Raw genomic sequence first — 57,671 nt, 5'->3', positions numbered from 1 at the left:
CAATATAATCTGCTCCGATTCCTAAGTCAGGATGCATAATCAACTTGGCTCTTGAATCCTGATTATTAAACGCCTTACCCATCCCGCTTACAAATACAATTGGAAACTCAAGTCCTTTACTCTTATGGATACTAAGAATACGAACCGTATTATCATTTTCATTTGCAATTTCTGCCTCTCCAAAATCCACATCATATTTCTGGAGATTTTCGATGTAACGTACAAAATTAAACAAACCCTTGTAGCTTGTACTTTCAAAGGCAATCGCTTTCTCCACAAGCATATCCAAATTGGCCTTTCGTTGTTCTCCTCCCGGCATAGTCGCAACATAACGACCGTAATTCGTCTTATCCAGAATAAACCAAATCAGCTCATGAATTGGAGTATATACTGCCATTTTGCGAAATTGCTCCATTCTTGTAAAGAAGTCATACAACTTTTGCTTTAAGAATTCTTCTTTCCCCTCTAAAGAATATTGCCTGCATCCTTCATAAATATCTGCCTGTTTATAGCTGCTTTTAATCACAGCCAGTTCCTCACCTGACAAATTGACAATAGGTGAAGCTAAAACTGCGGTTAATGGAATATCTTGCAATGGATTATCAATGATCCGAAGCAGATTCAATAATGTAGTAACTTCTATTGTTGAGAAATAACCCGTCGAAGAACCTGTATAAGCCGGAATCCCCTCTGACATTAATACAGAGGTGAAAGTTTCTGCCCATCCTGACATGGTTCGAAGTAAAATGACTATATCGCTATAGCAGGCCACTCGGTATTTCTTCGTCCCTTTATCAATTACCTTTAGCCCATGCTCATGATTTATCAATTCTTTAATCCTTGCTGCAACAGCTTTTGCTTCCAGTTCCCTTGCGGTATAGTCTTTTGTATCTAATAAGGAGATTTTCATATTATTCTCATCCTCTATTTTCGTAGAATCCAAATCAATAACAATAAGCTCTGCCTCATAGTCATTTTCCTTTTCTGGTTCTGGATGATTTGCCCCCAGATAAAGAGCACACTCGTTGTTATATTCAATCCCCCCCAGTGTATTCGTCATAATCTGATTGAATATGTAATTGGTTCCATCCAATACTTCGATTCGGCTTCTAAAGTTTTTATCCAAATCAATCCTTTGAAATGCACTATCCGTCAAAGAATAAGTATTATATTTTTCCATAAACAATTCCGGTCTGGCAAGTCTGAATTTATAGATGCTTTGTTTCACATCACCTACCATAAATACATTGTGCTTATCCATTCTTTCCCTTGATACAGCTCTTAGAATCATTTCCTGTACCAAATTGCTATCCTGATACTCATCTATCATAATTTCTTCAAAGATTTCCTGATATTCTGTGGCCGCCTCTGTTGGAAACCAATTGTCGTTACTTTTCTCAACCAGAATGTTTAACGCAAAATGTTCCAAATCATTATAGTCCACAAGATTTTTATCTATTTTTGCACTTTTGTATTCTTCAATAAATTCTATGGTCAGATCAACCAATACATCTATGCTGTTGCTGCATTTTTGCATATCCTGTAAAATTTGCTCCGGTGAATCATAGAAATATCTTTCTGAGAGGGAGGAAACCGTTTTCTTAATACCATCTCTTTGCTTCTTAACCAGTTCTCTTAAATTGCCGGATACGGTTTCATCCTTTTTTGAGGAGAGTCTTCCAAAGGAAATGGCTTTAAATTGGGTATAATAGTCCATATAGGAATCTAAATGAAGCAAATTTGAAAGCATTTCTTTTTCATTTTTTAACGTCTCTTCATACATATATGGTCCATCCGTACTTACAGCTAATTCTATTAAATGATTTAGCTGTTCCATCAATTCCTTTACTATAACCATAATATTGTCAACTATATTTTGATACCAGGGCGTCTGCTCCAGTTCTTGGATACTTGTTAATTTGTAACTGTTTTTACATTGTATCAACCACTCTTTTGGCCACGGATAGCTCATAGCAAACTGATAGAGTTGTAAAATCATATCCTCTAATTCTTTGTCCGATTTTCCTGTGGAATAGCTTTCTACAAAATGAAAGAACTCATCACTTTTTTCCTTATAATGTTTTTCTAATATTTTCTCTATTATATCACTCTTAATTAGCTTTAATTCACCCTCGTCTCCGATTCGAAAAGATGGATCTAAATCAATACGATTAAAATGATTACGAATGACTCGTAAACAAAAGCTATGTATCGTCGTAATATAAGCATTGTGAACCAGTGTAGCCTGTTTTTGCAAATGTGAATTTGACGGGGTTTCCTCCAATTTTTGTTCAATTGCTTCACTGATTCTCTCTCTCATCTGTGCGGCTGCCGCATTGGTAAAGGTTACAATCAAAAGCTTATCAATGTCAAGCAACTCATTGCTATCTGTAATCATGGCTATAATTCGTTCCACCAACACAGCCGTTTTTCCTGAACCTGCTGCCGCTGAAACAAGAATATTTCGATTTCTAAGGTCAATTACCTTTTGCTGCTCACTTGTCCATGCTACACTCATTCGCCTTCTCCCTTCCCTATCTTTTCCCATATTTCATCGTCTGAGAATTGCTTTAGCCTTCTAAACTCATAGCCTGGACTTTTTAGGTCAAAACCACAGATCCCTTTAAAAGTGCAATAATCACAAGCCGTTCTATTTCCGGATTCATATGGAGCTATTTCTATATTACCGTCTAAAATATTAGCTCCTATCTCCTTTATTTTTTGATCAACAAATTTAGAGAGTGCATGAAAGCTGTCAGTTGATGCTGCACTGGAATATTTTGATAAACTTCCATCCTTATTAAAAGCAACTGGCAATACACTTGATTTACCACTCATATCACCATCCATCAGCTTAATTACATTACTGTCACTATTGACTAATCCATTCATCTTAAGCTTGTCTAAGATTCGTTCACGAATCTTTTCTTCACTGTCTTCCTCCACTCGCTCTACAATAGGATCGTTAATATTATAGTAAAGGATGCCTGCCGGAACAATATCTTTATTAGGGTTTTTCTTCTTCTCTAATTCAACAGCAGCATTTAGGTATACCACTAATTGAAGCTGCAGCCCATAATAAAGCGCAACCATATCAAAAGAGGTGCTTCCTGACTTATAGTCTATTATTTTTACATAAACATGTTTTTCATCCTCATACAAATCCATACGGTCAATCCGGCCTTTTAGCTTAATTTGCTCCTCATTGGATAAACTGATATTGACACTTTCCAAATTATCTGCCATGGAAAATGAAACCTCATAGCTGCTTGGATTAAATTTGCCCTTTATCATTTGACCTTGAAGTGCCCAAAGAGTTCTCTTTACAATTCGTTTGATTCGGTCAATGACATATTCATTTCGTGCTGTACTATATAATACTGTATTTGCGTAATCTACAATACATTCTTCTACACAGGCATCTGCTAATGTATCTCTTTCTTCTTCCGGAATACTAGACCAGTCATATCCGCTTTTCATTAACTTTTTGGAAAAAAGCTCTAACACCTGATGAAAAATGTTACCCATATCCATTGCTTTAAAGTTATATTCTCTTCTCTCCTTTAGTTCCAGTCCATAGGTTAAGAAATGAGCAAAGGCACAGGCTGCATACTTTTCCAGTCTTGTAACACTATTTTCTAATACATTCCCATATAAGACCTTTGCAACGGCCTTACTGACTGCACTTTCATGGTTGGCAAAGTAAGCAGCATCTGCCATTGATTTTATCACATTTGTATACTTTTTTTGCTTATAATACCAATGATACAATTCTATAAATCCGTCTATTTGATTTCCCAATCTGAGTTGTCTGAGACAATAGGTAAGGTAATCCAAACCACTGTTGGTACAAACTACTCCATCCATACTGTTAAGTACCTCATCCATATCCCTAATTACAATAGCTGGAAACATCTTAGTCATTGAGCCAATTAAGTAAGAGGCACGAAGCGTTCCCCCTTGAGAATTAGTTTTACTATAGGATAAATAAAGCCTTTCGCTAGGCTTAGTCATATTAAGATACAAATAAAACTTCTGAGTATATGCATCCTGCCTACTCGTTGGTGCTAATTCCACATCATATGAAAGCAGAGCCTCTCGCTCTATTTGTGATATAATTCCTCCTTTATTGACGTTCTTAGGAATGATTCCCTCATTAACCCCTGCAAAAAAAAGTATTTTCACATTATCCAGTCTTGTTCTTTCAATATCTCCAAATACAACCCGGTCAATACTTGGCGGAATAATTCCAACCTTGGCTTCTTCAAAACCGGCATCTAATATTTCTCGAAATTCCTTGTTGGACAGCTTCTCTTCTCCTAATAATTCTACTACCCTGTCAAATAACTCCAGCACTATTTTATAGATTTGTGAATACTCTTTTGCCTGTGAAAGTTCTCCTGCCTTTTCAAACTCTTTTTCAAGCTCATCTAACTTTTCTTGAATGTTGAGTAAAGCAATAAATTCATAAAGTGCTTTAACCATATCCTTTGCACACATGTCGCCGTTCTTAAAAACTTCATAGAGCGGAAGAATGTTTTCTAGTATCTTCTCTCTTAGGGCATTGATTTGCTCCAATTTTACTTCGTCTATTTGGTCATATGTACGTATCCATTTTTTTTTCCACTTACTCATTCCACGTATTCCAAAGGCAAGGCAATAGTTTTCTAACGTGTCTATCTCTTCCTTTGGCATCGTAAGCATATCACATCTTAAATAGCGAAATACGCTGTCATAGCTAAAATCCTCCTCCAACATTTTAAGCGTAGCTCTTATAAATTCTACAAAACAATTCATCAATATACTTCTTTTATCATCAATAAAGGCAGGAATACCATATTGTTCAAATACTCTTGCCGCATAGCTTGAATATGCTTTAATATCTCCAGATACCACCGCAATTTCTTTATATCGATATTCTTCTTCTCGAACCAGTCGTAAAATTTCAAAAGCAATTGCCTTTACTTCCATAAGCGGATTTTTTGCTGTAAATATTCTAATTTGGTCTTGCTTTGTTTGATAACTTTTGACCGGATATCGAAAGATATTCTGCTCCAAAGCATGAAGTGCAGCCGCTTGTTTATGTCTGTAGGGAATCTTGTCCTCAATTATCATACTGTCTTCAATTTCTGTGTTGCCCTCTTTTGCTATTTTCTGCAAAGCATGAATCATCTTCTTGCTCATAAAGAATAGCTCATGCTCATTTTGAATCTGTCTGAACTCTTCCCGATTATCAATTGTTACCGTTACAATAAGCTTTTTACTAAGCTTTAAAAGTTCCTTTAGCAATACAAACTGAACCGGTGTAAAACCAGTAAAGCCATCAATTGCAATGACACTGTTTTTAATTATATCCGATTGTTGTACTACCTTGGATAATACAATAAGCAATTCTTCTGCTGTAATAAATTTATTCTTTAAATATTCATTAAATCCCTTATATAATACATAAATATCTTGAAGCTTATAATTAAGTGAAGGTCTGTTTTTTGTATGTTCAATCAACATTTCCAATTGATTTAGCTCTACATTATACTGCGTCAGCTCTGATATAATTGATTTAATCTCACTAATATAGCCTAGTTTTTTAAGATTTGCACCAAGCACCTTAAGCTTTGCCTGCTCACAAGAAGCAACCTTTCGTATTATTAGATTCTTACCGGTATCATCTAAGGCGGTCAGATTATTCCCTCCCACTTCGTCAAAAATACGATAAGCTAATCTTTGAAAGCTTACAATATCAATATTCATTACTCCATGACGCGGATGCATTGTAACAATGTCTTTTTGCGTCTGTAAGGTGAATTGTTCCGGAACAATAATGATATAGTTCATATCTGGATTAGCCATGGATTGTTCAATTAAATATTGATTCAATTGATAGGACTTTCCTGCACCAGAATTTCCAAGCAATAATTGTAATGACATGTGACCCTCCCTGACTTTTTTCTTTCCTATGAACCATCATACCAAATATGAAAAATAACTTCAACTGTGAGAAACACGCTTCGCAACTGCATTCTACAAAACAAAGCGGACAAGTTCCGCATCAGCTCCCTAATTCCTCATTCATGAGGGACTTGACCGCTTTACCGCGCCAAATGCTGTTACGCAGTGACATTTTCCACTTGCATTCGTGCGCATCCTGCGGAGCATTTTTATGTAATAGGACGCAATTTCCTATTACGTGAAAAGTACCTGTGCCCCTCATGAATGAGGAGTGCAGGTACTTTGTTGTAACGAAATGCTTTCTATATGAACTTATTCCCCTTCCTAAATTAAAACCAAATAAACTGGCTCGAAGTGATATCTCTAAACTTCCACAACTGTGACATCTTTCTTGACTGTGTTTTCATTGGCATCGCATATCCATGATGCAAAATTAATCTTTGCCCTGTGCTAACAGTAATAATTGCGGTGTTCTTCGTAAACTGATTATCAATCACTTGATTGCCTGTCATATTTTCTATTTCCCAAAAGGCACCCATTGAACTGGTATAGTCTGAAAAAACTATGTATTTTCCTGCTAAAATATCCTTGCCAACCAGATAACTGTCATTTGGTGGTGTTTGCAAGATAAAGCCAACTGTCATAACAGATTCCTGTTTCATAATCTCTATTGCTGTACTATGTTTTGTACGTTCAGACGCGGTCGCTTTATTCATTTCATGCTTTGAAAAAACTAATGTAATTAATATTACAGTAAGAATAAAACACGTTATTTTCTTTAATGCTTGTATCATTACTCAACTGCTCCCCAATTTTCTTCGTTACACTATCATAACAATGTCTTTTCTATTCAAACCAAAAAAGAGTGCTTTAACACTCTTTTTATACTACTATACTAATTTTGTTTTTTCTATAGTACTTTCATACTAACCTGATAGATAATATAAGGATTTAGATTTATAATAGCTCCTTTAATATCTTATTTATCATTCCTGGGTCAGCTTTGCCTTGCATCGCTTTCATTGTTTGTCCTACTAAGAAACCTATAGCTTTTTGTTTCCCATTACGGTAATCCTCTACTGATTGGGGATTTGCTGCAACAATTTCCTCAATGGTAGTTCGAAGTGCTCCCTCATCATTAACTGATTTGAGTCCCTTTTCCTCTACATATTGGTCAGGGTCTATATCCTCTTTAAATATAACCTCAAATACTTCCTTTGCAACTGAACTGTTAATTGTTCCTGCCTCTGTTAGTTCAATCAGCTTTGCCAAATTTTGTGGTGAAAAGGAAATATCCTGCGCTTCCATGTTATGATCCTTTAATAATCGCATGGTTTCTACCATTAACCAGTTTGATACTTTCTTTGGCTTTTTGCATATAGCTATGGTCGCTTCAAAAATATCAGCCAGTTTCTTTGAGCCGGTTATGATATCTATGTCATAATCCGGAATATCATATTCTTTTTTATATCTTGCAATTTTCTCAGCACGAAGCTCTGGTTGTTTTTCTTTAATCTCATTAAGCCATTCATCGCTGATTACAATTGGTACCAAGTCCGGTTCCGGAAAATAGCGATAATCCTGTGCATCCTCTTTCGAGCGCATTGCATAGGAGCATTCTTTATTATCATCCCAGCGTCTTGTTTCCTGAATTACCTTTTTACCTTCCTCTAACAAGTCAATCTGGCGTTCTCTCTCTCCTTCAATTGCTCTTTTGATTGCCTTAAAGGAGTTTAAGTTCTTCATTTCTGTTCTCGTTCCAAATTCTTTTTGTCCAACTTCACGAATGGAAAGGTTTACATCAGCTCTCATAGAACCTTCCTGAAGCTTACAGTCTGATGCTCCAAGATATTGTATGATAAGTCTTAATTTATCAAGGTATGCAATTACTTCTTCTGACGAACGCATATCCGGCTCTGATACAATTTCAATCAAAGGCACTCCGCTTCGGTTAAAATCTACTAAAGAGCAATCCTCCCATTCATCATGAATGAGCTTACCGGCATCCTCCTCCATATGAATTTCATGAATACCGACCGTCTTTTTACCTGCCTCAGTTTCAATTTCAATCTCACCATTTCTGCAAATTGGATAATAAAGCTGTGAAATCTGGTAGTTTTGGGGATTGTCCGGATAGAAATAATTCTTTCTATCAAATTTACAATTTTGTGTTATCTTACAATTCGTTGCTAATCCTACTGCAACGGCATATTCAACTACTTGCTTATTTAATACGGGAAGTGAACCCGGCATACCGGTACACACAGGACAGGTATGAGTATTGGGCGCACCACCAAACTGAGTACTGCAAGAGCAAAATATTTTGGTTTTTGTTGCAAGCTCTACATGCACTTCCAGTCCTATGACTGTTTCATATTGTCTACTCATCTTATTTGTCCCCTTCCTTTGCAATATCACAACGCTCATATTTTCTTGTGCATTCAAATGTATATGCAGTCTGAATTATCTTATTTTCCTTAAAGCAGTCTCCGATTAGCTGTAAGCCAATTGGAAGTCCTTTCGAATCAATGCCACACGGTACACTGATACCCGGAAGACCTGCCAGATTTACTGATATCGTATAAATATCGCCTAAATACATTTTAATTGGATCACTTAGGCTCTCTCCCAGTTTGGGTGCAGTTGTCGGCGCTGCCGGTCCTAATATAACATCATATTTCTCAAAAGCTTTATCAAAAGCTTTTTTAATCAGCGCTTTTGTCTTTAATGCCTTAATATAATAGGCATCATAATAGCCACTGCTAAGTACAAAAGAACCAAGCATAATTCTACGCTTTACCTCCGGACCAAAGCCTTCGCTGCGTGACTTCTTATACATATTATGGAGTCCTTCAAATTCTTTCGTACGATAGCCGAATTTTACTCCGTCAAATCTTGCAAGATTGGAGCTTGCTTCCGCTGAAGCGATAATATAATAGGCAGGAATTGCATATTCTACAAGACTTAAATCAAATTCTTCCACAATCGCTCCCTTTGCCTTTAATTCATCCGCTGCCTTAAGTACAGCATTCTTTACTTCTGCATCTAAACCTTCTCCAAAATAGTCTCTTGGGATACCAATTCTCATACCTTTTACGTCATTCACCAATGCAGAGGTGAAGTTATAGTCTTCCCTTTTAATTGAAGTACTATCCTTAGAATCATAAGAAGCAATTGCTTCTAGAATACTCGCACAATCTGTTACATCTTTTGCAACTGGCCCAATTTGGTCTAGAGAAGAACCATATGCAATCAGTCCATATCTGGATACCGTTCCATAGGTCGGCTTAATTCCTGTCACTCCACAAAAGGAGCTTGGCTGTCTAATAGAACCACCTGTATCAGAGCCTAATGCAAAGGAACACTCCTGCGCTGCGACTGCTGAACATGAACCGCCTGATGAACCACCTGGTACATGCTCTGTATTCCACGGATTCTTCGTTGCGCCAAAGGCAGAAGTTTCGGTTGTACTACCCATTGCAAATTCGTCCATATTTGTTTTACCAATCATGATTGCTCCTGCTTCTTCGAGATTAAGTACAGCTTGTGCTGTATAGGTTGGTTTAAAATTACCCAAAATCTTAGAACTGCAGGTAGTAAGCATTCCTTGCGTACACATATTATCCTTGATAGCCACCGGCACTCCTGCTAAAGATCCCGTTAACTGTTTGTTGTCAATCAGTCTTTGAACCTCTGCTGCTCTTTTTAATGCACCTTCTTCATCGACTGTCACATAACTGTGCACACGGTCTTCGACTGCCTTTATTTGAGACAATGCTGCTTTGACTGCTTCTTCTACTGTTACCTCTTTGTCTTTTATTCTCTTACCTAGCTCTACGGCAGTTAAACTCATCAAATTCACGGTATTTCCTCCTATTCCACGGTTTTTGGCACTTGAAAGCTGCCATCCTTTTTCTCTGGTGCATTAGCAAGTATGTTATCTCTGTCATCAACATTGGTTACAATATCTTCTCGAAAAACATTGTGCACAGGAAAAACATGGGACATAGGCTCTACCCCTTCTGTATCTAACTCATTTAACATGTCAATATAATCAAGCATGTTTGCCATATCCTTTTTTGCATGTTCCTTTTCTTCTTCTGAAAGCTCAAGCTTTGCTAATATTCCAACATATTCAATTGTTTCATCTGTAATGATATTTGCCATTTGAATTCTCCTTTATCTTAATTTTCCAATCCTGCACGTGGAAATGAATTCTATTGCTTCGCAATCCGCATGGGCGCGAGAGTGTCTGAGAGCAGACACTTTGTTCTTTCATAGGAATCAATACCTTTATACGTTACCACAACAAGATCTTTCCTATGAAACAAAAAAGTCCCAGAATATCGAAATATTCTGGGACGGGATATCTGAAAGCTCCCGCGGTACCACCCGCATTGAGACGAAATAACAAGAGTATTCCTTCTCCACTTATACACTTAACGCGTGCCACGTACCTGCCTACTATGCATAACAGTTCGGCATGTCTGCTCCAGAGCGTTCCCTTATACTTGCTTCCCCCGGATGCGTTCTCAGTCGGTGACGCTTCCTTCCTGTTGGTTACCACTCGCTCATGATATCATAAAATGATTCACTTGCTCCTGCTACTTCGTGTGTGAACTTAATCTCTCACTAGGTTTTGCACAAATTAGAGTCTCTTTCATAGCATTTTGCATTTATCTAACATCTTAACACATCTTTTTTGGCTTTGCAATACCCATTTACAGACTATCTAAGGTTAAAAGCTCCAAATCCCGGATAAACCTTACTCGCTCCAAGCTCCTCCTCAATACGAAGCAGTTGATTGTATTTTGCAACACGTTCACTTCTGCTAGGCGCACCGGTTTTAATCTGACAGGTGTTTAATGCTACTGCGAGATCTGAAATCGTAGTATCTTCTGTTTCCCCTGAACGATGCGAAGAAATTGCTGTATATCCTGCCTTGTGAGCCATCTTAATTGCTTCTAATGTCTCTGATACCGAACCGATCTGATTGAGTTTGATTAAGATTGAGTTTCCGCAGCCAAGCTCAATACCCTTTTTGAGGCGTTCTGTATTGGTTACAAATAAATCATCGCCTACTAACTGAATCTTATTACCAAGCTCCTTGGTCATCAACTGCCAGCCTTCCCAATCCTCTTCATCAAGTCCATCTTCAATTGAATAAATTGGATATTTCTCACACAGCTCTTTCCAATGCTCAACCAATTCAGCAGAGGTGAATTTCTTTTTGCATTTTGGAAGAATATATTCTCCCTTTTTATCACTTTTCCATTCACTTGACGCTGCATCCATAGCCAGCACGAAATCCTTACCCGGTTCATAACCTGCAAGCTTAACTGCTTCTAGAATGTAATCAATTGCTTCTTCATCGCTTGCAAGATCTGGCGCAAAACCTCCTTCATCTCCTACCGATGTGGCAAGTCCCTTTGATTTTAACAAGCCTGCCAACGTGTGAAATACCTCCGTGCACCAACGAAGACCCTCTTTAAAGCTCGCTGCTCCCACAGGCATAATCATAAATTCCTGTACATCCACTGTATTTGCAGCATGAGCACCACCGTTTAAAATATTCATCATTGGAACAGGAAGACGATTTCCGTTCACTCCGCCTAGAAAGCGGTAAAGCGGCATGTCCATAGCAGTTGCAGCAGCTCTTGCACAGGCAATGGATACTGCTAAAACCGCATTTGCCCCTAGCTTTGATTTATCCTTAGTACCATCCAGCTCAATCATAATCTTGTCTACCTTATAGATATCAGAAGCATCGATTCCACAAAGTGCATCATGAATCACGGTATTAATATTTTCTACCGCTTTTGATACACCCTTGCCTCCAAATTTAGTTTTATCTCCATCTCTTAACTCCAAAGCCTCAAACTCACCCGTAGATGCTCCGCTTGGTGCTGCACCTCTGGCAATGCTTCCATCTGCCAAATGTATCTCAGCTTCAACAGTTGGATTTCCTCTGGAATCAATAATCTCACGACCTATTACTTTTTCAATTTCTAAATAATTCATTATGACACCCTTTCTTAGATTCCTGTACCGCCCTAATATGCTCAAGTAGGACGGTGAGAATCTCAAATGATTTATTCACATGGTTAGCTTTAACTAACAATTTAAAATTTAACATATCTTTAGTAAAAAAGCAATATTTCCAAAGCTATTTCATTCTTAGTGAAAAAACTCCTCATCTAGATAAATTATTTATTTATATAACCAGTGAAGGAGGTGCATATACTCTGGCTGCTAGCTCTGCATCAATTAAATACAGCCCTTTTGAATCATTTCCAAACAAATCATATCTCTTTATGATATCTTCTGTATTTTTCTCTTCTTCATTTTGTTCCTTTACAAACCAATCCAAAAACTGCATTGTACGAAAATCCTTAGCTTCATAAGCACATCCATAAATATCATGGATTGCTTTTGTTACCTTTAGTTCATGCTCTAAAGCAATCTGTGCAGGTTGTCGAAAATCACTAAAAGTATAATTTGGTGCTTTAATATCCTTTAGTGTTACCTTTTCACTGTTATTAAGCAAATAGGTCATAAAGAGCATTGCATGATCACGCTCCTCCTGTGTTTGAACCCGAAACCAGTTTGAAAAACCATTCAAATTATTTTCTGCATAATAATTTGAAATATCCAAATATAAATATGCGGAATACAATTCGAAATTAATCTGCTCTGTTATCTTTGCTGCAATTTCTTTACTAATCATAAGTATTACCTCCTATTCATTCTTTTAATCAGCATGTTCTTCCATTGATACATCAAATGATGTCACAAGCCTATATTGTTAAAGCTTTAAATATAATTCTTTCATTGCTATTACATATTAACATTTTATTCTATTTTATACAATGATTTACAGTCTAATAGGATTTTTCACCGGTTTTTCATGCTTTTGGAGTGTAAAAGAGCTGGTTGAGCAAGAAAAGAGAGTGGAAAAGGGCTGGTTTCCTAAAAATCCAAAACGAAAATAATAATTAAAGGAGGAATCGCAACTCACTTTTATAAACAAATAAAATACCAGGAATCTCATTTATAATGAATATCCCTGGTATTTTATTCTTTTCTATATCATTTGCTGCTGCGGGTCTTACACAATGAAACCCTCATCATTTATGTAATGCAGCTTACTAATACAAATTACCTTTTATCAAATTCTTTCTAATATTAATAACCTGCATTCGTATATGCTTGAAGTGCACTGTAATAAGATGTCTTTGGACTATTCAAGCCACTAAATAACAAAGGTTTATTGGAACTACGCCAAGAAACGCTGTCATATAAGCCCCACCATGTAATACCTGTTATTTTACCTCCTGCTTTCTTTACAGAAAGAATAGCTGAAAGCAAATCATACACGTAGCTTGCCTGTGAAGAATCAGAAGTATTTCCAACATCTAGCTCTGTAATCTGCATTTCCAAACCAGCATTAGCAAACTTCTGTAAAGCTGTCTTATAAAGAGCTACTGATGGATAGGAAGTACTTAAATGAGACTGCATGCCAACGCCGCTGCAAAGCTTGTTTCCAGAGTTTATGTATTTAATTAAGGATATGATTTGGTCAGGTATCATATATTCATTGTAATCGTTATAGAACAAACTTACAGAATTAGTTAAACCAAAATAGCTCAAGCAATCATAAGCATATTGGAAAGCTCTTTTTACATATTCAGCCTGCGTTCCTAAATTAGAACCATAAATCTTAGACCATCCTGATGTCTGTGCATGTAGATATTCATTTACAACGTCCCATGCGTAAACAACACTGCCGTAGCTTCCAAGGTATACGTGATTCATTAAAGTTTTAATATACATCTCCATACGTGCATACATAACAGACTGGCTCACATAAGAACCACTTGAACTGTAATTTGTTCTAAAGAACCAATCAGGAGTCTGTGCATGCCAAACCAAAGTATGTGCACGAAGCTTTAATCCATTGTTATAGCAGATTTTAAGTACTGCATCCATCGTATTGAAGTTAAGTGTTGGCACCGTACTCTCCGTATATCCGGATGGAATATAATACCCTTTTGCCTTTGCATCTGAGACAGATAGTAAGGTAGGAGCATATCCCAAAATAGCATCTGGTTTCATCTCATTTTCCATTGTAATACTGTTATACTGATTTTTAATTGCTGAAAGTGTTGACGAGTTATTCAATTGGCTGTAATTAACAGCAGCACCAGAGTTGGAAAGTGTCTTTCCATACGTGCTACGTAAAGTACTTGCCGCATAAACGGTACCGGCTGGTGTTCCCATAACAAACATCATAAGAACAGAAATAATTACTGCTACATTCTTTTTCAATTTACCCTTTCTTTTTAACATATGTACCCTCCTAAATAATTATTTATTAAACAAAAGCAGATCCCGCATATCTGCTATGTTTTATCTCCCCATTTGAAAATTTCCTTAATTCAGAAATCTGTTTACTATTTTTGCTATTTTTTAACTATTTTTATAATCATATCCTATTTTTCATTATTTTTCAACTATTTTTTAAATTTTTTAATATTTATTTAAATTTAACCTTATTTATGCAAAATTTAATTATTGCCTAATAATACAATCATAACTCAGCATATAAATTATGAATAGGAGCACTACACTAAGTGTAATTCCCCTATTCAATTATTATAGTTTAATACCCAGATTCTTCAGCTTCTTGTTTTGTTCGATGAATGGTTCCTCTTGGATGCTTTATAGGTGCATAAATTGAAGATAATTTCAATGGACATCTTGTTGCATTCATTATGTTGTGCCAAGTTCCTGCTGGAACAAATACTGCATCACCCTGTTTAATTTTAAGCTGAAATTCCATTTGATTTTTATTATATCCCATTTTGACAACTCCCTGCCCTTCTTCTACTCGTATTACTTGGTCTATATCTGGATGCATTTCCATTCCAATTTCACCACAGCCTGGTATACTCATTAATGTCATTTGCAAATATGTTCCCGTCCATAAGGCAGTACGAAAAAATTGATTTCGCATTGCTTCATCTTTTATGTTCGCAACAAATGGTTCTGGACCAAAGTCAGTTCGCATCATAGGTTTCATGTTCATATAGCCTTTTGACCATTCATCATTATTACAACTTCTCATAAAAATCTCCTATATTAGTTTTATTAACATAATATGCGATAATATCATGCAGCGTGAACGGTAAAACTTAATGACATTTTGAAATCATTTCAAACTCATGAGGGACTTGCACCCGTTAGAGCGCTCCCAAGGCGCGCAAACAAAAAAACGTACAAAGCTAAATAACCTTGCACGTTTATGTATTTTATTTCATTTTAAATAACGAAAGTAATAATTCATTGCTATAATCAAGCTTTGACTGAAGCACTAGCTTTTCCTGTTTTTGTGCCTTAAGCATAGCCTTTAGCGTCAATAACTCCCCTTTTAGCCGCTCAATTTCAACCGCTTCGTATTGCAATCTTTGTTCCTTTCCTACAGCTTTCTCTAACTGTTTCACTATCACTTGTCTTTCTGTAATCAACTTCTTAGAAACAGGCATCTTCGATACCGGTTCCTCCATTATAAGCTCCTCCATTATTGACTCCTCCATGATCGGCTCCTCCAATGCCAACTCCTCTGTTGCACGTTCCTTTGCTTCAGTCTCCATTGTGATACGTTCCCTTGCTGCTGATTCCTCTGGTATATATTCCCTTGCCGCCGTCTCCTCTGGTACACGTTCCCTTGCTGCCGGTTCCTCTGGTATATATTCCCTTGCTGCCGTCTCCTCTGGTACACGTCCTCTTGCTGCCGTCTCCTCTGGTACACGTCCTCTTGCTGCCGGTTCCTCTGGTATATATTCCCTTGCTGCCGGTTCCTCCATAACGCATTCCTTTGTTGCCGCAATATTGGAAGCTGTCTCTTCTTCCATTTGCCTAAGATATGCTGTGTCCGCCTTGTCCTGTGAAGGTTTTACGTTTTTCGTCTGATAAATAGGAAGCGGCTCCGGTAAGGAAACTACCCGATCCTTTGATACCATATAGCTTCCCTCCGGCAACTCCATCTGTTGTTTTAAAGATATTTTGTTCCCAGACTCTATTCCCTTTTCAGCCGGAAACGGAATCGGTTTTTCGTTTATTGTTTTCGCCTTTAATCTTTTATTTTCTTTTATTAAAAAGGTGATTTGCTCCTCCATACCCTTAACCTTTTTCTCATTTTCCTCTAGCAAGTCATCTACATATTGAATTACATCTCGTTTCTTGTATCCGCCTAAAAACGAATTTTTCAAAATGGTTTCTTCACTCATTTTTTAGCTCCTTTCTTTTCCATCTATTGTCTCTTTGTTGTTTTTTCGTTATAATAAAATTAATTTAATTTATGGAGGTTCCTATGAAACGTATTTTACTATTTGTCCTGTCCACCTTATTATTAACTCTTCTATTCTCAGGTTGCTCTAAGAATACAGAGCCACCTGTTTTAACCAAATGCCTTAATATCGGAAATTGCTTAGAAGCTCCTAAAAACCAACCTTGGGATGTTCCTATGAATATTTCCTATTTCTCCAAAATCAAGCAGGCCGGCTTTCAATGTGTCCGCCTCCCCGTCCGTTTCTCTGACTATGTAGATAAAAGCAATTCCGATTATCTTTTGGCAGAAGACTTTATGACTCAAATCGATTCCTATATAAATGAAGCCTTAAATCAGAATTTAACCCTCATTCTGGATTTACACCACTTTACCGAAATAATGGAAGCTCCTAATCAGAATAAGGAATGTCTGATTGCTATATGGAAGCAGCTTGCAAAACGGTATAAGGAGTATCCAGAAACTCTAGTTTTTGAGCTTTTGAATGAGCCTCAACAAAATCTGGACAGTGATACTTGGAATGAAATACTTTCTGATACTGTGAAAGTTATACGTTCCATTGATAAGACGCATTATCTTATCGTTGGTGGTGCTAACTACAATTCCATTGATGCACTCAGCAGTTTAAAGCTTCCAAAAGATGACCGCTTGATTGCTACCATACACTATTATGAGCCAAATAACGTTACTTTTCAAGGCAATCCCTACCACGAGGGCTATGAAAATATTGCCAACGTTGAGTGGGAAGGTACCAGCGATGAGGTATCTTATCTTCAAAGCAGACTAAAGACTGCAAAAAGCTGGGCCGACACAAATCAGGTTTCTCTCTTTCTCGGAGAGTTTGGTATTAGTAACAAGGCACCTGCCCAAACAAGAATAAACTGGACCTTAGCCGTTGCCAAAGAGGCAGAAGCTCTTGACATCAGCTATGGATATTGGGAATTTGCATCCGGTTTTGGAATTTATGATTTAACCACCTCTACTTGGAATCAAGATATGGTAGATGCTATAATACACCATTCCAATCAATAAATGGGCAATCATGCATCCACCAACGTCCAGGTAAATTAGACTCATAAAATGGGAAAAACTCCTCTGTCAAATTTTGAGGCGTGTAGCTTACAAAAATGTAATCAAATTTGTAATCACTAATTACCTTTTCGATATTTCCATAGTAATATCTAGGGTCAATCATATAGACCTTAGAACAACCAAGTGAGAAGAAGGAGGCAACCGGAACCATTAATGAGTCTTTAATAAATAATACTTTCGCTCCATTTGGCTCATTAAAGTTGTTTACTTCTGCGAAAGCTGGATTACCATCCATATATGTAAAATATTTATCATTGGTAGCATCATATACATCGCCATCACCGGATAGCAGAGAGGTAAAGGTAACAGACTTTTCAAATCTTCCCTCTGTCTTTATTTCCTGTGAACCGCTTTGGGCATAGAAATAGAAGTTGGTATCAAATTTTGGATAAATAAAGGTAAAATCCTCTACCTTAGAATACAATTTACCTTCCTTACGCCCCATCGATCCGATATACGAATCTTTATATGTAATCTGATTATAATTGTCTAAATTAGCATACAATTCTTCATTTGGAAATTCAAAACCATATTTCTCTTCCAACACGTCCACAAATTTAGTAAACGCCCAAAAGGCTGTTTCAATTTTCCAGTGATGGTCTGTCTTATAAAAGCTTTCCGGCTTATATTGATCATCTTCTTTCATGAGATCTCTAAAGTCAATAGTATCAATCTCTTCATCAGCAAGCTCCTCTAAGAAATTGTCTGCCGTTTCGTTTGCATAATTGTATGGCATACCCCGTTCAAATTTAGTTACACCTGTAATGTACTTATCAGGCGTCATGACATAAATAACCTTACTTCCAACTTCACTAGCGGCCTGATTCAGGCGCTTCATGCGCTCTACCAATTTAGAGACATCATTTGCTCCTGACGTGAAATACGTATAGTGAAGAGTACCATCCGTAGCCTTTATAACTTCAAAATTATTAATTTCATTCTTCCCCAGAAGTTCCTGTATGTAGCCGTAGGTCTCAATATAGGTATATTTTTCAAATACCTTATCACTCATTGTATTGCTTACATTTGCTATCAAAGTTGACAACTGCTCCCATTTATTTTGTTCATTATCTGTCCAATAACTGAGGGCGCTGACCTTTAGGTCAGGATAAGCCACCTTCCAATTCAAGAAAGAAAATGTAAACAAGATAAGTGTAAATAACAATGCTGTAATTACTTTTTTTGCAAAAAAGCGCTTCATTACGATTCCTCCTCTCTAAAATTGAAAATAAATAAATGGATTATAGCTTCCCTTTACCATATAGGCAACGCATATAAGAAATAGAACAAGCATTCCCACCGGATATAATACACTGATAATCTTAACCAATGGAGGCTCAACATAGATACTCTTGCCATCATAAGGCGGCTTTGTATCTATCGTTTTTCTTACTAAAATTCCTTTTACCATAAACTGATTGACAATTGTTGCAAGCGGCAGAGAAAAAACAATTGCAGCTATGAGAAACAACCAGAATTCCTTAAGAAACATATAAGTATAGTCACTGTAAAATCCATTGAAAATATTAAACATACAGCCAATATAGCTTCCTGCTTCTTCCAAAGAATCTGAGCGAAAGATTACCCAGCCAATGATTACAATCAGCATTGCATAAACATGACGCAGAATATTAGGAATCTTTGACTGTTCAAACTGAAACATTCTCTCCAATGCAATAAATACAAAATTAATAACACCCCAAACTAAAAAGGTCCAGTTGGCTCCATGCCAGACGCCTGTTGCAATCCATACCACTGCAAGGTTACGAATCAGCTTATCTCTATTGATAACGCGAGAACCTCCCAGTGGAATATAAAGATAATCGCGGAACCATGCACCTAGAGTAATATGCCATCTTCTCCAAAACTCACTAATGGATTTAGAAATATATGGATAATTAAAGTTTTTATCTAACTTAAATCCAAACATTAATCCTAAACCAATTGCCATATCGGAGTATCCTGAAAAATCAAAATAAATCTGAAATGTATATCCCAGTGCACCAAGCCATGCAAGACTGACTGGTATATTTCCCATTTTATGTATTTCAAAAATTCTGTCTACCACAATTGCCATATTGTTTGCCAACAATACTTTCTTGCCAAGCCCCGTAATGAAAAAGCAAACACCTGAAGAAAATTTCTTTAATGTTTCTTTTCTTCCCATGATTTGTGGCTCAAACGTTGCATACTTCATAACAGGTCCTTGAGTTAATTTTGGAAAAAATGATAAATATAAGGCCAAATGTAAAAAATTCTTTTGAACTCCTACATCCCTTCTGTAAACGTCTACCACATACGAAATGGCCTGAAAGGTAAAAAAGGAAATACCAATCGGGAGCGCAATGTTAATAACTTCCGTTTTTCCGGCTGTGGCATCACTTATATTCTTGGTGATAAACGTTAAGTACTTAAATATAAATAACGTGGATAAGTTAAATATAAGTGCTATAACCAGCCAAAATAAGCGTTTTTTCTTTTTTGCTTGCCCAATTAACAATCCTAATAAATAATTAAATATAATGGAAGCAAGCAAAAGCAGAATATATTTAGGTTCTCCCCACGTATAAAAAAGTAAGCTACTTATCAACAATAACGCATTTTTCAATGTTTTAGAAAAATAAAACAAGTAGTATAAAGTTAATACAATAGGAAAGAAGTAAAACAGAAACGATAAACTTGAAAATATCATGGCTCTTCCTCCTCTTCCTGCTCGCTTAATATTTTATAAAGCCTTTTTTTCATAATCAAATAATTGGCTCCTGCTTCAGAAAACCAGTCTATAAATATAGTCGCAATTAATATAACAATCATGACACAAAAGATTCGAAACCAAATGACTGATTTTATTAAATTAGTATAAGCAGTTGATGTAATCTTGTTTACAGCCTCTACTTTGGGAACGCCCATTGTCTGCGTTTCTTGGTTGTCCTGTTTTAAAGCAATCACCACTTCACCTGCATTGACGCTCTCATTTGTCTTTGCATAAAGTGTAATTTCTGATATGGCACAGCTGCTTTGTATTTCTAATTTACCATCCTCTGTTACAGAAGCACCTTCTAGCTTGTCTTTCAAAAAGAAAGACACCTTAGAGTCTACCTCATTTCCCTCTAAGTCAAATACCGAAGCCTGATATTGCTTAAGCACTGATCCTGCTTCCGGTAAAGCAATCTCATTATCACCTGACATAGCGATCAAGTAAAGGCTATCTTTCATTGCAGCTACACTACCCTCCAAAAATGCAATATTACCAATTGTATAAGCGTTAAGCTGTTCCTCTGACATAATCGTAGTAATTCCCCATGATTGAATCGTCCCCAGTGAAACTTGTTCTCCTTCTTCGTTATAGAGTTGTGAGAAAGGAATACACACTGTTCCATTAAAATGTGCCGGAATGGACAACGTCCCATATGTAGTAGACAAAACCTTTATATTTTCTTGATCTGAATCCTCTAATATAGCAAAGGAGGCATCTGTCATCATTACACTTAATTTGGAATTAATGGACAAAGTTAGATTAATCTTTAACTCTACATCACTTTCGTTGTTAAAGCTAAAACGAATTCCATCATAGGTTTTTATATTGCGCTTCGTATCATCATATATATAAACGGTATAATAATTTTCTTCAAGTCCAGTCGTATCTGCTGTAACCTCTACTTGAAAGTTCTCTTCCTTACCGCTTACCTTTTTCATTACAGTTGCTCCATCTTCCCATTCCTTTAAATTACTTGGTGTTATCACCTTTTCAGCCTTGCTGCTCATTGCTAAAGCAGTTGTCTGAAAAAGCATCAGTAACAAAAGTTCAAGAAAAAATATGATAAAAAGCTTTTTCGTTCCCTTATTTTTCATCATTCTCATACCCCTATTTCTATAAATACTCCAATTCGTCAAAGCTTTCATACTTTTTCAAAGCCGTATCAACCATTTTATGATACGTATTTTTTTCATCAAGATCAATTTCATAATCATACATCCAGGATTTTAATATCGTTCGAAATTCCACATTATGTATTATATCATTCGTATTTTCGATTCTATAACAGGTTCCATATCGAGAAGCTTTATCTTCTAATGAGCACTTGATTTGTATATTCCCTTCTAAAATAATAAAGCTCTCTGGTATTTTTTCTCCTCGCAAAAATGAAACTGTTAAATATTCATAATTAAAATCTCTCAACAATAATTTTCTACCCTCCACTGTTTTAGCATAGTTACAAAGTTCTACACGTGGCAGCTTTCGGCTGAAATAATCACGCTCCCCAGTTCTTTTCCAAATATTAATCATAATATCATCTACCGAGCTTAGACCTTCATCAATTTCCTTTGGTAAAGATGGTTCCCTATCATAAACGATCTGGAGCATTTCTCTATTATTTTCTTCGGTTATTTCAAGCATTTCAAAGCCATATTTCCATTTTCCTTTGACTCCCATAACATTCGCAACTTTACCCTTAAAACTGGTATCATAGCGCTCAGTTATCAGTCTTATGGTTACCTCATCCTTAGGAGATATCCACTCTGGAAAGTTTAACACTACCGAAATTCCCTTTTCTGAAATATTCTCTGTTTTCGTACGAATGATCCGGCTTCCATAGTAAATCATACAATCAACCTCTACATAAAAACGCTCAAATTGTCGGTGTGGTTGTCTTCCAAACATGAAAAAGAGCGCCATCAAAAGGTTAAACAGGTTTACTAACAGCCAGAACATAATTACAATGTACATAGGTGTTCCCTTTTCAAAGGTTTCGAAAACAGAACGCACTAAACCAAACACACTTAATGCAAGCATAATCAAAAGTAGAATTGAATTCTTAAAACGGTATCCCGCACCATTTCCTTCGAACTTTTGCTTAGCATCCTTTTTGGTAACAACAAACGTGCTCTCAGAAATACCAAAAGTCTCTAATATTACGGAGGGCAAAAGACTTGGGAACATGATTGTTTCATAAATGTTAGTTAATCTCGTATTACGAATATTACCGGACAAAAGCCGAAGCGCAGTATTGTTTAGTAAATACATCGGAAGCCAGAATAATAAAATTTCAAAAAGAGTACATTTCACTACAATAACATTAAACACTGCATACAAAATCGGTGACATAATATAAACAAAACGCTTAACTGCACCATACCAATAGGTTATCGAAGTCAAATAACTTAGTTTCTGCCCAAAATTAAGTCCCTTTCTAAAAACTATATTAACCTTTCTACCTGTCTGAATACATCCTCTTGCCCAGCGCTGTCTTTGCTTAATTAAACTTTTCAAGTCCTCCGGCGCCATCCCCATTGCATAAGATTCGCTAATAGCGTAACACTGATAGCCCTTACTTTGAATCACCATTCCGGTTGCAAAATCCTCTGTGATAACGCCTGTGTAAAACCCACCCGCGGCAATAAGCGCCTCTCGTGACAAAATAGTATTTGTTCCTCCATATATAACCGTGTTACTTGCATTTCGCATAACCTGAACATCACGATAAAAATAATCTTGTTCATTTGGAATACGATTTTCCGAATATAGATTATATTGAAACAAATCCGGATTATAAAAGGTTTGTGGTGTCTGCAAGAAGCCTACCTTTTCCTCTCCTAAAAAGTATGGCATACAGGCAGTCAAAAAATTATGCCGTGGCATCATATCCGCATCAAATGTAACAATATATGGAGAGCTTGTCACACTCATTGCATGATTTAAGTTACCGGCCTTCGCAAATTCATGCGTATCTCGAACCAAATGTGTAACTCCCATTTTTCTGGCTAAAACTCCCATTTCATCGCGGTGACCGTCATCACATAAATAAATATGTACCTTGGATTTATCGGGATAATCCATATGTAGACATGCATTAATGGTCTTATACAACAAATCCTCCGGTTCATTATAGGTAGATATAAAGACATCCACATCTGGATATTTTGACTCATCTACCTCGGGTCTTTTTGGCGATTGAATATTAGATAGCTGATCAAAATGAACTATCATTTCAAATAAACCAATAATTTCAATGAAAAGCAGACTCAAACCGCAAATAGTAGATATAATTCCATACTGAAAAGGAATAGTTCGAAAGATTCTCCAAAGAATATAGACGACAGAACTAAAAAAAGTAAAAAAGACTAACATTTTTCTAACGTAAGGTTTCATAATTAGTATCTCCTATCTCTTTATATTTATCTTGCAAAGTTCGTCACTCTTCTTAAAATACAAAAAAAGCAACTAAACATATTTTATCTTTTGTTTAAGTTGCAACTGAACTACCATAGAAAAATTTTTCAACAGGCTTCTGGCTTTGCGTCCCTACTTTTCAATAGGTTTGCTAAAGTAACTATATTATTAGTTTTATTATACCGTTAACTATATGCTTTTGTCAATTGTAATTTTAGGAATAAAATAGACGAATCTCTTTTGTAGAGCATGCCTATTAAATAAAGGACGCATTGCATACTGACCGTAAACGGTTCTATATACAATACGCCCTTTGTTCAAGAGTGATTTACACTATCTATCCTAAATAATACCTTGTGCAATCATTGCTTCTGCCACTTTCTTAAAGCCTGCAATATTAGCACCAACCACATAGTTTCCTTCAGCACCGTATTCCTTTGCTGCATCATCCATGTTGTGGAAAATATGAATCATAATTTGTTTTAATTTATCATCTACTTCTTCAAATTTCCAACTTAAACGTTCACTGTTCTGAGTCATCTCAAGAGCTGAAGTAGCTACACCACCAGCATTTGCTGCCTTACCAGGTGCAAACAATACTTTATTCTTCTGTAAATATTCGGTTGCCTCTAACGTAGTAGGCATATTTGCGCCTTCTGCCACGGCAATACAACTGTTTGCAACTAAGGTCTTTGCATCCTCAAGATCTAACTCATTTTGAGTTGCACATGGAAGAGCTATATCACATTTTATACTCCAGACACCCTTGCCTTCGTGATATTGTGCACTTTTTCTTTCTTTCACATATTCCGTAAGCCTGTCGCGTCTTACTTCTTTTATTTCCTTAAGAAGTGATACATCAATTCCTTCTGAATCGTATACCCAGCCTGTTGAATCAGAAGCTGTAACAACCTTAGCTCCAAGCTCCTGCGCCTTTTGTATCGCATAAATAGCAACATTTCCGGATCCGGAAACAGCAACTGTCTTGCCTGCAATATCAAACCCATTACACTGAAGCATTTCATGGGTTAAATATAATAATCCATAGCCTGTAGCTTCTGTTCTTGCCAAAGAACCGCCATAAGATAAACCTTTTCCAGTCAGCACACCCTCATAAACGCCTCGGATTCTTTTATATTGACCAAACATATAACCAATTTCTCTTGCTCCTGTTCCAATATCTCCAGCCGGTACATCTGTATCAGCCCCTATGAATTTACATAGTTCAGTCATAAAGCTTTGGCAAAAAGCCATTACTTCTCTGTCTGATTTGCCCTTAGGGTTAAAATCAGAGCCACCTTTACCTCCACCGATTGGAAGGCCTGTTAAAGAATTCTTAAAAATTTGTTCAAAACCTAGGAATTTAATAATTCCAATATTAACAGATGGATGTAGACGTAGTCCCCCTTTATAAGGTCCGATTGCACTGTTAAATTGTACTCGATATCCTGTATTAACCTGAACATTTCCTTTATCATCCACCCACGGAACTCTGAATTTAAGCTGTCTTTCCGGATTACAGAGTCTTTCTAAAAGAGCCTCTTTTCTGTAAAGCGCTTCATTTTGTTCAATTACAGCCCTTAATGATTCCAATACTTCCTTTACTGCCTGATGGAATTCTGGTTCACCAGGATTTTGTTTTACTACCAGTTCAATGACTTCGTCAACATATGACATACGTTTTCCTCCTTATAAGCACAACAACCAAGCCTAATTAAAATATTAGCTGCAGCCAAATAGCATCGACCAAAAATGATTATAGCGCTTTAATGTAGCAGAGTCAATATATTATATCAATTTGTACGTTAAATTATATCAAATTATTTAATTTATAATTCAGGAAGCCATACTCTCATCTGGTTTGTACCTCTGTTCCCCCATACATAATAGGGAATCAGCTTAATATCATAAGACCTTAGTTTCATCGTCTCAAAGGAATATAGCGTATCAATTGTGCTGCTTTTCAAACCTTCTATTACAATTTCATCAATTCCTCCAAGCTTATCTGATTTTAAAACTACTGCATTTGCTGACTTTTTTACACTCAGACTTAAGATATCTTCTTCATTGTCCGCACCCTCCGCACAATAAATAATAGGTCCCTTTAAAAATGCCACTTTTCCATTATTTGCACTCACTCTATTTGAAGAATAGATACGCCTGACACTCATATCAAAACATAACTTTAACTCATCCTCTTTCGTAAATTCACCCTTTATATAGGCGTAGCCTTTTTTAACTTGATAATCTGCTTTTCTTCCATTTAGCATTATCCTAGTATCAAAACTCCAATCAGGCAGACGTATCGCAAGTGTCATTTTCATAATCTGCTGTTTCGGTTTGAAAAGATAAACAACAGTATCATCGTACGGATATCCTGTTACAAGCTTTAATTCTCCTTTTATAGAGTCATCAAGCTTTAAGGTGCCTCCGATAAACAAATGTGAATACACCGTATTTTCCTGTATAGACCATGCATAGTTTCCGATTGAGGATAACAGCCTTGCAGCATTAGGAGGGCAGCAAGCACAGGCAAACCACTTGGGTCTTATTGGTTTTACATGGCGCTGTGACACTGCATCACCTGAAATGCCCGGAATCACCTCCAAAGGATTCACATAGAAAAATTGCTTTCCATCAAGCTGCATACCTGCCAACACACAGTTATACAGCGCACGCTCCATGACATTGCTATATTTGCTGTCTATCTCTAAGGAAAGCATCTTTTTTGCAAAAAAGATTAAGCCAATGGATGCACAGGTTTCAGCATAGGCAGTATCATTTGGAAGATGATAATCCTTTGTAAAAGCCTCTCCTTCATAGGCAGAACCAATCGCTCCTGTCACATACATCCTACACTGTACTATGTTATCCCACAGTACTTTACAAGCGTTTTTCAATTTCTCATCACCTGTACTTGCTGCCACAGCAGCCATTCCTGTATAAAGATAGACTGCCCGAACCGCATGTCCCACTGCTTTTTTTTGCTCCCTCACCGGCATCTGACATTGAAAATATTCCTTATCACTATTTCCATTTCCGCCCCAGACAGACCACTTTCTCTTCTTGGCTTCCTTGATGAAATAGTCTTGATCAACACCTCTTGCATCAATAAAATACAATGCAAGCTTTTTGTATTTTTCGTTCTTGCAATACGAATACAAACGCATCAATGCAAGCTCAATTTCAGGATGTCCCGGATATCCCTTTCGCTCTTCTTCTATAAATAGCTTATAGATGTGATCTGCCATTCGACACATGATAAGAAGTAATTTTGTTTTTCCCGTGCATTCCGCATAAGCTACAGCTGCCTCTATCATATGTCCCGCACAATAAAGCTCATGCGCCTCTTCTAAATTACTCCATCGCTTATCCGGCTCCTTTACAGTAAAATAGGTATTGAGATACCCGTCCTTATGCTGTGCTCTGCCAATCAACTCTATTACTTCATCACAACGCTTTTCTAACTTTTTATCCGGATAATGATAAAGCGAATAGGCGGCTGCCTCAAGCCATTTTGCCACATCGCTATCCTGAAATACCATTCCGTAAAATTCTTCTTCACATACTCCATTTTCAAGCATTTGAGCTGCAAGTCTGAAATTTTCAATTGCATGGCTTTTATCTGTATCCGGTATTTCATCCTTTAGAACCTTTTCCTGATAAGGTATCACCACTTCCTTAATAAGCCTCTCATAACGTCCTAATAAAGAATCGTCTAATGTAAAATTCTTCATCCTATCCTCCATATTCATGCTCCTCTCTTTTTTCATTTCCGCCGCAGGTGTTTAAAACATATGGACAAATTTTGTATAAAGTTTTAATATATAACAGTATCCATTATTTTCGGAATATCTTCAACATACATAACACTATAAAAGGTGGTGAAATCTTAGATGCGATATTTTATCTGTGATGCGGTATATCCCATGAAATACCTTTCCTGTGGAAATTTAATCAGTAAGCAGGGATTTCTTCATCAAAAACGTAATATTGATTCCCATGTACTAATCATGGTAAACGAAGGCCATTTGTACCTTTCTCAGGGGGGTGTCAAATATGAGCTTGGTCCCAAGACATACATTTTTTTAAAGGCTAATGAGGAGCATTTTGGGTATCAGGCATCAACCGGACGCTTATCCTATTATTGGGTACATTTTGAAACACCGAGTACTATAGAGGACTTAACAAGCAAGAATTTATACAATAAGTTATTCACGGGTGAAGCGCTTCCTTTTAAAAACAATCTTTATATTATGCCTGAAAGTGGGAAAGCAGGACTTACCCAAAAAGTCAGCGTTTTATTTAATCAGCTTCTTGATTTATCAAGACAGGAAATGCTTTATACCAGACAGATTATTGATTACGCATTAAGTCTTTTAATTATGGAAATATCTCAGGAATTTATAGACTTATATAATAACAGAACACAAAAAATTTCTCCCAATGTCGCACACGTCATGGAATGGATTAAGGCTAATTATTACAAGCAAATTTCTATTTTTGAGCTTGCCGGGGAGCTTGGATACAATCCAGACTATCTGTCCTCCTTGTTTAAAAAGACCACAAAAATCACATTAACTCAATTTATCAATCAGGTAAGAATTGAAAATTCCAAAGCTCTTCTTACCAATTTTAACATTTCAATTAAAGAAACCGCTTATTCCTGCGGCTTCTTAGACGAAAAATATTTTATGAAGACCTTTAAGAAGATTGTGGGTATGACTCCCTCTCAATATAAGATGGCTTTTACCAAACGCAAGATAAATTAAGATCCAAACAGAGTATTACTTAATTTGATACTTTTAGCAATAATTTTTAATTATAACCTGAAGTGTTCTGCAACCATTATATTCATTTATGGTTGGGTAATACGTTATAGATAATTGTATTTTGTTTTCTCTACCTGCATACATTGCCTTCAACTCTTCTTCACCATATTTACCGGAAAGGAATTCTTGAAACTTGTCTATGTTCCCAAAATATAGGGCATCCATTGTGCAGCCTGTGTTATTTTGTATTTTTAGTTTTAATACATTTTGGTTCTTTCCCAATATGCGAGCACTTAAAATGCATAAATTTTTTTCAGCAAATAGTGGTTTTTCATTCGCCTTTCCAAAAGGCTCCAATATCTCCAAATCCCTAATCAGCTTCTCTGTAATATAATGAATGGGCATTGGCACATCAATCATTATCTTTGCAATAAAATCTTCCTCTGTCAGCACCGTTTCCTTGTTTAATCTTAGCCTAAGGATATCTATATTTTCTTTTGGAAGCGAAAGTCCTGCCGCCATTGGATGACCACCAAATTTGGTAAATAAATCCTTACATTTTGACAGCTCTTCGAACATATTATAGGCTTCTATGGAACGCCCGGAACCTTTTGCACCACCCTCGCAATCTGTAAAGACAATGGCTGGCTTATTATAATTCTCTCTAATTCGCCCTGCTATAATTCCTGCAAGACTTTCATGACATTTTGGTAAATAAACTATTAAGACCTTATCCTTTTTTAATTCTGAGGCTTCTATCAACTCAAGTGCTGTTTCCAATCCTTTTAAAGTCAAAGATTTTCTGCTGTCGTTTAAATTTTTCAAATCACCTGCCAGCTTCCCTGCCTCTTCAATTGAATCGCAGTTTAGAAGTTCTAATGCCCTTTTTGCGGTATCCAGTCTTCCACCCGCATTGATGCATGGACCGATTACGAATCCAATATGGTAAGAGGAAAGATTGCCGTCTGTCAATCCATTTAACGTGATAAGAGAGGCAAGCCCTTTATTCTTTGTACTTTTCATACGTCTTAGACCTTCCCTTACAATGATTCGATTCTCACCTACTAAATCCATAACATCTCCTACCGTTGCCATTGCCGCAAATTCAATCCATTGGTGACATTCCTCTTCAGGAATGTTAAATTCCTCATACAATGCCTGAACTATCTTATATGCTACGACCGCGCCACATATTTGCTTAAAAGGATAGGAACAGTTGCTTTGCTTTGGGTTAACAATAGCATTTGCCATCGGATAAATCTCTTTTTTCATTCCATCTTTTTCTTCAAAGGGAATATCATGATGATCGGTTATGATTACCGTCATGTTAAGCTGCCTGGCATAAGCAGTCTGAGCAACTGCAGCTATCCCATTGTCACAGGTTATAATAGTATCAATTCCAGCTTCAAAGGCATCATCAATCAGACTTTCGTTAATTCCATATCCATCTTTCATACGATCTGGTATATCGGTATCAACTTGTGCGCCACAGCGTTCTAGTCCCTTTAATAATATGTAGGTAGCATTCACTCCATCAATATCATAATCTCCTATAACACGGATTGTTTTTTGCCCTTTTATCTTATCCTTAATGATTTTAACTGCCTTATCCATGTCTTTCATAAGCCATGGACTATGTAAATCACAAAGCGTTCCATTCAAATAATATTTAATATCTTCCTCTGTTATAACCTCTCGGTTTCTTATAATTCTGGCTATCACAGGATCGATTGAAAAAACCTCTCCCATTTTATCAAAATCTGCTCTCTTTGCTTGTACAAACCACTTTTCTAACATGTCTCTCCTATCTTTATTGATTTATAAATGTTACAAAACGTTACAAATAATTCCTGTTACATCGTTGACCATATCTGTTGAATATTGTATAATTTCAGTATAAAAGTACTAGATAATTAGTACCATTTTACTATTCGTCGCTTAATCTTGTGACTTTAAGCACTTTATGTTTCATTACGTAAAGTGCTCATTTCTTTTTTAAACTTATTTTATTAGATTATTCTTTTCAAATTTATTAATATTTTCAAAAAAATTTTTTGGTATTTTTAAGAAATTAAACACATAATGAACATATTTTATTTTTATAATAAAGGCAGATAGTTGATTAACACATTCACTATCTCCCCCCTCATAAGTAATAGCCCGTACATCCCATACGGGCTATTCCCTTGTCTAGATTCATATATACTCTTTACTTTAGGAAACCACTATTTCATATGTTACAATAAATTCTTCATTTGGGCTAAGACGTTGTACGCCTGTCTTTTCCTTAAGCTCACCTGTAAAACCTTCATTATCACAACGTCCATACCAAGGTTCAAGACATATAAACGGTGCATTTGGCTTCGTCCAAATTCCAACATACGGAAAGCCATTGCATTTAATATTTACATACTGTTCCTTGTTGGGGAAAGCAATCCCTACCTCTGATAGCTGGTGATTTTCAAAGATTAATACTCCATCATCAAATAAATGCTCTCCTATTTGATGCTTTCCATCCGCCAAAGGCAAAGTATGAATTTTATCATACAATGCACAGCCTCCGTCTTGACTAATTTGAATATAATTAAGTTTGTCTTTTTGTCCAAAGGTTAGGTAATAGTCCTTTTGTTCTTCTGATTCATCTGCCGGAACACAAAAAGCAGGATGTGCTCCAATGGAAAACAGCATTTCCTTTTCTCCCATATTTACTACTTTCCATTCTACTATTACTTTGTTATCCACTAAACTATGGCTTACCTCTAATTTAAAATCAAAGGGATAGATTTGCTTCGTTTCCTTAGTACTTACCAACGTATGCACAATTTTATTATCCAAGTCTTTTTCGAACAGAAACTCCGCATCTCTTGCAAACCCATGTGCTGTCATTGGATATTTAATTCCGTTGTACTGATACTGTTTATGAAATATTTCCCCCACAAACGGAAATAGGATTGGCGCATGTCGATTCCAATATTTAGGATCGGCGCACCATATTATTTCTCTTTCGTTTTTCTTATCATAAATGCCTGATAATTGTCCTCCCTGGTCGTTTACCTTTAAAATCAATCTCTCGTTTTCAAGCTGTCTTGCTTCTGACATAGGAATCCTCCTTGTTGCTTCTTTCACTTTTGTTTCAATGACTAACTTAATTATAGTATAATACAAAGTTTTTTTCAATTTGTATTCTCTTTCAATCTATTTGCTATAGTAAGTTATCTAATAAGAAATAGCATCCTCAACGAATAAAGTAAGGATACTATTTTCGTATTTGCTCATCTGTATATTGTGCCATCTCAGTACCCCCTATTTTAAATAGTAATATTATATATTATCACACACTTCATTTCTTATTATCATATTAAAAGCCTGAATAAAATCTTTTATAATAATAATCAGTAAATTGTAATAAAAATGTAAATATCTTATATCAGAATCAATATAGATATAATTAATACAATCAAGGCTATTATATAATGTTGCCCCCAAGCTACGAATTTTGAATATTGGATTGCTATATAATGTAAATATCCAACGTAACATATTAAAGAAATGCCGTATTTATAGGAAACTTTTATATATGACAAGAATAGAAAACAGACACCCGTCTAAACGTCATTAGCCGATACTATATAGCAAAAAGAGAGGTTAGCAAATGGCTTACCCCTCCTTTACCCTCCCTGTAGTTTTTTACAAGCAAGCGATTTTTTTCATATGCCTAATATAGCTTTATAATACCATTAAGGGTAGAAATCAGCAAACTGGCTTTACCCTTAATATCACCAAAACCAATACTGCTTCTTAACCGCAATATATGTAATGACTAATCCAAGCAAAATCACAACCACTAGTATAATTACAATGATACTGATTGATATGTCACTTAGTTTATCTTGTGTCAGCATATATTTTCCTGTAATATCCAAACTGATACTTGATAAGTCATCCATTTTTAATTGCTGGTACTTATTCTTTGTTTCGTTATATAGATATAAGTATTGATAGCCACCATATTCTAATTTTAATGTAATTAACCCTGGTAAGTTATTACTGTTATTAATAAGAAAGGTAAGGTTTTCATCCTCTTTTTCTATATTTATTTCTGTACTTAATTCATTTTCGTAATTAACAATATCTCTTCCTTTCAGGATTAAGGTATAATCCTCACCTAAAATACGTATTGTCTTTCCTGTTTCATATAATGCCTTTAAAATATTTTTGCTGATTACTTTATAATCTTTTACATCTATTTCTATATCATCGGAATTGTTTTCGTTCTTTAGTTTTTCTATAATGAAAGCTTCATTTTCACTTAAATTCTCTGCCTTAGTACAATTTACTTCGGCAATTGTCTTTTCTATTGTAGCTTGATCGGCGTCTCCACTTTCATTTACTATAACGGTAACGGCTGTACTAAGATCTCCATTTGATACAAGAATTGAGGTCGTACCTATGCTTTTTGCGCTTATGGTTCCACTTGCTGTTACAATTGCGATATCTTTATCGGTTGATTCATAAGTCATGGCTTGGTCGGCATCACTTGGTAATGCACTGGCGGTTAACTTAAATTCGTCTTCTGGTTTTAGTATCACATAATTTTTATTTACCGCAATTTTAGTGGTGGCTACTTTGACTGTGATTTCAATTGACTTAGAAATCTCACCTGCCTGAACTGTTATGGATGTGGTTCCTTTTCCTATCCCCTTTACTTCACCTGTTGGCAAAACTGTGGCTACCCCTGTGTTACTTGAGGAATAGGTTACTGTAGTATCAGTTGCAGTGGAAGGTTTTACTGTTGTAGATAATGTCTGGGTCTTGTCCACATACATTTCTTTTTCATAATTTCCAATCTCTATGTCGGTTACTGCAATATCATTTGTTTTCTTAACTGTTAACTGAAAGCTGTTTTCAGCTGTGCCGCATGTCACTGTTATATTTGCTGTCCCTACAGAAACTGCTATAATCCTTCCCAGTTCATTTATGGTTGCAACTTTTTCGTTACTGGATTGATAGGTGAGTGTTTGATCAGTTGTATCGGTTGGCAATACAGTGGCTGAAAGCAATTGTTTCTCTCCAACTGCCATGCTTGCCTGATAATCTCCCAAATCAATTTCTGTTGCAACTATGACTTTTACTTCGTTCACTGTGATTTGTATACTTTTTGAGATTGCTCCTGCACTTACTGTAATCGTAACGGTTCCTTTTGCGATTGCCTTGACTTCACCTGTTGAAAGTACCGAAGCAATATTGGTATCACTTGATTGATAAGTTATGGTTGCGTCAGTTGCATTGGAAGGTAATACGGTGGCTGAAAGTGTTTGAGTCTTTCCTGCCTCCATTTCTGCTTCAAAATTACCGATTTCTATATCGGTTACTTCTACATCGTTTGATTTCTTAACGGTTAACTGAAAGCTGTTTTGAACGGTTCCACAGGTAGCTGTGATTTGGGTTGTTCCAGCTGAAACTGCTGTAATTCTTCCCATTCCGTTAATGGTTGCTACACTTTCGTTACTGGATTGAAAGGTTACCATTTGATCGGTTGTATCGGTTGGTAATACGGTGATGGACAGTAGTTGTTTTTCTCCTACTATCATTTCCGTTTGGTAATCTCCCATATCAATTTCGGTTGCATTTACTGTTGTCTGGTTGTTGTCTATTTCAGTTGTTGTTTGGTTATTTTCTATGGAAGCTGTTGACTGACTGTTTGCTATGGCAACTGTTGTTGCATTATGATTTAGAATATTGTTTTTTGTTTTTGATAGTTTTCCAGATGTTTCCTTACTTTCTGTAGCGGCAGCTAATGCACTTTTGCTGTTAGAACTGTTTACCGCTACTATCTTTTGTGAAGCAAGACATGTGCTGTTACTACAGAAAATTAGTAATAAACTTAAAACTATTAGATTAAACTTTTTCATCTTCTTAACCTGTCACCCATTGTATTTTTTATCATTTATACTTGCTGTAATGCTAATTAATTGAATTTATCTTGTTAATACCCCGAGTCCTTCTAATACATAATTGAAATAGGTTACTTTATCATATTGTATTCTGGCTTCTACGGTCAAACCATTGCTAAAATTCACCTTGTCACCAGATTTACTTACCAGATAGGTATAATCTGGCTCAATTTTTACTTTAAAATAGGTACTAGAACCTTCTGAATTACTGCTCTCAGTCGTTGATAAATCACTATCGATTTGTGTTACCTTGCCTGAGACTGTCCCGTATACACTTTGCGTAAGTCCTGAAACTGCAATGTCTGTCTTATCTCCTACCTTAAGTCTTGCGGCATCATCCGCAGATACGTTGGCTTGTATGATATAATCATCATTTTCTGAGGAAATACTGGCTAAGGCTTGGGTTGCCTGTACTACCATTCCTTCTTTATAGTCACTTAGCATATGAATGGTACCTGTTGTATTGGCTTTGATGCTGTATTGCTCCTGACCTATTCCGATGGCATCTAATTGTGCATTAATGGAGTCTAATTGTGCTTGACTCTGTAGGATGGAATCTTCGGCTGATTTAATAGCAGAATAATATACTTCTGTGATTTTATTTTGATTTTTCACAAGCTCGGCTTCAATTTGTTCATCAGAATAACCCGAGGATTTGTATATAGACGCATCTACCTTATTTTGAGCAACCTGACTCTTATATGTCTCATACTGGCTATAATAAAGACTATCTTCGGTATTAGACTGGTCAAAATAGTTCGTATCATCCTTAATGGACTTTACTAATTTTTGATATTGGGAAATTTGCGTTTGGTAGATTTCCTTTTGACCCTCTAGCTGTTCACTCTGTACATCCAAGTCACCGCTCTTGATTTCAAATAAAGTATCGCCTTCTTCTACATTCATGCCTTCACTGATACTAATACTGACAATTTCTCCTGTATAGGGTGCCATCGCATAATTTTTATTAGTACTTTGTACTACTCCGCTGGACTTAATGATATATATCTTTGGAGTCTTGACGCTCCATATGGTTACTGCCACTAATAATATGGTTATGGTTAGGATTATCATGTAACCAAAGGGTGGTATTGTTTTATCATAGAGCAATCGGTTGTCCCTTAGCTGCTCCATTGTTTTGATTTGTTTACTCATTATCGGTTCTCTCATGTTTTCTATAATTATAACGTTCACTAATATAATTAATCTTTTTTAATACATTGTTTCAATATTTATTCATCTACTCTTTCTACAAAAATATCTGCTACAATTTTACTGTCTACATTTGATATATATACAACATATACTTTACTTTTTATTGTCTTATAATTTTCATATGCCAAAATACGTATTTTATCAACAGCAAAATGTATGTCCCCTTCTTCCCCAGAAAATCTACAATAATAACAATTTTTAATTTTAAGTATTGGATAAAATTTATACCCCTTATCTGGATGATGCAAAACTCTATCTAGCTGACGCATAAGTGTATTTTCAGTTCTAAACTCCATATCATTATCATACTTACCTTCACTTATATGTATTAAAGGTCCTATGCACTTTGCTCCTTTACTTATGATATAATTATCAATCTGATTAACTAAAACATCTATACCTAACTCTGATTCTTCATCATTTATTTTTCTCTCAATAATATTAGTTAACTTTAAAATTCTTTCTTCTTTAATGTCTAGTATTCTGCACATAATATCTCCTTAGTTTAATATTAATTAAAATCTAATCCTATTTTATTTCTAGCTTTTAATATTAAACTATCTTCTATTAATTCTTGTTTATTACATATTATATTTTCCATTAATAATATAAAGTATGACACTCCTGAACTTTTTTCTTTTAACACAAATAATATACGAGGCTTATTTTGAATATAATTATATAACTCTATAGCCTTTTCTTTATTAATTGTATAATTTATAATTACTAATATTGAAATTATTAAATAGTAGTAATAAATATTAGAACACTTAATTTCCTTATAAGACTGACATAACTTTAAATTAATTTTTACATTCAACTTCCCATTATCGTACATTTCCCATATTGTGTTGCACATAAACATCATTTCAAACGCACTAATAGTTTTTTTACTAATTAGTTCTTCTGCCAAAATTTCTTTTTTATCTAAAATAAAAGTATTATTAGAGATATTATTATTAAAACAAATCCAATAAAACAAATTATTTTTATACTTTGAAACTTTAAAAAACAAATCTATATCATTTATTTCAGTTGAATTACTAAAACACCCTCCTACTAAAATCATACTATTAATTAATAAAATAATTAATAACATAGGATATGTTATTATTGAAATTGAATAGAAAACTAAACTCATTATAATAATAAATAGTGATATAGCTGGTCCACCGAGGGAAATATATCTAAATTTTTCATAAAATATTGATAAAGAATCTTCTGATGTAATCTCTTTTTGATAATCGAAAACAACTGTTCCACTTAATAACCACTCTGGCGAAAACTCTAATTTATATTTTTTTTCATTATTTAAAGTTTTTGTTATTTTAATTCCCAATACTATTAAACTTAATAAAGAGTATTTGTAATACTTGCCTACTATGTAATGCCCAAATTCATGTGCTTCTATTGATAATATTAAACTAACTCCTACTTCTATAAATACACTACTTATAGATAGTTTCTGTGAATCTATAAATACAATATAATAAAATACACAAAATGAAATAATGGATAATAAAACTATTAATAAACTCTGAATTAGATTTTTCATATTATTTCCTATTTCTATAAAAATATATGCTTACTTCTATTAATGCAAATAACCCTGCAATAACAAAAACAGTTATATAGTCCCTAATAACATCCCCAGTCTGAATAAAACCATAAATCACTGCCATAATTAGACACATAATAATAAATTTTATAATTCTAGTCTTTACATTCTCCTTCATCTTTCTTCTTACCTTTCCAACCTATTATTTTAACCTGAGCCTACTAATATAATGTAAAGCTTCTTAATACTATTTAAGATAAACTTCTCATTAGTAGGCTCAAGAATTGCTACATATCTAATTCTTAGCTATGAATTAAATACTATCGTTTTTTCATTAATGATTTATATGTTTTATAGAGCATTGCCCCATAACAAGCTGCTATTCCTGTCAGAATACCAACAGCTACCACACGACTAACTACTGTAGCAATTGCAGCTGCATTTAGCGCTGCCCAACAACCAACTTTTATGGCAGCTGCTTTTAGCACATCATATACTATTCCTCCTAAGATGGTAGCAGCTATCCATTTCAACGCTGTTTTTGCTGTAAAAGCTCCTCCTCCTTCAATTATCATCATTTCTTCTTCTTCCATAACTGCAAATCCACTTGGCATTGCTAATGCCCCTTCGTAACACATTTCCATTATTGGACTCTCCTTTTTATTTTTTTTCAATTGTTTGCAACCAATTGATTTAATTTATGTAAAACATATGTTTAACACCGCTTATGTATAACTTACTTCATTTTCATTTTCTATTATAAGAACGCTTTCATAATCAAATTCATTAGTCTCTTCCTCTCGAATCACAAAGTTCCCCTGTTGCATTTCCCATAGTTTATAATATTGCCCTTGTCTTTGTAATAGTTTCTCATGCGTTCCCTGTTCTACTACTTCACCCTTATCAATCACAAGGATTTCATCACAGTTCTTCACTGTGGCTAATCGGTGGGCAATAATTAGCATAGATTTACTTCTAAATTTATTGTAGATCATATCAAAAATGATATTTTCCGTAGCAAAGTCCAGATTACTTGTACTTTCATCCAGTATGTAAAATTCATTTTTCTTTAAGAAAGCTCTAGCCAGTGCAATTCTCTGCTTTTCTCCACCACTAAGCCCATTCCCTGCTTCCTCTAGATAGGTGTAATACTGCATCGGAAGCTTTTTGATAAAATCATGGGCATCTGCCGCTTTGGCCGCCTCCTTTACCTCATCTAGGGTAGAATTCATTTTACTGACTTTGATATTATCATAGATACTTTTCGAAAATAACTCAATGGACTGTGGTACATAGGAAATAGCTCTTCTAAGTGATGTATTGCTATATTCATTGATATCCACACCATCAATTAAGATTTCTCCATTTTCGGGTTCATAATATTTCAAAAGCAATTTTGCAATGGTAGACTTCCCACTTCCACTCGCACCTACTAATGCGATTTTTTTCCCTTTTGGTATCGTAAAGCTGATATCCTTTAGTACAGGCTTTCTGTTGCCATAACGAAATGTTACATTCTTAACTTCAATATCCCCTTCAATCATTTCAATATTTTGATAAGCATTCCTATTCTCTGTTTCTTGTTCTTCTTCATAATCCAAAATTTCTGTCATTCGTTTCATAGAAATATTAGCCTCTTGAATCTGTAATTGTAGTCCTACCAGTCTTGATACTGGATCCATAAAATAGCCTGACAAAGTCATAAATGCCATCATAGCACCTAATGTAGTATGATTGTTGATAACCTGCATAATTCCAAAATACATTAATATTAAATTTCCTACTTGTGAGATTAGTTCTGAAATAGAACCCTGAATATTAGAAAGCATTCCTTCATTTAAAGAAATCCTTAATGACTTAATATACTCCCTCTCAATCCCCTCAAGCTCTGTTTCCTCATTCGCATTTCCCTTCACGGTCTCCACCGCTCTAAGTCCTTCAATAATCTGCGAATTTAGTATAGATGCCTGCTGCATCTGTTCTTCATTAATCTTTTTATAAGGCTGTTTGAAAATAAATACTAGTAAAATACTGATAATTGTCATAAATAGTATAATGACAAACAAACCTGTATTCATCTTAAACAGGATAACACCTGTAACTAACGCCATTGCAATGTCCATAATCAGTGTAAGGGCAATGTTGGTAAAGATATCTTTAATCGTAAAGGCGTCCGAAAACCTTGTAATAATATCTCCTGTTTTTCTAGTGGCAAAAAACTTCATCGGTAATTTATAAATATGTTCAAAATATCCAAGCATTAACGGAATATCAATCTTCTGTGACAGATAAATCATCATCCATTGTCTTACAAAACCTATGACTACCTGTGTTACCGATAATAGGGCAAATACAATCAGCACCATAACTAATGTATTTTTCAGCTTATAGGGTAAAATCTCATCCATCAATATTTTATTAAACAGAGAGGATACTATTCCCAATACCGTCAATAGAATAGATGCCAGAATCGAATAGGCAAACAACTTTCTTTGCGGTACTAATAACTTAACATAACGATTAAATAGCTTTTCATTTTTCAACTTTCCTGTAGCAAACTGCTGATTCGGCTTTAGAATGAGCATCGCCCCCGTAAAGTCTTTATAAAACTCATCAATCCCTACTCTCATTAAATCCTTGGCTGGATCACCAAGAACCACATGCTTATCTGTTATCTTAAAGATAACTACAAAGTGGCTTAAACCTTCCTTCGTAACGATATTCGCAATGGCAGGAAGTGTATACTTACTTAAAAAACCTTCCTTATCCACGCGTACCGCCTGTGAAATAAATCCAAGCTCGTCCGCACATTTACTAAGACCAATCAGGTTCGTTCCCTTTAAGTCGGTTCCCATCATATCCCTAAGCCTTGTAATCGTTGTTTCTTTCCGATAATGCAAGCATATCATAGCCAGACATGCTGCTGCACAATCCGTTGCATCCTGCTGTTTTACATAGGTATATCTCATATTTACTCCTTGGTCTTTAGATCATACTAATATTTTTTATACTATTTTAAATGGCAATTTCCGTAAGTGAGACTAATAGCCTCTATTATCTGCCTTGCTCCTAGTTTTTCCAGTGGTTTGCTAAAAAATCCTATTAACAATTTAACAAAATACGATTTTTTTTTCAATAAAAAGTCACAATCGGACTGTTTGAAAGCACAAATGGACTATTTAAAAGGAAGCCCCCTCCTACATTGCTCCTACATTTCTGACTTACTGATTCTCATATTTCACTATTCTCCCTTATATCCACTATACTCCAATTCTTTCCCTTTTACCTTAATCGTGATAGCTCCAACATCTTTGGTTATCATTACCTCCATTTTACTAGCTTCAAGCCTTTGTAGCAATTCCTGATGCGGATGGCCATATCGATTATTCTCACCGCATGAAATAATAGCATATTCTGCATTTATTTTATCTAAGAATTCCTTAGATGTTGAGTTCTTTGACCCATGATGTGCTACTTTTAAGATGTCATAATCTTTTGTAATTATTTCTGTAATTTCCTTTTCCCCTTTTGTCTCAATATCTCCTGTAAGAAGCATATCTAATTCACCATATCTTAAGCTTAATACCGTTGAATAATCATTTCTAGATTCTGGACCATATTCTTTATATGGATGCAAACATTCAAGCTCAAGTCCCCCTTTTGTCAGCTTATTACCTTTACTAAAATAAAATACATGGATTCCAGATTCTTTCGCTAATTGTTCTAGCTCAGTAAAAGCATCATCTTTCATTCCTATATCAGGCAAAATGAGATTATCTATTTTATAATCAGAATTTATGATTTCGATTAACCCGGATTTGTGATCTTCATCTGGATGAGTCAAGATACAGTAATCTAATTTCTTAATTCCGTTTGATTTTAAATAGGGTAATATTCTATATTTACCTACATTCCTTACATCTGTGCTTCCACCATCAATCATATAATTTGTTCCATCTACTGACTGAATCACAATACCATCTCCCTGCCCAACATCAAGAAAGGTAACTGTAAATTCATTTGGCATTCGATAGGTAAGGATACCAATCATGAAAATAACGATTAGTAAATACCTCTTTTTTTCTTTTCTCTGTAAAAGATAGAGCATCATAATTAGCAACACATAGTAAATCACAATCTGTACAATCAAAGGCTTTCCAATAACAATGGTTGAAAACGGCAGCTTTTTTGCTATGTTGCATAATGCTTCATATAGTCTTAGAATATAACTTCCCATCCCTATCATAAAACTACCAAGACTGACACTGAATTCAGCGCATAGACAGCCTAATATTCCGGATAGCAGAACATAACTCATAATAGGCAGAACAACCAAATTTAATAAGATAGAATAAGTGGGAAATTCATAATATGAAGATAAGATAATGGGGAGTGTAACAACTGTTACCCCTAGACTTGACAAAAAAGCTTTTATAATACCAGATTTGTATGGTATTGTTTTGATTAGTATCGGTGTTACCGCTCCAATTCCAAGCATTGCACCAAAAGACAATAAGAAACCTGTATTAACCAGATAAAGAGGATTCTCCATGAGAACCAGAATGGCTGCCAAGGCTACTGCAGATAAAATATCATAGGTTCGGCCAAGCATTCTGGCAAGCATTGCTACGATAAACATTATCATCGCCCTGCAAGCAGAAACACCAAAGCCCGTCATATTTGCATAGCATATCACAATTACAATTCCTATGCTGCCTGCAGTCTTGTAACCCAAACCGCATTTTTTCAATATATGAAATAGAAACATTCCAATGATACCTATATGTAATCCACTTACACAAAAAGCATGCAAAATACCGCCCTTTTGATACAGCTCCTTAATATCAGCTGTAAAGTCAGATTTGTCCCCCAGTACCATTGCCTTGAAAGTGCCGCTTTCAGAAATATTCTTTGTTATATCGTCAAAATTGCTGCCTAATTGCCTTGCAAAGCTTGATAAAGTATTTTGTATGAAGCTGTATTTTGTATCTATAATTTCAAGCTTCATTGCCTGTATACCAAAATCTATGTTTTGGCTTTTGTAATATAAATAGGAATTAAACTGCCCTAGGTTAGATGGTTTTTGGAATTTTTTCGATTTACCGATGACTTCGATTTGATTGCCAATTGATATGGCTTTTGAATGGTTTGTATAAATAATAATATTATTTGCCTTTACTTTTTTTGAACCTTGTTTTAAATACACATGTTTTATATATAACAATAACTGCTCATTCTTTTCCTCCTGCTTATATACTTTCCCGGTCACACTAATCGATTCATTATTATTAATTAAACTTGCCGCCATTGACTCTTTAGTAGTCAATGGCAAGCTCGCCAATCCAAGTGTGTCAATGAGCAATAAGCAGGCAATCACAAGAACATAAACAAGTGCACCAATACATAGCGGACGCTTACTCATTGATTACATCCTCCTTTCCACTCGTCACTATGGAATCGTTTTCGATAATATCTAAATTACGTTCAAACAGTGTATCGAAATTTATTACCTCTCGATATGTAATGTCTGTTTCACCGTTTATTAAAATCTGAACTTTATTAATAGTGGAAAGCTCCAGCAAAGAATTAACTACTGAATATACTGGCACTGACTCACTTAAATCATACGTCTTATTCAAAAATCCCTCGTCAAAATTTACGTAGCAAATACCATTTTTTATAGAAACACTAATCAGCTTTGTTTCCGGTGGTATCGTGGGATATACTTTATCAGAAGTAGGACCTTTAATCAATTGCTCTATAATCAGCTTTTCCATTGATATATTACTGCTGTATACCACATCGACCGAAGTTTCTATCAATTTATTGCCTTCCGTATTTGCATAATATAAGGTAAGCTTTGTCCTTTCGTAGGTATTAATCTCATCCCCGGTATTTTCAATAAAATTATCTGTGGTCATTATTCCAATTACATTTCCATTAACATCAGTAAGCGGTTTATCATTAATATAAAAGGAAACAAATTCAACGCCCGGTATTTGGGTCATCATTCTAACAACAGCGGTTCTAAGCAGCACCTCCGTAACTTCCGACATATCATAATAGCCTTTATCAAATGTAATATATACCTGATTAGATTCTAGTGTATAATTCAATACCTTAACGTTATCCGGTTTTGCTTTTTTATAGTTTGCATTTTTAGGGTTTTCATCAAGTAGTGCAATGAACTCTCCAACTATTTCATTGGTAGCTTCACTATTTGGCTGATATGCCTCTGTCACTATTTTCGTCTCTTCTTTATTCACATAATACATAAAATAGCCTGATGAAACTGCTTTTTTATTGCCACAGGCTGTCAGCAACAGACCTAGAATGGTACAAAAAAATATAATTCTTAACTTATTCATTCTTACCTCCATTCTTGCTTATTTTTTATAGCAGTAAGGTTAACTATTTATCACTAGGATATATAATTAAGAGGAACTCTTACCGTAAAGGTCGTGCCTTCCCCTTCCTTACTGTATACCTTAATCGCACCGCGATGCATCAAAATGGCATTTCTGGTAATAGAAAGCCCTAAACCAGTGCCTCCTATTTCTCTGGAATGAGACTTATCTACCCGATAAAATCTTTCGTATATATGCTCTACCGATTCTTCTGGAATCCCAATTCCAGAATCTGCTACTTTAATATAGAAATACTTATGGTCAGCATTCAAGGATACATGTACCCATCCATTTTCAATATTATATTTTATCGCATTCTCAACCAGATTCGATATTGCAAGTGTTATTTTAACCTCGTCTACCTCTGCCGTAACAGGACGAAAGCTCTCAAATATCAACTCAATATTGCTCTTGGCCGCTATTGGACGTAATCTCTTTAAAATAAGCTCTAAAAGCTCATTGATATTCACCGAAGCAATATTTAAATCAGCAGAAGTCTTGTCCAATTTAACAAGAGACAGTAAGTCATTAATAATCTTATTCTCTCTGTCAATTTCCTGTGTAATATCAATCATAAATTCCTTATATAATTCTGCCTGCACATCCTCTTGTGCAATCAGGGAATCTGCAAGCACTTTCATAGAAGTAAGTGGTGTCTTTAATTCATGAGACACATTTGAAACAAATTCCTGTCTGGAATCATCAAGCACTTTCATCCTTGACATCATCTTATTAAAGGCCTCTGATATCAATTCCGTTTCTGTATAATCTGCAACTGATATTTTTTCATTGATATAACCTTCATTCAAGGCTTCTATTGCATTACTGACTCTGGCAAAGGGCTTTACTAGAACCCTTGCCAAATAAAACGCAAGCGTTAGGATTACAATTCCCATACCAAACTGGAGTAAGGAAGCCTTTTGGTAAAGAATTGAAATACTATCCCTTATACTGTCAGTCGAAATACTAACCAAAATCACACCGACAGAATCTTTTGTAATTGTATCAATAATTGGAACTGTCAACTGGATATAATTATTTTTCTTTATATAGCTGGTTGTATTTTCTCCTTTAAAGCATTTAATTACCTCTTCTGATACAATTGTCTTACCTTCCTCTAACACATAAGTATCTTTAATAATTTTAAATGCATTATCAATAACCATTAAGCGTCCGTCATACATTCCAGCCAATTGTTCTATTTCGGCATTAATCATTTCTGAGGTTGGCTCTACTAAATATCCATAGGTACATATCTGATTGGATAAAATTTTACACTGATTTGATACGTCAATGCTTCTTTGTTGAACGGCTCTGTCCTCATAACTGTCAATAATTCCACTTTTTAGTAAAAAGCCCGGAATAATACCAACCAAGGATAATGCTATCATCAACCTGAATTTCAAGCTATTAACAAATTTTCCCCTTTTTTTTAATTTCAAAAATATAATAAACACCTACTTTTCATCTCTTCGCTACAACAATATTAGCATTTACACATCATGAATTCAACTGTTAGTTTTCTATTATGAAAAAGATAATCTATCTTACATTGACAAGATATCTCTTCATTTGTAATCACCTAAATAGACAGAAATATAGGTCTGAAAGTAATACTCTCAGACCTGATTTTTATTGCTTAATAATCCGATTCTTTACCTACTCCTGGAAGTAATAGCCCACGCCCCATTTTGTATGAACGTATTTAGGTTCACTTGGGTTTGATTCAATTTTTTCTCTTAATCTCCGAATATGCACATCGACTGTCCTGACATCTCCAGGATATTCATAGCCCCATACAATATTTAGCAAATTCTCTCTGCTGTACACCTTGTTCGGATTAAATACTAATAATTCCAAAACATCAAATTCTTTTGCCGTAAGATTAATTTCTTTTCCTGAAATATATACCCTTCTGCCTTCACAATCAAGTTTTAAATCACCAATCTGTATCATCTTTTTATTTTCTGCTTGTTCTGCCTTTTTACTTGTTCTCCGCATAATTGCCTTGATTCTTGCTTTAACCTCTAATATATTAAACGGTTTTGTTATGTAATCGTCTGCTCCGTATTCAAGTCCTAATATTTTATCCATATCATCTCCTTTTGCGGTCAGCATGACAATTGGCATAGTAGAAAAATCTCGAATCTGCTGGCATACTTCAAATCCGTTTAACTTGGGAAGCATTACATCAAGTAATACAATGTCATATTCATGTTCCTTAGCCAGACTCAGGGCTTCCTCCCCATCATAGGCACAGTCTACATCCATTCCATCCTGTTCAAGACTAAAACGAATTCCCTTAACAATTAATTTTTCATCATCGACAACAAGTACTTTCTTTCCCACGATTTTCACCTCATTTTACTGTAATCATATCTTTGACCTTATTAAAAACTCCCTCTTTAATCCCTTCAATCTGCATTAGTTCTTCAATTGTTTGAAATTTACCCTTAGATTCTCTATATGCAATGATACATTTTGCTTTGGAAGTGCCGATACCAGGTAAAGTAGTAAGCTTCTCTTCATCTGCCGTATTGATGTTAACTAACCCCGAAGCCGACTCTTTGTCTGACTGTTCCAATTGCTCAGCGTCCTCTTCTGAGGGAACTATAATCTTTTGCCCATCTTCTACACATTCAGCAAGATTTAAATAGTCATCCGCAGCGTTTTCTGAAATACCTCCTGCTAACTCAACCACTTGATATAATCTTGCTCCATCTTCTACCTGATATACACCGGGATTTTCAACTTCACCGCAAATATATACATAAATCATTGTGTTATCCTGCGCACTGTCTTTGTTATTATCCGCTTCGTACTCCACTTTTAATTCCTCTGTTTGGACTTTATCGTCCTCCTTAAGAGATACCTTTGTTTTCGAGCTGTCCTCACAGCTATACAAACACCCACATAATAAAAATGTAATACATATTATAATATATTTAATGAATTTGCCTATTTGCATATTACCTCCATAATAGCTTATGGATTTCCCTCTATGCCAGACTACTTTATTGTAACTAAAAAATCTGATTATTACAAGTTACTTTTTTCCTATTTTTATTCCCATTTAAATAATACTACTCCAACTATAGCTAATATCATTCCAAATAATTTTTTCCACTCAAATTCAACCTTGTCTACTCCGAATACACCAAACAGCTCAATTAGATAAGCTACAATAAGCTGTGATATAACAATAATCATAACCGCTTTTGCCGGTCCTAATGAAGCCATACTTTTAATCACTGTATAAGTGATTACAGCTCCAAATACACCACCAAACAGCATATATTTAGGACTGACCTGCATCAGTCCTGCAAAACTTTCTCGTCCGGTAAAAAACCATGCTCCGATACAAATAATCAGGGCGCTAAATTGAACCCAGCTATTTGATACCCAAATACTGGTGTCCTTTGTTACCTCAGTATTAAAAACCCCTTGAACACTCATCAGTGCTCCTGCAACCAAAGCAATAATAATTCCAATCATCCTTCCACAACCTCCATATATTGTCATATGCAAATTATTTCCACATAATTGGAATTATATTCATTTTGATAACCTATGCTATTTTGACATTTCTTCTATAGCCTGTGCTACGTCCTCACCTTTCCAAATATTAGAAAAGGCGATTTCAAGCTTGAGCCAATAATCTTCATTTTCCATCTGCTTTGGTACATTTGCTGAATTTTCATACTGCTTTAATACATTTGCAATATTTTCACTGTTGTAATTGATATCATTTCGAGAAGACAGCTTTCCTGCCTCTTCATACAATTTGTCTGCTTTATCATAAGTAAGATATTTTGCAAATTTTTTTGCTTCCTCTGCTTTTTGGGTATAGCCATTGACAAATACACCGTAACTGATTGCAAGTCCCTTACTTTCAAGTTCTGTTGTTAAATTGGGTAGTGGAACAATTTTAAAACTACTGTTTTTATCTACAATTGTTCCCATACCACTTATTGCATCCTCTTCAATAGAACTGCCCTCCTCTATCTGGCTGTTGTCCTCTGATGAGCTGTTAGTTTCTAATGATTGATTGTCCGAAACACTATTTTCTTGTGCAAAGCACTGTCTTAGCATTTTTTCAATGCCGGCAGTAAAGTCTTTTAACGTTGATTGGCTTATCTGCTTAGTAACATTTGGTTCTTTTGAAGAACTCTCAATGTTTTCTGTGTTGTCTTTGGAAGCTTTTTCAGAAGCATTGTTAACATTTTTCTCCTGCTCTTCTTTCGAAGTATCATCTTCTTTTGCTTCATTAACTCCTTCTTCATCTGTTTCATATATTTTGCCAGTATTTCCATTTTGGTTAATCGCTTGAATGCTATCACTTGTTTCACCTTCTATCATTTCTATTTCTGGTAGTTTGTCCGTTTTTGCAATTGTAAATACACTTTTTCCGGCAGTAAATTTTTCAAATGCCGTTTCATAATCAACCGTCTTTGCATCAATTGCAAAATATTGATTCAGGTTTTGGTAATAGGTCAGCGCTTCCTGCAATTTGTTCCTATCTAAAATATAATTTTCATTATTAATCTCATCATTATTCAAATAATTTCCAACAAAAAAATAATTACATAAAATGTCAGTTACATCCCAGTTAAATATTGCTTCCACACCTTCCGGTGCGTCAAATTCATCCGCAAATGTGAGAATCTCATCTATCGTTTCCGGTGCTTTCGTAACATAATCCTGATTATATAACAAGTAGCTTGTTTCAAAATACATTGGATATGCTAACAGCTTATTTTTATAAGTAAATGCATTTAGTGCTGTTTCATAATAGCTATTTTCCGAATAGGTTTCATCCGTATTTTGAAGTGTTAATCCTGCCAAATATAATTTTTCCAAATTACTATTTTCTGCCACAAACAAATCAGGGGCAATCTCATCTCCTAAGACTGCCTGATTGATATTTTCTATATAATCCATTGCGGATACTAATTTCGACGTAACTATAATATTATTTTCTGTACTATATTCTTTGGCTGCCTCATCAATATAGTCACTCAAGTCACTATTAGTATACCACACCACAATTTCAGGCTGCACATCCTTTGTCTCATTTGAATTATCGGCAACATTTTCATTTGTGGTTTCCTTACAGCTGGTAAAGCATGCGATTAACACGACGGTTAAGCTGATACTTATAACTTTCTTAATGATATGCTTCAATTTCTTATCTCCTGTTCACAAATTAGCCAGCAGGAGCTTCTGGCTCTTTACTCCTGTAAACCAGCTAAACTTTTTTCAAGCTTTTCTATCATCTCATTCACATGTTCTTTTGTTATAACCAAAGGAGGAACTATTCTGACTACATTCGTTCCGGCCGTGATAAGAATTAATCCCTGCTCCATTGCCTTTAACACTAAATCATTGGCTGGTTTATTAAGAATTAATCCCTGCATCAAACCTTTTCCACGTCTTCCTTCAACACAATCAAACTTTTCCACAAGTGAATCAAGCTTATCATTTAAGTATACACTTATCTTATTCACATTTTCAACTATATTTTCACTTTCATACAAATCAAATACTTTGCTTACTGCAGCACATGCAAACGGATTTCCTCCATAAGTCGTTCCATGGTCACCAGGTACTAACACTGCTGCCTTTTGACTCATAACAAAGGCTCCTACCGGTACTCCACAGCCTAAAGCTTTTGCACAAGTCATCACATCTGGCTTTACTCCATATCCCTGCCAAGCAAACATGCTGCCACATCTTCCCATTCCACATTGAATTTCATCAAAAATCAATAGAATATCATGGGCATCACAAAGCTTTCTTACCCCTTCCATAAATTCTTTCGTCGCAGGATAAATTCCGCCTTCTCCCTGAATCGGCTCAAGAAGAATTGCACAAGTCTTTTCGTTTACCAACGCTTTTACGCTGTCTAAATCATTAAAATCTGCAAACGAAATGCCGCCTATGAGTGGTTTAAATGCCTCCTGATAGTGTGGGTTTCCTGTTACGGATAAAGCTCCAAGACTTCTTCCATGAAAAGAATGCTTCATGGCTATGATCTCATGATCTGTTTTTCCATCCTTATTAAATGCATACTTTCTTGCAGTTTTGATAGCACCTTCAATGGCTTCTGTACCACTATTTGTAAAGAACACTCGATCAAATCCAGACGCTTTTGCTAACTTTTTGCTAGCCTCTGCCATTGGAACATTGTAATACAGATTCGAGGTATGCATTAATAAATCTATTTGATTTTTTAATGCTGTCTTATATTCTTCATTGCTATAGCCAAGTGCATTAACTGCAATTCCCGCAGCAAAATCCAAATACTTCTTACCATTTGTATCATACAGATAAACGCCTTCTCCTTTTTCCAACACAATTTGATAGCGATTATAGGTATGTAATAAGTATTGTTCTGCCTGTTCCATATAATTATTCATGCTCATTAAAATACCTGCTTTCTGATTCATTTAAAATTGCCGTGCCAATTCCCTTATTCGTAAAAAATTCAAGTAATAAGCAATGTTCAATACGTCCATCTAAAATATGAACTCTGGATACACCGCTCTCAATTGCATCAATGCAATTTTGCAACTTGGGAAGCATTCCCCCACCTACGTTGCCACTTTTTAAAAACTCCTTTGCTTCTGGAATCGTAAGTTCTGAAATTAAAGTTTCTGATTTAAGCGGATCTCTATAAACACCTTCTATATCAGTCAAAAATACTAGCTTTTCTGCCTTTACACTTTTTGCAATGGCACAGGCAGCATCATCTGCATTGATATTATAAGTGTTATAATTATCATCAATACCTACCGGGCAAATAACTGGTATAAAATCATTTTCCAACAGGGTATTGATTAAATCTGTTTTTACCTCTTTTACTTCACCAACAAAGCCAATATCTTTTCCACCTGAAAACTTTTTATCTACACGAATGGTAGAACTATCCTTACCACTGATACCAACAGCCTTTACCCCAAGACTTTCCATCATCTGAACCAGGTTCTTATTCACCTTGTTAAGTACCATTTCTGCTATTTCCATCGTAGGTGCATCCGTTACTCTCAATCCATTGATAAATTGAGACTCCATACCTGATTTTTTAATCCATTTATTGATTTCCTTACCACCACCATGTACTATAATAGGCTTAAAACCAACTAATTTAAGAAGAGCAACATCCTTTATTACATTTTTCTTTAATTCATCATCTATCATAGCACTGCCGCCATATTTTACAACTATTATCTTTCCATTAAATCTTTGAATATATGGTAATGCTTCGATTAAAACCTGTGCCTTTTGAAGCCATAATTCCATTTCCATCTCTTTTCCCTCTTTCCCTTAAGAACGATAATCCGCATTTATTTTTACGTAGTCATAGGTTAAATCACAACCCCAGGCAGTTGCTTTCGCATCCCCCATCTTAATATCTGCAATTGCAGATACTTCAGTCTCAGATAAAATTTTTGTTGCTTCCTCTTCACTGTAGTTCAGAGCAACACCGTTTTCTATAATTTGTAACTTACCTGCTTTACTTTCGAAATATAAATCTACTTTTTCAGGGTCAAATTGCGCACCCGAATAGCCCATTGCACATAAGATTCTACCCCAATTTGCGTCATGCCCAAAAATTGCTGCCTTAGTAAGACTCGAGGTAATAACGGATTTACTTAATACAACAGCCTGTTCCTTTGACTCAGCTCCAATTACCTGAACCTCAAACAAAGCCGTTGCTCCTTCTCCGTCACCTGCAATTTTCTTAGATAAACAAGTATTGATATAATTAAGTGCTTTCTTAAATTGATTGTAATCTTCATTTTTTGACGTGATTTCTGCATTACCAGCTAAACCATTTGCCATTAATAATACCGTATCATTCGTTGAAGTGTCACCATCTACTGATATCATGTTATAGGTGTCCTTAACGTCCTCGCTTAATGCCTCTTGTAAAAGCTCCTTGGAAATCGCAATATCCGTTGTTATAAAAGAAAGCATGGTACACATATTTGGATGAATCATTCCTGATCCTTTACACATACCACCTATTGTCACACACCGGCCTCCAATGATAACCTCCACAGCAGCTTCCTTTGGCAACGTATCTGTGGTCATAATGGCTTTGGCTGCTGCATGACCATCTTCAATTGTTTGTCCAAGCTTTTGAGCCATTACTTTCACACCCGCCTTAATCTTATCCATTGGAAGCTGCTTTCCGATTACTCCCGTTGATGCAACTAAAACGCTGTTTACTGGTATATTTAAAGACTCGGAAGCCTCAGTTGCTGTTTCCTCACAATATTGAAACCCTTCTTTGCCTGTACAAGCATTTGCAATTCCCGCATTAATGACAACCGCCTGGGTATACGGCGAATGGTCTGTCAATTCCTTATCCCATAATACAGGTGCTGCTTTCACAATATTCGTTGTGTAAGTTCCTGCTGTTTTACATGGCACCTCACTGTAAATCAAAGCCATATCTTTTCTATCCTTGTATTTGATACCAGCAGCTGTACAAGTAGCCACAAAGCCCTTAGCTGCAGTCACTCCACCGTCAATTATTTTCATCATACTTACCTGCCCTTTCTATTGAATAAATGTTGTTATATTATCTACATTTAATGTAATATCATAATAATTTAAGTCCTCTCGAAATGTCCATCCAAGTTCCTGCCAAAAGGAATTTCCCAATTCATTTTTCTTAAAGGCAATTAAAGTAACCTTATTAATCTGCTCATTTTCTAAAGCCTCAAGGGCAGCTTTTGCCATTCGCTTCCCAATTCCATTCTTTCTCTTACTCTCTTCCACACATACATGATAAAAACAACCCCGTCTTCCATCATGCCCACACAGTATGCTGCCAACTATCTTTCCATCCTCCTCTGCCACAATACTTGTAGTTGGATTTCTTTTTAAAAATCGCTCTATATTCTCATAGGAATCATCTATGCTTCGAATTGCAAATCCCTTAATACTTTCCCAAAGTGCACGAACCTCTTTATAATCATCAATTTTCATTGTCCTAATCATTCTTTCTACCTCACTTTATGGAAACATTGGTACTAAATCAAGCCCCATACTTTCTTTCAGACCAAACATCAAATTCATATTCTGAACAGCCTGCCCTGCTGCTCCCTTTACAAGATTGTCCATAGCTCCCATCATAATAACACGATTTGTTCTAGGATCAATTTTGAAATTTACATCTACATAATTACTTCCCTCAACCCATTTGGTTTCCGGACATATATCCTTGTCAAGAACTCTTACAAATTTTTCATTCTGATAATATTTATCATATACCGCTTTCATCTGCTCATAGCTAACATCTTTACTTAGTGAAGCGTAAGCCGTAATTAAAATTCCACGATTCATAGGAACCAAATGAGGAGTAAAATTAATCTTAATCTCTTTGTTTGCTGCATAGGATAATTGCTCCTCAATCTCAGGAGTATGTCTATGAACTGTTACTCCATATGCCTTGATATTTTCATTGACCTCGCAATACAGATTATCTATCTTCGCTCCTCTTCCTGCACCTGAAGTACCTGATTTGGCATCTATAATAATTGAATTTAAATCAATCAAGCCTTCCTTTATCAGCGGATAAATGGAAAGTGTAGAACAGGTAGGATAGCATCCAGGATTTGCAACCAATCTTGCATTTTTTATATCGTTGCGATTTATCTCACAAAGCCCATATACTGCTTCTCCTATAAATTGTGGTGACTGATGTTTTAGTTTATACCATTCTTCATAAATTTTTACATCTTTGATTCTATAATCTGCACTTAAATCAATCACTTTAACCTTAGATAATATCTCTTCACTTACAAGAGAAGAACATAAACCCTGTGGAGTTGCTGTGAAAATAACATCCACCTGTTTTGCTAATTCTTCCATATTATCATCCAAACAATTATTTTCTATAATCTGAAACATATTACGATAAACCTCAGAGTATTTCTTATCTATATAGCTTCTTGAGCCAAACCACTTTATTTGAGTCTCTCTATGTCCGACAAGAATTCTTACTAATTCTTGACCTGCATATCCTGTCGAACCAATAATACCTGCTTTTATCATAATAACATCTCCTTTATTTCCTGTTGTATCAGGAATTTTAATATACTTCCAATTTCTTGTATTGCATAATTATACATCACCTTTGCATAATGTGCAACTAAATTTTTTAATATTTTTGCATTATTTAAACAATTGTATTTTTACTCATATAATAATGATAATAATTCTATTATTATTATTCGAAGTCTCTTATTACCTATAACTACAGTCTTTGTTCTATTGATATAATTTGTTTTTTATTTAAAAAAATAGCATATTTCTAACTTCTTTGTATCATATTGCACACATTTATGAATAATAATAATAAAATAATGTATAAAATTGCACTTGAATTTCTATGAATGATGATGTATATTATTCTAAAAGCAAAGGGAGTTATTATCCTTTTCAAAAATATAACATATTAGGAGGCATTTTATGAAAGAGAAAGTTATTTTAGCGTATTCTGGCGGACTTGATACAACTGCTATTATTCCTTGGTTAAAAGAAAACTATGATTACGACGTAGTATGTGTATGTATTAATGTTGGACAGGGAAATGAATTGGACGGTCTGGAAGAAAGAGCCAAATTGTCTGGTGCCACAAAATTATATGTAGAAAACGTAGTAGATGAATTTGTTGATGATTATGTAATTCCTTGCGTTCAGGCAAATGCTGTTTATGAAAATAAATATTTACTTGGAACCTCTATGGCAAGACCTGTTATTGCAAAAAAATTAGTTGAAATTGCAAGACTTGAAAGTGCCGTTGCTATTTGCCACGGTGCAACCGGAAAGGGAAATGATCAGGTTCGTTTTGAATTAGGTATTAAAGCACTTGCCCCCGATTTAAAGATTATTGCTCCATGGAGATGTAATGATACCTGGAAAATGCAATCTCGTGAGGATGAGATTCAATATTGTAAGGAGCATGGTATTGACCTTCCTTTCTCCGCTGATAACAGCTACAGCCGTGACAGAAATCTTTGGCACATCAGCCACGAAGGCCTTGAGCTTGAAGATCCTGCAATTGAACCAAATTATGACCATTTATTAGTACTAAGTGTATCTCCCCAAGAAGCTCCAAACGAGGGTGAATATGTTACTATGACTTTTGAAAATGGTATTCCTATAAGTCTTAACGGAGAAAAAATGAAAGCCTCCACAATCATTGAAAAATTAAATGAATTAGGAGGAAAACACGGCATAGGAATCATTGACATTGTAGAAAACCGTGTTGTTGGAATGAAATCCCGTGGAGTCTATGAAACTCCGGGCGGAACCATACTTATGGAAGCACACACTCAATTAGAGGAATTAATCTTAGACCGTGCTACTCTAACCGTGAAAAAGGAAATGGCAAATAAATTTGCTGATATAGTGTATGAAGGAAAATGGTTTACTCCGCTTCGTGAAGCAGTTCAGGCATTTATTGAATCTACGCAGCAATATGTAACTGGAGAAGTTAAATTCAAGCTTTATAAGGGGAATATAATAAAGGCCGGTACCACCTCACCATATTCCTTATACAGTGAATCCTTAGCCAGCTTTACAACAGGTGAATTATACGACCATCACGATGCAGAAGGCTTTATTAACTTATTTGGTTTATCACTGAAAGTGCGTGCAATGAAGATGGCAGAATTAAGTAAAAACAATTAAAATAAGCAGAATTGGCAAATAATTGAAATATTACTGCCCTTGATAATTACGCTTTTCCACATAAAATAAAGAATAGACTGTTTCATCCTACAGCCTATTCTTTATTTTATTTATTATGTAATTGCACCTGATTCTTTGCATGCAATAGAAATCGCTCTTTAATTTCTGCTATGAGCCTCTCTTCCTGTTTATCATCACCTGTAAAGGGTACAAAACCTCCTGCCATATGGGCATGTCCGCCGCCATTACCAAATCCCATTAAGGCAGATTTGCATAATTCTCCTGCATCACATGTACTAAATTTACTTCGAACCGAAAGCTTCAGCCCCTCAACTTTTCTTGCGTATACTATGGATAAATAGACGTTTGAGATTGACATCATAAAATCAGATATTGTTGCAATAAGCGCCTCGGGACAATCCATCCCTGTATTTGCAAAGCTAATACCTTCAACTATATCAATATTATTAATTGCATTTGCATAGGCATGTAAGTCATCTATTTGCAATACGCTGTGCTCCAGCCTCCTGACAATATCCATATTACATTTGGTATACAAATAATAGAACATATCTAAATCAAGCTTGGAAACTCCTCTGCTTAAATTCGCAGTATCAATTTTTATTCCATAAATCAATGCCGTAGCTGTCATCTTATCAATCGGTATATGATTCTCAATAAAATATTCGCCTACAATAGAAGCACAAGCTCCAACATCTTTTCGTATATCAGCAAATTTATACTCACTGGCTTCATTTAATGGATGGTGATCGATACAGATTACTTCATGACCTATAATATCTTCTACATTAATGTTACCCTTTTGCGAATCCACAAGAATGATTTCATCATTCTCTGTCATATTATGGACATCCTTGATATTAAATAGCGTAATACCAAGTTCCTCTATCATTTTAGCAGTACTTAACCTATCAATCCTTCCCATATAACATATGGAAGATGAAATATTCTTATTTTCTAGCAGCTTCTGCAAGCCATAAGCACTTGCAATGGCATCCGGATCCGGAAAATTATGTGTTTGAATATAAACATAGTTTGAAGATATATTTGACAATATATTATCTAGTTTTGTCATACCCTATTGAGCTGTATCAGCTGATAAACCAGCAAAATAATCATTAATAGAATCCATGTTCACAGATACTACTGTCTCTGGCTTATTCGACTCTATTACATTATATGCAGAATAACCAATCCAACCAATCGCAGCGATTGAAACTAATGAAATCGATAGCTTCACAGCTATTGATTTTCGTTTTTCCTGCATTATAATTTTTTTTCTATTGGCTTTTTCCTTTTTATAGCGTTCCACTTTTTCCTGACTCATACTAAATTCACTCCTCCAATATATAATTTCTGCTTATTTACATAGATGTATTATACACTATATTTGTGAATTTTTGTTAAAATAAATTTGAAATATTAAAATTCATATTAAACGACTGCTATTATACCTCCATCATTTGCATATAATGTACTTACTCCAGCGGTTTCACATAAAATAATATCTTTAAATTTACATTTTTTAAGCAATTCCTCTTTCACCATCAGCGCTCTTTCTGGACAATTGCAATGCGAAATTGCAAGTATTTTATTCTCTGAATCCTTTACCTGCTCTACAATAATATTCATCATCTTATCCAATGCTTTATTGATTCCTCTGGCCTGACCTAACTGACAAATACTGCCTTCGCTGGTCGCTCCCATAACTGGCTTAATATTTAAAGCTCCTGCAACAAATGCCTTTAAATTACTTAATCTTCCATTTTTTCTAAGTGTTTCTAAAGATTCTAACACAAAGTACGTATGCATATTTTCAATATACTCTTCCACAGTTCTCACAACATCATGAAAGCCCATTCCCGCCGTTTCACACTCTTCAGCTTTTAGTGCAATCAAGGTTTCACCTATAGATGCCGATTTTGAATCGAATACATGAATGTTCTTATTTCCCTTTTCTTCATGATAAAGATTCTTACCCAAAACAGCACTATTGTAGGAACCGCTCAATTGACTGGACAAGGTTACTGCATACACATCCTCTGCATCAGTAGTAAACTCCTGCATATATTTTTCAGGAGACGGACATGACGACTTGGGACAATTCGGACTTGCGGCCACCTTTTTAAGAAAGTCAGCCTGATCAAAGAACTCATCATCTACAATAATATGATCATCAACTTGAAGCTGTAATGGGACATTGACAAAATGTTTATCCTCTTTTAATCTTTCTGTAAATTCTCCACAACTATCTACAATTATTTTATAGCTCATAGTTACCTCCTAATTTATGAGAAAACTACTAATTTGTATGTCAATAGTAGCTTTTTATGCAATTTTCTCTTCACTAACTACATAATATAGTTTTGATTACTACTAATAATAGCATACATATAAAATAAATAAAAGTATTTTTATGAAAAATATACTTGTAATATTTTAATTAAATTATCCTGATCCTTTATTCCCATTAC

Annotated in this window: 43 protein-coding genes, 1 pseudogene and 1 riboswitch (1 of these 45 running past the window's edge); of the genes and pseudogenes, 4 read left to right on the top strand and 40 right to left on the bottom strand. The window is 35.4% G+C overall.

Going from position 1 to position 57,671, the window contains the following annotated elements; all coding sequences use genetic code 11:
• The 8 genes from addA to C8E03_RS14410 form a co-directional block, all read right to left on the bottom strand.
• Positions 1 to 2,518: the 5' portion of a helicase-exonuclease AddAB subunit AddA gene (gene addA / locus C8E03_RS14445; RefSeq protein ID WP_110291356.1), read on the bottom strand. Its footprint begins 1,181 nt before the window's first position; the window shows 2,518 of its 3,699 coding nt (coding positions 1-2,518); it begins with the start codon at positions 2,516 to 2,518; its stop codon lies off the left edge, out of view.
• The gene (gene addB / locus C8E03_RS14440) at positions 2,515 to 5,928 is read right to left on the bottom strand and encodes a helicase-exonuclease AddAB subunit AddB (protein WP_094380368.1); all 3,414 of its coding nucleotides are present in this window, start codon (positions 5,926 to 5,928) and stop codon (positions 2,515 to 2,517) included. Before addB ends, addA begins: the two co-directional genes overlap by 4 nt.
• Before the next feature lie 350 nt (positions 5,929 to 6,278).
• Positions 6,279 to 6,743: a hypothetical protein gene (locus C8E03_RS14435; RefSeq protein WP_094380370.1), complete on the bottom strand. Its 465-nt coding sequence runs from the start codon at positions 6,741 to 6,743 to the stop codon at positions 6,279 to 6,281.
• A gap of 163 nt (positions 6,744 to 6,906) precedes the next feature.
• On the bottom strand, positions 6,907 to 8,337 hold the full coding sequence (gene gatB / locus C8E03_RS14430; RefSeq protein ID WP_110291355.1) for an Asp-tRNA(Asn)/Glu-tRNA(Gln) amidotransferase subunit GatB: 1,431 nt from the start codon (positions 8,335 to 8,337) through the stop codon (positions 6,907 to 6,909).
• 1 nt (position 8,338) lies between these two features.
• Complete coding sequence (gatA, locus tag C8E03_RS14425; RefSeq protein ID WP_330410834.1) at positions 8,339 to 9,802, bottom strand: Asp-tRNA(Asn)/Glu-tRNA(Gln) amidotransferase subunit GatA; 1,464 nt, start codon at positions 9,800 to 9,802, stop codon at positions 8,339 to 8,341.
• A gap of 20 nt (positions 9,803 to 9,822) precedes the next feature.
• On the bottom strand, positions 9,823 to 10,116 hold the full coding sequence (gene gatC, locus C8E03_RS14420; protein WP_094380376.1) for an Asp-tRNA(Asn)/Glu-tRNA(Gln) amidotransferase subunit GatC: 294 nt from the start codon (positions 10,114 to 10,116) through the stop codon (positions 9,823 to 9,825).
• A 561-nt stretch (positions 10,117 to 10,677) separates the two neighbouring features.
• On the bottom strand, positions 10,678 to 11,970 hold the full coding sequence (eno, locus tag C8E03_RS14415) for a phosphopyruvate hydratase (RefSeq protein WP_094380378.1): 1,293 nt from the start codon (positions 11,968 to 11,970) through the stop codon (positions 10,678 to 10,680).
• A gap of 193 nt (positions 11,971 to 12,163) precedes the next feature.
• A complete protein-coding gene (locus C8E03_RS14410; protein WP_094380380.1) occupies positions 12,164 to 12,676 on the bottom strand; it encodes a ferritin in 513 nt (170 codons plus the stop codon).
• Between the two features lie 142 nt (positions 12,677 to 12,818).
• On the opposite strand from C8E03_RS14410, the pseudogene C8E03_RS22850 reads away from it, so the two are divergent.
• Positions 12,819 to 12,941, top strand: a pseudogene (locus C8E03_RS22850) (DUF4491 family protein); the annotation flags it as partial.
• A gap of 193 nt (positions 12,942 to 13,134) precedes the next feature.
• Here C8E03_RS22850 and C8E03_RS14400 read toward each other — a convergent pair.
• The 3 genes from C8E03_RS14400 to C8E03_RS14390 all read right to left on the bottom strand — a co-directional run bounded on the left by C8E03_RS14400 (position 13,135) and on the right by C8E03_RS14390 (position 16,238).
• Entirely contained in the window at positions 13,135 to 14,298 is a 1,164-nt protein-coding gene (locus C8E03_RS14400; protein ID WP_181899262.1) for an endo-1,4-beta-xylanase, read from the bottom strand.
• Between the two features lie 313 nt (positions 14,299 to 14,611).
• Positions 14,612 to 15,076 (bottom strand): cupin domain-containing protein, encoded by a 465-nt coding sequence (locus C8E03_RS14395; protein WP_242993564.1) that lies wholly within the window; start codon positions 15,074 to 15,076, stop codon positions 14,612 to 14,614.
• A 184-nt stretch (positions 15,077 to 15,260) separates the two neighbouring features.
• On the bottom strand, positions 15,261 to 16,238 hold the full coding sequence (locus tag C8E03_RS14390) for a hypothetical protein (RefSeq protein ID WP_110291352.1): 978 nt from the start codon (positions 16,236 to 16,238) through the stop codon (positions 15,261 to 15,263).
• A gap of 83 nt (positions 16,239 to 16,321) precedes the next feature.
• On the opposite strand from C8E03_RS14390, the gene C8E03_RS14385 reads away from it, so the two are divergent.
• Entirely contained in the window at positions 16,322 to 17,329 is a 1,008-nt protein-coding gene (locus tag C8E03_RS14385) for a glycoside hydrolase family 5 protein (RefSeq protein ID WP_170123005.1), read from the top strand.
• Here C8E03_RS14385 and C8E03_RS14380 read toward each other — a convergent pair.
• The 6 genes from C8E03_RS14380 to C8E03_RS14355 all read right to left on the bottom strand — a co-directional run bounded on the left by C8E03_RS14380 (position 17,304) and on the right by C8E03_RS14355 (position 27,298).
• Positions 17,304 to 18,590 carry an alginate O-acetyltransferase AlgX-related protein gene (locus tag C8E03_RS14380; protein WP_110291350.1) on the bottom strand — a complete coding sequence of 429 codons (1,287 nt, stop codon included), beginning with the start codon at positions 18,588 to 18,590 and terminating at the stop codon, positions 17,304 to 17,306. The genes C8E03_RS14385 and C8E03_RS14380 overlap by 26 nt on opposite strands.
• 15 nt (positions 18,591 to 18,605) lie before the next feature.
• Entirely contained in the window at positions 18,606 to 20,081 is a 1,476-nt protein-coding gene (locus tag C8E03_RS14375) for an MBOAT family O-acyltransferase (protein WP_110291349.1), read from the bottom strand.
• Positions 20,078 to 21,244, bottom strand: coding sequence for a hypothetical protein (locus C8E03_RS14370; protein ID WP_110291348.1), 1,167 nt, complete (start codon positions 21,242 to 21,244; stop codon positions 20,078 to 20,080). Before C8E03_RS14370 ends, C8E03_RS14375 begins: the two co-directional genes overlap by 4 nt.
• Before the next feature lie 16 nt (positions 21,245 to 21,260).
• Positions 21,261 to 23,540 (bottom strand): glycosyltransferase, encoded by a 2,280-nt coding sequence (locus tag C8E03_RS14365; protein WP_110291347.1) that lies wholly within the window; start codon positions 23,538 to 23,540, stop codon positions 21,261 to 21,263.
• Positions 23,541 to 23,637: 97 nt separating this feature from the next.
• Positions 23,638 to 23,724, bottom strand: a riboswitch (cyclic di-GMP riboswitch).
• 179 nt (positions 23,725 to 23,903) lie between these two features.
• Positions 23,904 to 25,238, bottom strand: coding sequence for an NADP-specific glutamate dehydrogenase (gene gdhA / locus C8E03_RS14360; RefSeq protein WP_110291346.1), 1,335 nt, complete (start codon positions 25,236 to 25,238; stop codon positions 23,904 to 23,906).
• Positions 25,239 to 25,390: 152 nt separating this feature from the next.
• The gene (locus tag C8E03_RS14355; protein WP_242993562.1) at positions 25,391 to 27,298 is read right to left on the bottom strand and encodes a glycoside hydrolase family 127 protein; all 1,908 of its coding nucleotides are present in this window, start codon (positions 27,296 to 27,298) and stop codon (positions 25,391 to 25,393) included.
• Positions 27,299 to 27,457: 159 nt separating this feature from the next.
• Here C8E03_RS14355 and C8E03_RS14350 point away from each other — a divergent pair, with 159 nt between their 5' ends.
• Positions 27,458 to 28,333 carry an AraC family transcriptional regulator gene (locus C8E03_RS14350; protein ID WP_110291345.1) on the top strand — a complete coding sequence of 292 codons (876 nt, stop codon included), beginning with the start codon at positions 27,458 to 27,460 and terminating at the stop codon, positions 28,331 to 28,333.
• A 33-nt stretch (positions 28,334 to 28,366) separates the two neighbouring features.
• On the opposite strand, the gene recJ is transcribed toward C8E03_RS14350, so the two are convergent.
• The 20 genes from recJ to argC all read right to left on the bottom strand — a co-directional run bounded on the left by recJ (position 28,367) and on the right by argC (position 53,535).
• Positions 28,367 to 30,130 carry a single-stranded-DNA-specific exonuclease RecJ gene (recJ, locus tag C8E03_RS14345; RefSeq protein WP_110291344.1) on the bottom strand — a complete coding sequence of 588 codons (1,764 nt, stop codon included), beginning with the start codon at positions 30,128 to 30,130 and terminating at the stop codon, positions 28,367 to 28,369.
• A 417-nt stretch (positions 30,131 to 30,547) separates the two neighbouring features.
• Positions 30,548 to 31,432 (bottom strand): aldose 1-epimerase family protein, encoded by an 885-nt coding sequence (locus C8E03_RS14340; RefSeq protein WP_110291343.1) that lies wholly within the window; start codon positions 31,430 to 31,432, stop codon positions 30,548 to 30,550.
• 677 nt (positions 31,433 to 32,109) lie between these two features.
• Positions 32,110 to 34,245: an Ig-like domain-containing protein gene (locus C8E03_RS14335; protein ID WP_110291342.1), complete on the bottom strand. Its 2,136-nt coding sequence runs from the start codon at positions 34,243 to 34,245 to the stop codon at positions 32,110 to 32,112.
• Between the two features lie 66 nt (positions 34,246 to 34,311).
• The gene (locus tag C8E03_RS14330) at positions 34,312 to 35,442 is read right to left on the bottom strand and encodes an HlyD family secretion protein (protein ID WP_110291341.1); all 1,131 of its coding nucleotides are present in this window, start codon (positions 35,440 to 35,442) and stop codon (positions 34,312 to 34,314) included.
• Between the two features lie 77 nt (positions 35,443 to 35,519).
• Positions 35,520 to 35,993 carry a hypothetical protein gene (locus C8E03_RS14325; RefSeq protein ID WP_094376421.1) on the bottom strand — a complete coding sequence of 158 codons (474 nt, stop codon included), beginning with the start codon at positions 35,991 to 35,993 and terminating at the stop codon, positions 35,520 to 35,522.
• A 20-nt stretch (positions 35,994 to 36,013) separates the two neighbouring features.
• Entirely contained in the window at positions 36,014 to 37,057 is a 1,044-nt protein-coding gene (locus C8E03_RS14320; protein WP_094376422.1) for a site-2 protease family protein, read from the bottom strand.
• Between the two features lie 323 nt (positions 37,058 to 37,380).
• Positions 37,381 to 37,704, bottom strand: coding sequence for a hypothetical protein (locus C8E03_RS14310; RefSeq protein WP_094376424.1), 324 nt, complete (start codon positions 37,702 to 37,704; stop codon positions 37,381 to 37,383).
• Between the two features lie 81 nt (positions 37,705 to 37,785).
• Positions 37,786 to 40,029 carry a peptidase domain-containing ABC transporter gene (locus C8E03_RS14305; protein ID WP_094376425.1) on the bottom strand — a complete coding sequence of 748 codons (2,244 nt, stop codon included), beginning with the start codon at positions 40,027 to 40,029 and terminating at the stop codon, positions 37,786 to 37,788.
• 272 nt (positions 40,030 to 40,301) lie between these two features.
• Complete coding sequence (locus C8E03_RS14300; RefSeq protein ID WP_110291340.1) at positions 40,302 to 42,482, bottom strand: DNA internalization-related competence protein ComEC/Rec2; 2,181 nt, start codon at positions 42,480 to 42,482, stop codon at positions 40,302 to 40,304.
• The gene (locus C8E03_RS14295) at positions 42,475 to 43,428 is read right to left on the bottom strand and encodes a GerMN domain-containing protein (protein ID WP_170123004.1); all 954 of its coding nucleotides are present in this window, start codon (positions 43,426 to 43,428) and stop codon (positions 42,475 to 42,477) included. The genes C8E03_RS14300 and C8E03_RS14295 overlap by 8 nt, the downstream gene beginning before the upstream one ends.
• 53 nt (positions 43,429 to 43,481) lie before the next feature.
• A complete protein-coding gene (locus tag C8E03_RS14290; RefSeq protein ID WP_094376441.1) occupies positions 43,482 to 44,909 on the bottom strand; it encodes a sensor histidine kinase in 1,428 nt (475 codons plus the stop codon).
• Positions 44,910 to 45,126: 217 nt separating this feature from the next.
• Positions 45,127 to 45,816 carry a response regulator transcription factor gene (locus C8E03_RS14285; RefSeq protein WP_094376428.1) on the bottom strand — a complete coding sequence of 230 codons (690 nt, stop codon included), beginning with the start codon at positions 45,814 to 45,816 and terminating at the stop codon, positions 45,127 to 45,129.
• A gap of 10 nt (positions 45,817 to 45,826) precedes the next feature.
• Positions 45,827 to 46,435, bottom strand: a complete 609-nt coding sequence (locus C8E03_RS14280) for a helix-hairpin-helix domain-containing protein (RefSeq protein WP_110291339.1) — start codon at positions 46,433 to 46,435, stop codon at positions 45,827 to 45,829.
• Positions 46,436 to 46,530: 95 nt separating this feature from the next.
• Positions 46,531 to 46,962 carry a DMT family transporter gene (locus C8E03_RS14275; protein ID WP_094376430.1) on the bottom strand — a complete coding sequence of 144 codons (432 nt, stop codon included), beginning with the start codon at positions 46,960 to 46,962 and terminating at the stop codon, positions 46,531 to 46,533.
• A 78-nt stretch (positions 46,963 to 47,040) separates the two neighbouring features.
• Entirely contained in the window at positions 47,041 to 48,651 is a 1,611-nt protein-coding gene (locus C8E03_RS14270) for a sugar ABC transporter substrate-binding protein (RefSeq protein ID WP_110291338.1), read from the bottom strand.
• A gap of 47 nt (positions 48,652 to 48,698) precedes the next feature.
• A complete protein-coding gene (locus C8E03_RS14265; RefSeq protein WP_094376432.1) occupies positions 48,699 to 49,892 on the bottom strand; it encodes an aspartate aminotransferase family protein in 1,194 nt (397 codons plus the stop codon).
• Positions 49,879 to 50,775, bottom strand: coding sequence for an acetylglutamate kinase (gene argB, locus C8E03_RS14260; RefSeq protein ID WP_094376433.1), 897 nt, complete (start codon positions 50,773 to 50,775; stop codon positions 49,879 to 49,881). The genes C8E03_RS14265 and argB overlap by 14 nt, the downstream gene beginning before the upstream one ends.
• 18 nt (positions 50,776 to 50,793) lie before the next feature.
• Positions 50,794 to 52,017: a bifunctional glutamate N-acetyltransferase/amino-acid acetyltransferase ArgJ gene (gene argJ / locus C8E03_RS14255; RefSeq protein ID WP_094376442.1), complete on the bottom strand. Its 1,224-nt coding sequence runs from the start codon at positions 52,015 to 52,017 to the stop codon at positions 50,794 to 50,796.
• 18 nt (positions 52,018 to 52,035) lie between these two features.
• Positions 52,036 to 52,479: a GNAT family N-acetyltransferase gene (locus C8E03_RS14250; protein ID WP_094376434.1), complete on the bottom strand. Its 444-nt coding sequence runs from the start codon at positions 52,477 to 52,479 to the stop codon at positions 52,036 to 52,038.
• 15 nt (positions 52,480 to 52,494) lie between these two features.
• On the bottom strand, positions 52,495 to 53,535 hold the full coding sequence (gene argC, locus C8E03_RS14245; RefSeq protein ID WP_094376435.1) for an N-acetyl-gamma-glutamyl-phosphate reductase: 1,041 nt from the start codon (positions 53,533 to 53,535) through the stop codon (positions 52,495 to 52,497).
• Between the two features lie 417 nt (positions 53,536 to 53,952).
• On the opposite strand from argC, the gene C8E03_RS14240 reads away from it, so the two are divergent.
• Positions 53,953 to 55,176, top strand: a complete 1,224-nt coding sequence (locus C8E03_RS14240; protein WP_094376436.1) for an argininosuccinate synthase — start codon at positions 53,953 to 53,955, stop codon at positions 55,174 to 55,176.
• Between the two features lie 106 nt (positions 55,177 to 55,282).
• Here the strand turns inward: C8E03_RS14240 and C8E03_RS14235 are convergent, their stop codons facing one another.
• The 3 genes from C8E03_RS14235 to C8E03_RS14225 all read right to left on the bottom strand — a co-directional run bounded on the left by C8E03_RS14235 (position 55,283) and on the right by C8E03_RS14225 (position 57,471).
• Entirely contained in the window at positions 55,283 to 56,272 is a 990-nt protein-coding gene (locus C8E03_RS14235) for a DHH family phosphoesterase (protein ID WP_110291337.1), read from the bottom strand.
• A gap of 3 nt (positions 56,273 to 56,275) precedes the next feature.
• Positions 56,276 to 56,524, bottom strand: a complete 249-nt coding sequence (locus tag C8E03_RS14230; RefSeq protein ID WP_094376438.1) for a hypothetical protein — start codon at positions 56,522 to 56,524, stop codon at positions 56,276 to 56,278.
• Between the two features lie 107 nt (positions 56,525 to 56,631).
• Positions 56,632 to 57,471, bottom strand: coding sequence for a DegV family protein (locus tag C8E03_RS14225; RefSeq protein WP_094376439.1), 840 nt, complete (start codon positions 57,469 to 57,471; stop codon positions 56,632 to 56,634).
• Positions 57,472 to 57,671 lie beyond the last annotated feature (200 nt).

This window comes from Lachnotalea glycerini (genome assembly GCF_003201285.1).
Classification (GTDB): domain Bacteria; phylum Bacillota; class Clostridia; order Lachnospirales; family Lachnospiraceae; genus Lachnotalea; species Lachnotalea glycerini.
This window is presented reverse-complemented; position numbering and strand designations above follow the sequence as displayed.

What these genes read in the sequence shown, in the direction of transcription:
- C8E03_RS14435 (WP_094380370.1), bottom strand. Translation starts at nt 6,743, where the DNA reads ATGATACAAGCATTAAAGAAAATAACGTGTTTTATTCTTACTGTAATA.
- C8E03_RS14380 (WP_110291350.1), bottom strand. Translation starts at nt 18,590, where the DNA reads ATGAAGCGCTTTTTTGCAAAAAAAGTAATTACAGCATTGTTATTTACA.
- C8E03_RS14320 (WP_094376422.1), bottom strand. Translation starts at nt 37,057, where the DNA reads ATGAAAAATCTAATTCAGAGTTTATTAATAGTTTTATTATCCATTATT.
- C8E03_RS14295 (WP_170123004.1), bottom strand. Translation starts at nt 43,428, where the DNA reads ATGAATAAGTTAAGAATTATATTTTTTTGTACCATTCTAGGTCTGTTG.
- gatB (WP_110291355.1), bottom strand. Translation starts at nt 8,337, where the DNA reads ATGAGTAGACAATATGAAACAGTCATAGGACTGGAAGTGCATGTAGAG.
- C8E03_RS14250 (WP_094376434.1), bottom strand. Translation starts at nt 52,479, where the DNA reads ATGATTAGGACAATGAAAATTGATGATTATAAAGAGGTTCGTGCACTT.
- addB (WP_094380368.1), bottom strand. Translation starts at nt 5,928, where the DNA reads ATGTCATTACAATTATTGCTTGGAAATTCTGGTGCAGGAAAGTCCTAT.
- argC (WP_094376435.1), bottom strand. Translation starts at nt 53,535, where the DNA reads ATGATAAAAGCAGGTATTATTGGTTCGACAGGATATGCAGGTCAAGAA.
- argJ (WP_094376442.1), bottom strand. Translation starts at nt 52,017, where the DNA reads ATGAAAATAATTGACGGTGGAGTGACTGCAGCTAAGGGCTTTGTGGCT.
- C8E03_RS14385 (WP_170123005.1), top strand. Translation starts at nt 16,322, where the DNA reads ATGAAACGTATTTTACTATTTGTCCTGTCCACCTTATTATTAACTCTT.
- C8E03_RS14355 (WP_242993562.1), bottom strand. Translation starts at nt 27,298, where the DNA reads ATGAAGAATTTTACATTAGACGATTCTTTATTAGGACGTTATGAGAGG.
- C8E03_RS14400 (WP_181899262.1), bottom strand. Translation starts at nt 14,298, where the DNA reads ATGTTAAAAAGAAAGGGTAAATTGAAAAAGAATGTAGCAGTAATTATT.
- C8E03_RS14300 (WP_110291340.1), bottom strand. Translation starts at nt 42,482, where the DNA reads ATGAGTAAGCGTCCGCTATGTATTGGTGCACTTGTTTATGTTCTTGTG.
- C8E03_RS14350 (WP_110291345.1), top strand. Translation starts at nt 27,458, where the DNA reads ATGCGATATTTTATCTGTGATGCGGTATATCCCATGAAATACCTTTCC.
- C8E03_RS14325 (WP_094376421.1), bottom strand. Translation starts at nt 35,993, where the DNA reads ATGTGCAGAATACTAGACATTAAAGAAGAAAGAATTTTAAAGTTAACT.
- C8E03_RS14235 (WP_110291337.1), bottom strand. Translation starts at nt 56,272, where the DNA reads ATGACAAAACTAGATAATATATTGTCAAATATATCTTCAAACTATGTT.
- eno (WP_094380378.1), bottom strand. Translation starts at nt 11,970, where the DNA reads ATGAATTATTTAGAAATTGAAAAAGTAATAGGTCGTGAGATTATTGAT.
- C8E03_RS14365 (WP_110291347.1), bottom strand. Translation starts at nt 23,540, where the DNA reads ATGAAACCTTACGTTAGAAAAATGTTAGTCTTTTTTACTTTTTTTAGT.
- C8E03_RS14240 (WP_094376436.1), top strand. Translation starts at nt 53,953, where the DNA reads ATGAAAGAGAAAGTTATTTTAGCGTATTCTGGCGGACTTGATACAACT.
- C8E03_RS14340 (WP_110291343.1), bottom strand. Translation starts at nt 31,432, where the DNA reads ATGTCAGAAGCAAGACAGCTTGAAAACGAGAGATTGATTTTAAAGGTA.
- C8E03_RS14230 (WP_094376438.1), bottom strand. Translation starts at nt 56,524, where the DNA reads ATGAGTCAGGAAAAAGTGGAACGCTATAAAAAGGAAAAAGCCAATAGA.
- C8E03_RS14335 (WP_110291342.1), bottom strand. Translation starts at nt 34,245, where the DNA reads ATGAAAAAGTTTAATCTAATAGTTTTAAGTTTATTACTAATTTTCTGT.
- C8E03_RS14275 (WP_094376430.1), bottom strand. Translation starts at nt 46,962, where the DNA reads ATGATTGGAATTATTATTGCTTTGGTTGCAGGAGCACTGATGAGTGTT.
- C8E03_RS14305 (WP_094376425.1), bottom strand. Translation starts at nt 40,029, where the DNA reads ATGAGATATACCTATGTAAAACAGCAGGATGCAACGGATTGTGCAGCA.
- C8E03_RS14280 (WP_110291339.1), bottom strand. Translation starts at nt 46,435, where the DNA reads ATGCAAATAGGCAAATTCATTAAATATATTATAATATGTATTACATTT.
- C8E03_RS14370 (WP_110291348.1), bottom strand. Translation starts at nt 21,244, where the DNA reads ATGATGAAAAATAAGGGAACGAAAAAGCTTTTTATCATATTTTTTCTT.
- gatA (WP_330410834.1), bottom strand. Translation starts at nt 9,802, where the DNA reads ATGAGTTTAACTGCCGTAGAGCTAGGTAAGAGAATAAAAGACAAAGAG.
- C8E03_RS14375 (WP_110291349.1), bottom strand. Translation starts at nt 20,081, where the DNA reads ATGATATTTTCAAGTTTATCGTTTCTGTTTTACTTCTTTCCTATTGTA.
- C8E03_RS14330 (WP_110291341.1), bottom strand. Translation starts at nt 35,442, where the DNA reads ATGAGTAAACAAATCAAAACAATGGAGCAGCTAAGGGACAACCGATTG.
- C8E03_RS14395 (WP_242993564.1), bottom strand. Translation starts at nt 15,076, where the DNA reads ATGAGAAGTTGTAATAATGATGAATGGTCAAAAGGCTATATGAACATG.
- C8E03_RS14410 (WP_094380380.1), bottom strand. Translation starts at nt 12,676, where the DNA reads ATGATTAGTAAAGAAATTGCAGCAAAGATAACAGAGCAGATTAATTTC.
- C8E03_RS14310 (WP_094376424.1), bottom strand. Translation starts at nt 37,704, where the DNA reads ATGGAAATGTGTTACGAAGGGGCATTAGCAATGCCAAGTGGATTTGCA.
- argB (WP_094376433.1), bottom strand. Translation starts at nt 50,775, where the DNA reads ATGGAAATGGAATTATGGCTTCAAAAGGCACAGGTTTTAATCGAAGCA.
- gdhA (WP_110291346.1), bottom strand. Translation starts at nt 25,238, where the DNA reads ATGTCATATGTTGACGAAGTCATTGAACTGGTAGTAAAACAAAATCCT.
- C8E03_RS14225 (WP_094376439.1), bottom strand. Translation starts at nt 57,471, where the DNA reads ATGAGCTATAAAATAATTGTAGATAGTTGTGGAGAATTTACAGAAAGA.
- C8E03_RS14265 (WP_094376432.1), bottom strand. Translation starts at nt 49,892, where the DNA reads ATGAGCATGAATAATTATATGGAACAGGCAGAACAATACTTATTACAT.
- gatC (WP_094380376.1), bottom strand. Translation starts at nt 10,116, where the DNA reads ATGGCAAATATCATTACAGATGAAACAATTGAATATGTTGGAATATTA.
- C8E03_RS14390 (WP_110291352.1), bottom strand. Translation starts at nt 16,238, where the DNA reads ATGAGTGAAGAAACCATTTTGAAAAATTCGTTTTTAGGCGGATACAAG.
- recJ (WP_110291344.1), bottom strand. Translation starts at nt 30,130, where the DNA reads ATGTTAGAAAAGTGGTTTGTACAAGCAAAGAGAGCAGATTTTGATAAA.